Below are 40,676 nucleotides of genomic sequence, written 5' to 3'. Positions count from 1 at the left end.
AGCCTTTTTTTTTTTCAAGCACAACACGGCATACGCGATACTGATCGGTCTCGTGGGCTCGGATGTGTATAAGAGACAGGACAAGTTGTCGGCAATGTCCTTTTCAATCAGTCAACTTATCAGTTAGCTGATTATTTGCTAGACTCATAATATGTCTGAAAGTGCCGCCGAGATCGCCGCGACCCTGCGCCCCGTGCTTGCGGCGCTCAATCGTCGACTTCGCGCGCAGGGCCCGATCGGGGATCTCACGCGGTCGCAGACCAACGTGCTCGGCAGGCTCGAACGTGGGGGACCGTCGACGGCGAACGACCTCGCCCGGGCCGAAGGTGTTCGCCCGCAGTCGATGTCGACGACGGTTGCGGCACTGCTCGAGCAGGGACTCATCGTCGGGACGCCTCATCCGAACGATCGTCGAAAGACGCTCCTTGATCTCTCGGATAAGGCCCGCGAGACCTACGCGCGTGGACGATTGGCTCGCGAGGACTGGCTCGCTGATCGGCTCGGGCAGGTTCTCACCGACGAGGAACGGGCGCAGATCGCCACCGCAACAGAGCTTCTCCGCCGTGTGGCGGAGTCCTGATAGTCGCTTCGATCAAGGAGGAATCCATGGCAATGACAGCTCTCGACCCGCGGGTCGCACTGATCGTCATCGACATGCAACGTGGAATCGCGTTGCGCGACAATCTCGCACCGTACCCGGCGTCGGAAATCGTCGACCGCGCAGGACAATTGGTCGACAGATTCCGCAAGTACGGCCACCTCGTGGTGATGGTCAACGTCGACGCCGTGCCGCCCGGCCGGACGGACCGCAACTCTGGATCGGCGAGGCCGCAATTGCCGACGGAGTGGACCGAGCTCATCGACGAATTCGCCCCCCAGCCTGACGATCTGGTGGTGACCAAACATTCGCGCAGTGCATACCGGCCTCCTGGAGGAGTTGCGTTCCAGGGGCGTCACCCAGGTCGCCGTCGTCGGGATCGCCAGTGGCGCAGGTGTCGAATCGACGGCCCGTGACGCACACGAAGCGGGGTTCAACGTGACGTTGCCGACCGACTCGATGACCGATTCCGACGGGGAGCGTCACGCGCACAGCGTGCGCGAGGTGTTTCCCCAGATCGCCGAGACAGGTTCGACCGCAGAGCTTCTCGAACTCCTCGACGCCACAGCTCAGTGAGCGCCGTGGCCACCGGCGACGCCGGTGTGGCACAGCGCAATCCGTTCGGCTGGCGGTTCACCGGGCCACTGTTGATGGGGTCGACACTCAACCCGATCAACAGTTCCATGATCGCCACCGCGGACGTCGGGATCGGCGTCGACTTTCATCGGGGTCCGGCCCAGACGACGATTCTGATCTCGGTGCTCTACCTGTGCAGCGCAGTGGCGCAACCGACAATGGGCAAGCTCGCGACGGTATTCGGTCCTCGTCGCGTCTTCGTCTCAGGGCTGGTCATTCTGCTGATCGCCGGTGTCATCGGTGCCGCCGCGCCGGCGTTCTGGTGCCTGATGCTCTCGCGTGCCCTGATCGGCATCGGCACCTCTGCGGCGTATCCGACGGCGATGGCGCTCGTGCGGTCTCGTGCCGACTCATTCGGAACGGGAGTGCCGAGTCGCGTGCTCGGCGGGTTCTCGATCGCCGCCCAGGTGATCGCGGTGATCGGACTGCCGCTCGGTGGTGTGCTGACCGGTGTGTTCGGCTGGCGGGCAGTGTTTTTCGTCAATATTCCGATCGCGCTGATCACCCTCGCGTGGGCGCTGCGCAGCATCCCTCGTGACGGTCCGGTGCAGGTGGGCGGCTTCGGTGGCCTCGTCCGCGTGGTCGACGTCGTCGGGGTGGCGCTCTTCGCGGTGACCGTGATCGCGACGCTCGAGTTCCTCGCCGCGCTCGGTTCACCGAAGTGGTGGCTGCTGGCGGTGATCGTCGTAGCGGGGTTGCTCCTGGTGCTCTGGGAACTGCGCGCGACACAACCCCTCATTGATGTGCGGATGCTCGCGGCCAACTCCCCGTTGGTGCGCACCTACCTGCGCCAGATGCTGGCAGGGCTCGGCTCGTACACGGCGATGTACGGCATCAGCCAGTGGATGGAGCAGTCCGCGGGATACACCGCGGCGCAGGTCGGGCTCATCCTCATCCCTTACTCGGCGCTGAGCGTGGTGTGCGCGCGGGTGAATTCGACGCACGGCTGGGTACGAATCCCGTTGATCCTCACGGGTTTCTGCTTCGTCGGTGCGGGCGTGACCGCAGTCGCGATCCATCACTCGTCCGGGTTGTGGATCCTGCTCGCGATGACGTTCCTGTTCGGCGTCGCCAACGGACTGAGCGGTTATGCAAATCAGGCGACGCTCTACACGCAGAGTCCGCCGGAGTCGATCGGTGTGGCATCCGGGCTGTACCGGACGTTCATGTACTTCGGGGCGATCTTCTCGTCGAGCCTCATCGGTATCGCCTTCGGCGCCCGCGCCACCGATGGCGGACTCCACGTCGCGGGGTGGGCCATCGTGGTGATCGGGGCGGCGCTGATCGCCATGACCGTGGCGGATCGTCGAATCCCGCGGGCGGTGTCGGCCGACTGATGGCGCGGTGTCGCCGGTACGGGCGCGGGTGCCGAGCGCCGTCGAGCTGAGGCGAGGATGTGGGTCCAATCGAAGGATGTGGGTGCTGCAGCACCCACATCCTTCAGTTCGACACACATTCACAGTCGGGTGGCGGGGATTGTCGTCGGCGAGGCGAGCGGGGCAGCCCGCCACCCATCGTCTGTCGAACAGGTGTTCTATACTGGCTGAGTGGGCTGGAACCAGGGCCCGCCGACGTGGCGGGAGATGGAGCGGGTGCTGTCGGGGCGCTCGCCCGATGGCGGTCGTCCCGGGGAGTTCTTCGGTCCCGAGCAGACGGGCGACGGCAACGACAGCCCCGCGTGGTCGCGCAAACGTGGCGCCTACACGGCGCCGGAGGTGTCTCGTGAGCGATCGTCTGTGCGCTATGCGGAACTGCATGCGCACAGTTCCTACAGTTTCCTCGACGGGGCGTCGATGCCCGAGGAGATGGTGGAGGAGGCGGCCCGACTCGACCTGACCGGTCTGTCGATCACCGACCATGACGGTTTCTACGGCGTGGTCCGATTCGCCGAGGCCGCAAAGGAATTCGCGATGCCGACGGTGTTCGGTGCCGAACTCTCCCTCGAGCCGGACGTGACCCGCACCGGGGTGACCGATCCGGCCGGTGAGCATCTGCTGGTCCTCGCGCGTGACAGTGAGGGCTATCGGAGGTTGTCACGAATCATCGCCGACGCCCACATGTCCGGTGGTGAGAAGGGGCTGCTGCGCTACGACGTCGACCGGCTGACCCGCGACGCAGGCCACTGGGTGATCCTGACGGGCTGTCGCAAGGGCGCGGTTCGGCGCGCGTTGGATCGTGCGGGTATCGGTGCTGCCGAGGCCGCTCTCGGTGGAATGGTCGAGCGGTTCGGACGCGACGACGTCGTCGTCGAACTCACCGCTCAGGGTCTGCCCGACGACGACGAGCGCAACGCGGTGCTCGCCGACCTCGCGCGGCGATTCGGCCTGCCGACCGTCGCGACGTCGGGGGCGCACTTCGCGGGGCCGCGTCGTCGACGCCTCGCACTGGCGATGGCGGCGGTCCGTGCCCGCACCGACATCGAGACCATCGCGGGCTGGATGCCGGGGGTCGGCGGTGCGCATCTGCGCAGCGGCGACGAGATGATGCGCCTGCTGCCCGCGCACCCCGACGCCATCGCCACCGCGGCAGACCTCGCCGACGACTGCGCCTTCTCGCTCGGATTGATCGCGCCGCAGTTGCCGCCGTTCGACGTGCCTGCCGGGCACACGGAGTCCAGTTGGCTACGGCATCTCACCATGACCCGCGCACGACGCCGCTATGGGACACCAGCCGAGCATCCGGCGGCCTACCGGCAGATCGAGCACGAGCTGGCGATCGTCGAGACGCTCACCTTCCCCGGCTATTTTCTCGTCGTCGCCGACATCGTCGACTTCTGTAAACGCAACGACATCCTGTGCCAAGGTCGGGGGAGTGCTGCCAACTCCGCGGTGTGTTACGCGTTGGGTATCACCAACGTCGACCCGGTGGCCAACGAGTTGCTGTTCGAGAGGTTCCTCTCGCCCGAGCGTGACGGGCCACCGGACATCGACGTCGACATCGAATCGGACCGTCGTGAGGAGGCGATCCAGTACGTGTACCGACGGTATGGCCGCGAGTACAGCGCACAGGTCGCCAACGTGATCACCTATCGGGGTCGATCGTCGGTGCGCGACATGGCGCGGGCACTCGGCTACGCCAGCGGTCAGCAAGACGCCTGGAGCAAGATGCCCGACACCGCGCCCGACGACGTACTTGACCTCGCTGGCGAAATCGCCAACATGCCAAGGCATCTCGGCATCCACTCCGGCGGAATGGTGATCTGTGATCGTCCCATCGCCGATGTCTGTCCGACTGAGTGGGCGCGGATGGAGAACCGTAGTGTGTTGCAGTGGGACAAAGATGATTGTGCCGCAATCGGTTTGGTCAAGTTCGACCTACTCGGCCTCGGGATGCTCTCGGCGCTGCACTACGCGATCGATCTGGTCGCCGAACACAAGAACATCCATGTCGACCTCGCCAAACTCGACCTCACCGAGCACGCGGTGTACGAGATGCTGTGTCGCGCAGACTCTGTCGGGGTTTTCCAGGTGGAATCGCGAGCGCAGATGGCGACCCTCCCGCGACTGAAGCCGCGCTGCTTCTACGATCTGGTCGTCGAGGTCGCACTGATCCGTCCGGGACCGATCCAGGGCGGATCGGTGCACCCGTTCATCCGGCGACGCAACGGCCAGGAGGAGCCGACCGTCGAACATCCGTCGATGTGGCCAGCGCTCAAGCGAACGCTCGGTGTACCGCTGTTCCAGGAGCAGCTCATGCAGTTGGCCGTCGACGTTGCCGGATTCGACGCCGCCGAGGCGGATCAGCTCCGTCGGGCCATGGGGTCGAAGCGATCACCGGAGCGTATGCACCAGCTCCGTCGACGCTTCTACGAGGGCATGCAGCGCTCGCATGGCATCACCGGCGACATCGCCGACCGGATCTACGAGAAGATGGCAGCCTTCGCCAATTTCGGCTTCCCCGAAAGTCATTCGCAGAGTTTCGCATCGTTGGTCTTCTACTCGTCGTGGTTCAAGCTGCACCATCCGGCCGCCTTCTGCGCCGCATTGCTGCGTGCACAGCCCATGGGCTTCTACTCGCCGCAGTCGTTGGTAGCCGACGCCCGCCGACACGGCGTCGACGTGCACCGACCGCACATCAACGCGTCGCTGGCCGAGGCGACGTTGGAGAACGACGGACTCGACGTGCGGCTCGGATTGGCGTCGATACGCGGGGTCGGAGACGACGTCGCGGCGCGCATCGTCGAATCCAGGGGAGTCGACGGTCCGTATACGAGCATCACCGACCTGTCGCGGCGAGCCGATCTCAACCTCGCGCACCTCGAGGGGCTGGCGGGTGCTGGTGCGTTCGAGTGTTTCGGCATGAGTCGACGACAAGCGTTGTGGGAGGCGGGCGCCGCGGCCACCGCGAGCGTCGAGCATCTCGAGTTGGAGTCATCTGCGCAGGTACCGACGCTGCCGGGATTGTCGGATGTCGAGCTGGCCGCCACAGATGCCTGGGCGACGGGGATCACGCCGTCGAACTATCCGACGCAGTTCCTGCGTCCGCGGTTGACTGCGATAGGTGTCCTGCCCGCAGAGGCGCTATTGTCTGTGCCGGATGGGTCACGTGTCATCGTCGGAGGGGCTGTCACCCACCGGCAGCGTCCGGCGACAGCATCCGGCGTGACGTTCATCAACCTCGAAGACGAGACCGGAATGGTCAACGTGGTGTGTTCGGTCGGGCTGTGGTCGCGGTATCGCGAGCTGGCACACTCGGCATCGGCGCTGCTGGTACGCGGCAGAGTGCAGAATGCAGAGGGCGCGGTGACGGTGGTTGCAGATCGGTTGCAGCGGATGGATCTTCGAGTGGGTACCCGCTCACGGGATTGGCACTGACGTGACATGTGCACTGATCTGAAGTGTGCACTGATGTGAGATTTGCACTGACAACTGCGCGGAAGCATTCGCGCACAACGACAGCGGGGAGAGGAACAGATGGCGAAACAGGTGATCGTCACGGCAAAACCGAGCAGTCGCAAGGGGCCGCTCGTCGAGACCGGGCCGGACGGTTCCATCACCATCTACGTGCGCGAGCCCGCCACCGAGGGTAAGGCGAACAAGGCGGTCGCCGAACTGCTCGCAAAGCATCTTGGCGTGCCGAAGTCGAAGGTGGCGCTCATCGGGGGAGCGACAGCGCGCACCAAGCGCTTCCGCGTGGGCTAGGCGGGTGGTCCGTCCGTCTGCCGAGCGGACGCGATTCCATCGAGTGGGTCCCGCATAGCGTCCACTGTGCGCTTCGTGGCGCCGACTGTGCGCCAGTCCCGTTAGTGCGCAGGAAATTTCGTCACACCGCGCCGTCGAATCCGTTCTGTCGCCACGCCTCGTACACGACGATGCTCGCGGCATTCGCCAGGTTGTGTGAGCGGCGCCCGGCGAGCATCGGGATACGAAGCCGGTCGGTGATCTCGGGTTCGGCGAGCACGTCATCGGGGAGTCCGGTGGGTTCCGGGCCGAACAGCAGTACGTCGCCGGGGCGATAGTCGACGTCGGTGTGATAGCGCGATGCATGCGCGGTAAATGCGAAGACGCGTTGCGGTTTCAGCTCGGTGAACGCTGTGACGAGGTTCGGGTGGACGGTCACGTTCGCCATCTCGTGGTAGTCGAGGCCAGCTCGTTTCACCTGAGCGTCGGACATCGAGAAACCGAGCGGCTCGATCAGATGGAGTTCGCTGCCGGTGTTGGCAGCCAGCCGGATCGCGTTACCCGTGTTGGGCGGGATGCACGGCTGATAGAACATGATGCGGAACATGGGGTCCATTGTGCAGAGCGTGATCCGACGCCCCGCCGGGGGCGGTCGACGCACAGTCGACGCGAGGGAGCACCCAGTCGACATGAGGGGACGCCCACTCGACGCGAGGGAGCGCACAGTCGGCTCAGAGGTCGTCGAGTCGGGTGTTGGCTCCGCACAGCAGCACGCAGAGCGTCGAGTCGGGGGCCGGCGTCACCAGCCCCGCGGCGACTGCCGCGACTGCGGTGGCGGTGCCGTGCTCGACGACGATCCGGAACTGCTCCCACAACATGCGACGCGCGGCGATGATCTCGTCGTCGGAGACGACGACGCTCTCGACTGCCTTGTCGGCAATGGTCGACCAGCAGATGTCGCCGATCCTTGTGGCGCCCAACGAGTCCGCGGCGATGCTGTCGAGTTCGACGGATACCGGCCCGCCCGCCGCTATCGCCTGATGCAGACTCGACGCTCCGGTGGGCTCCGCGCCGACGAGACGATCGCCGGGACGCTGGGCCGCTGCGAGACCCCCGAGCAGTCCGCCGCCTCCCACGCACGCGACGACGGTCTGTGGCCCTGGAACGTCGGCGGCCAACTCGAGGGCGATGGTTCCGGCGCCCGCGACGACGTCGGGGAGGTCGTATGCGTGCAGCAGCAGCGCACCGGTCTCCGTGGCGAGAGCATCCGCGAACTCGGCGGCGTCGTGATATTTCGAGCCGTGCAGCCGAACCTCGGCTCCCAGATCCCGTAGCGCCGCCACTTTCACCGGTGGGGCGTTCTCGGGTACGACGACGGTGCACCGTGTGCCGACGATGCGTGCCGCGTGCGCTGCGCCGATCGCGGCGTTTCCGCCGGACGCCACGACGACGCCGCTCTCCGAGAGGTTCCCCGCCTCGCGTGCGGCCATTACGGCATTCACGCTCCCGCGGGCTTTGAACGAACCGCCGAGTTGCAGGTACTCGAGCTTGAAGACCACCGGCACGCGCCCGTTGACAGTGTCGATCTCGGCGCGCAGCACCGGAGTGCGTCGAACGTGCGTGGCGATGCGGCCCCGCGCCCTTCTGACGTCGGCGACGGTGACCGGGCAGGCAGCATTCGTGGACATGGCAGCACGGTACTCGGGCGTCGCGGCGCATCCTCGACCCCGACTTCCCAAACTATTGACACCCGACACCTGACACCGCACGTCGCGCAGGATGGAACAATGGACGGGTGAGCGCGATACGACTCGACGGCAAGCTGACCCGCGACGAGATCTTCGCCGATCTCCGTGAACGCGTCGACAAGCTGCGGATGGCCGGCGTGATGCCGGGTCTCGGCACGATCCTCGTCGGCGACGACCCGGGTTCGCAGTCCTACGTCAAGGGCAAGCATTCCGACTGCGCCAAGATCGGTATCGCGTCGATCCGCAAGGATCTCCCCGCGGACGCCACCACAGAAGACCTCAACGCGGCCATCGACGAGCTCAACGCCGACCCCGGCTGTACCGGCTACATCGTGCAACTCCCGCTGCCGCGACACCTCGACGAGAACGCCGCGCTCGAGCGGATCGATCCCGCCAAGGACGCCGACGGTCTGCACCCGATCAACCTCGGACGACTCGTCCTCGGCAAGGAGTCGACGCTCCCGTGCACGCCGCGCGGAGTGATCCACCTGCTGCGTCGGTACGACATCCCGATCAACGGTGCGCGCGTCACCGTCGTCGGCCGTGGTGTGACGATCGGTCGCCCGATCGGGCTGCTGCTCACGCGGCGCAGCGAGAACGCGACGGTGACGCTGTGTCACACCGGAACCCGCGACCTCGCCGCAGAGATCAAGCGTGCCAACATTGTCATCGCAGCGGCAGGTGTGCCGCATCTGGTCACCGGAGACATGGTCAAGCCGGGCGCCGCTGTCATCGATGTCGGCGTCAGCCGCACCGAGGACGGGCTGGTCGGCGACGTCGCCCCTGACGTCTGGGACGTCGCGGGATATGTGTCGCCGAATCCGGGTGGCGTCGGACCACTGACGCGCGCGTTCCTGCTCGTCAACGTGGTTGAGCGCGCAGAGGCAGATCTCGCAGCCGGAGTGAGTGTCGCCGGGGGTTCCGGCCGGTGAACTCCGCGACGGATGCGCGGGTGCGGCAGCTTCGCCACGCCCGTCGGGTCCGCGCCTACATCGCGCAGATTCCCTATCTCCTGGTGATGCTGGGCGTGATCGCCGGAGCGGCGCTGGTGTTGTTCGACCGGTGGCGACGCGGTTCGTTCGTCTTCGGAACGGCTTTGCTCCTAGGCGCGCTCATGCGTGCGGTGTTGCCAACGTCACGAGTCGGATTGCTGCAGGTCAGAGGAAGATTCTTCGACGTTATATCCCTTGCCAGTGTCGGAAGCCTCATGTTATGGCTAGCTGCGTCAATAGATCCTTTGGGCACGGATTGATTACAATATGGCGCATGCTTCGGTAAAGTGTCCCGTGACGTGAGCTGATCCGACACCTGTCTGATCAGTCTCTGCGACCCTTCGGATCCTCAGGTTCCGGGCGCGCGCACTGACCGAGTAGTGGTGCGCTGCGAAGGTGCGTGAGCACGTCGCAACGACCGACGAACGGCGACAAACGGGCAGGCAACCAATCTCTTCGACGCTGGATAGACCACAGGATCGCTCCACCCACGACGAGACGACGTCGATGGGTGTTTCGTTGGGTCAGGGCATGATCCACTTTGTCCTGCTCACCCGTGACGGATCGGGACGCGAACTCGTGGAGTCGCGAGTGATCGACGTCGATCCCAGCGATGGCCACGACACCGCGGGCAGGGTCAACGCAGGCATCGACCTCATGCTCGACGCCGCGCGAGGTGCCGACCGACGTGTCGGACCGATCGGCGTCGCGGCAGGCGGCGACCTGGGGCGTGAACTCGTCGGTTCGACAGGATCGGGTCCGCGCCGACAGATCCACCTCGTCTCCGTCGAGGAGGCCGTGGCGGCCTGCCTGACCGAAACGGGTCAGATCGGGCGGTATCGATCGGTGGTCGTCGTCGACTGCGGCGACACCGGCATGACCCTCTACACCGTCGATCCCTCGACCGGAGCGATCGGCGACATCACACACTCGCGCGCGCTGTCGGGTCGCGCCCTCGACGACGCGATCGTCCGCGAAGTGATCGACGCGGGCGCCGTGAGTGGTTCGTTCTCGAGCAAGCTCAGTCGCAACGCGTTGCGTAGCGCCGTCCGAACTGCCAAGGAGGAGTCGGGCGAGCACGGCACAGCCGACGCCGCCGGCCGGTTCCGGATCGGCGATGCAACGCTCGCCGCAGCGGTTCGTCCGTTCCTGCTCGACGCTCGGGAAGAGCTGAGCCGTTACCTCGCAACGCATTCGGCGTGCGCCATTGTCCTTGTCGGTGGCCTGGCGAACCTGCCGACCATCGCCGACATGGTGCCCGAAGAGGATGCCGATGGCGGCCTCATCGAGGTCATCGTCCCGACGAACCCGGAACAGACCGCCGCTGTGGGTGCCGCGATGCTCTCGTCCGAGCAGGCGGCGGCACCGAGTCGCCTGACCTTTATGGGAGGCGGGAGGCGCAGGGGAGTGCTTTCGCCGCTGCCGATTGCTGTCGCCGCCGTGGTCATCGCGGCAGCGATGTTCACGGTGTACGCGGTGGGGTCGACCCTCACCGGGAATACCACCGACATCCCATCGCCTTCGAGTGCTCGAGTCGCGTCGATGTCGACCGCATCCGACGAAGCCGATGTCGTCCCCTCGGAGACGAGACAGGAACCGACGCAACTCACGTCGACGCCGGCCGAAGCTCCGCGCACAGCCCGGGAGGACGACGGACCCGGTTGGGCGACAACGCAACTGCCGCCGACCACGCCGTCGCCGTCGACGCTCACACTCTCCGCGCGTCCGAGTACGCCGTCGACGACTACGCGGCCACCCAGCGCCGAGACCAGTCGTCCCACCTTGCCGCTGCCGCCGGGGATCACGATTCCGCCGAATCTGCTACCGCCGGAGTTTGCTCCGCCGTCGAGGGAGCCCGCTCCCGGCGAGCAGACACCCACTCCGGACAATCAGCAACCCTCCGGGGAAGCTGGTTCGAATGGCAATGCGTCCCAGTCGAATAACCAGCGTGGTACCGGCACGGGCAGGCAGGCGCCTGCCACCACGACCACAACGACACCGGTTCCCGGCGGACTGCTGCCCCCGCCCTGAGGTACCTGAACGCCCTGAGGTACCCGAACGTTCAGCGACGCGCGAGATCGACTGTGCGCTTGAGTAGATCGCCGATGGCGTCGAATTCGGTGAGGAATCCGTCGTGTCCGTTGTCGGACTGCACCACCTGTAGGCCTCCGACGCAATTGCCGAGTTCCTCGGCGAGCTCGACCTGTAACCGCAAGGGGTACAGGCGATCCGAGTCGATACCGCCAACGATCACCGGAACGTCGCAGGCGTTGAGTGCTGCCGTCACGCCACCGCGATCGCGCCCGACGTCGTGGTGGTTGAGTACTTCGCTGAGAATGACGTAGCTGCCCGGATCGAAGCGCTCGACGAGTTTGCCCGCCTGGTGCTCGAGGTAGCTCTGCACGGCGTAACGTCCGCCGGTGAGCGGATTCTCTTGGCCCTGAGCGTCATTCGCGAAGCGTTCGTCGAGCTCCGGTTCGCTGCGGTAGGTCAGGTGTGCGATCCGGCGAGCGATTCCCATTCCGGTCGTCGGCGACTCGCCGGTGCCGTGATAGTCGCCGCCGTGCCACGCCGGATCGGACGTGATGGCCGCGATTTGCGTTGTCTGCGTGCCGATCTGGTCGGCTGTCGCACGAGCGCCGACGGCGAGCACGAGTGCGCTTCGAACCCGCTCGGGATACTCGATGATCCACTCGAGTGCCCGTGCGCCGCCCATCGAGCCGCCCACGACCGCACCGATACTCTCGATGCCCAGATGATCCATCAGCGCGACTTCGGCGCGGACCTGATCGAGCACGGTGAGTTGCGGGAAGCTCGAACCCCACGGTCGGCCTGTGGAGTCCAGCGATGCGGGCCCGGTCGACCCGCGGCATCCGCCGAGCACGTTCGCCGAGATGACGCACCATTCGTCGGTGTCGACTGCCGCGCCGGGACCGATCAGACCGTCCCACCAGCCGGGGGAGGGGTGAGCGGCATCGGCGGGTCCGGTGACGTGTGAGTCGCCGGTCAGGGCGTGCAGCGTGAGGATGACGTTGTCGCGGGTAGGTGACAATTTTCCCCACCGCTGAAAAGCGAGGGTCACGTCGTCGATCTGCTCACCGTTGTCGAGTGAGATCGACCCGAGACGGGCGCTGAGCATCTGGCCGTCCGGGGCGTTCTCCCGGTCCGGCCGTTGCTCTGTATCCGTCTGCGGGTCGATGCTCACCGACACAGGTGTCCTCGCTCCTTGCTCTGAAATGTTTACTTGGCTGCTTCGAAACCCCGGTCGAGGTCGGCGAGAATGTCGTCGATTCCCTCGATGCCCACCGCGAGGCGGACGAGGCCGGGGGTGACACCCGCGGCGAGTTGCTCCTCGGGGGTCAGCTGGCTGTGGGTGGTCGATGCGGGGTGGATCACCAGCGAGCGCACATCACCGATGTTGGCGACGTGGCTGTGCAGCGTGAGCGCCTCGACGAACCGCTTGCCCGCGTCGACGCCGCCTGCGATCTCGAAGCCGATGACCGCACCTTGGCCCTTCGGCGCGAGCTCCTGGCCACGCTTGTACCAGGGCGACGACGAAAGGCCGGCGTAGTAGACCTCTTCGACCTGCGGGTTGTCGTTGAGGTACTCGGCGACGCGCTGCGCGTTGGCGACGTGACGCTCGACCCTCAGGCTCAAGGTCTCGAGACCCTGGGCGAGCAGGAATGCGTTGAACGGCGAGATGGCTGCACCGGTGTCTCGGAGCAACTGCACGCGTGCCTTGAGCGCGTACGCGGGAGCGCCGAGATCGGCGAAGACGGCACCGTGGTAGCTCGGATCGGGCGTGGTGAAACCGGGGAACAGGTCTTTCCCGTCGCGCTGGACACGCCAGTCGAAGGTGCCGCCGTCGATGATCACGCCGCCGATCGCGGTTCCGTGCCCACCGATGTACTTGGTGGCCGAGTGCACGACGATGTCGGCGCCATGCGCGAGCGGGTTGAGCAGGTACGGGGTGGCGACGGTGTTGTCGACGATGAGCGGCACGCCGTTGCGGTGTGCAACCTCCGAGATGCCCTCGATGTCGAGGATCTCGTTGTTCGGGTTGGAGATCGACTCGCCGTAGAACGCGCGGGTGTTGTCGCGTACGGCGGCCTGCCAGGAGTCGAGATCCTCCGGATCCTCGACGAAGGTGACCTCGATGCCGAACTTGGGCAGCGTGTAGTGGAACAGGTTGTACGTTCCGCCGTAGAGCCGAGGACTCGACACGACGTGCCCGCCGTTTTCGACGATGTTGAGGATCGAGTACGTCTCCGCAGCCTGGCCCGAAGCGACGAGCAGCGCCGCGACGCCGCCCTCGAGGGCGGCAAGACGCTGTTCGACGACATCCTGCGTCGGATTCATCAGCCGCGTGTAGATGTTGCCCGGCTCGGCAAGACCGAACAGGTTCGCGGCATGGGTGGTGTCGTTGAAGGTGTACGACGTGGTCTGGTAAATCGGTAGCGCGCGGGCGTTGGTTGCCGCGTCGGCTGACTGGCCCGCGTGGATCTGCTTGGTCTCGAAACTCCAGTTGTCGGCTGGGTTCTGGTCGACGTCGACGTCAGACATTGAATATGCGTCACTTTCTACGGTCGGCAGGGCACGACGACCCTGTTGGGGTCCGACCTTCGGACCCGCGCTTGCCGGGGACCCGAAACCATCTTCGATGGAGATCATCGAGGAGCGGGGTCCCACAACCCGGTCATCACCCGGAGCACCCCACCGCGGTTGGAGGGTTGCCGATCAGCGAGCCGGGGCTTTGCGCTGATACTCATGACCTGGCGTCAAGGATATAACACGGTCGAAATGAAGTGAGAACCCTCCGACGCAGGCTGGTTCTTGGGCTGGACAAGGCGTCGTTGCGGCCGCGGTGCTCGTCGGCGGCGAATGGCCCCGAAGAATGCCTTCTCGTGTAGTCCGAACAGTCGAATTTGACGTTCTTTATCGACGGTTCGCCGCGCGATCGTCGGTTTCTGCCGTGGCGTGGGTCACAAACTTCTACGATCCGATCATTCGCGAGGGGTCGGCAAACTCGGATTCCGACCACGTCGCGATGACACGGCAGAACCGGCCGGATTGGTGGAGAACGCATGGGTGGTCACTTCGGTTTCAGGCGATCGATCAGGGCGGCGAGCACACTCGGACTCGCCGCAGTCGCAGCGGTTCTCCTCGCGATAGGCCAGACTTCCGGCGCGGGTGTCGCGCGAGCCGAGGCCAGCGCCGATTGCGGCAACGGCGCACTCGTCTTCGTCGGCGGTACGTGGGATCCCCAGGCACATCTGCTCGACGGCGTCACGCGTCAGCCGCAGTACGCCGGCTACACCGTCGAGCGCGTCGAGTATCCGGCGTCGATTTGGCCGTTGGGTGCCTTCGGCTTCGACGACAGTCAGTCGCAGGGCGTCGCGGCAACGATGTCGACAGTGGCGAGCTATCAGGCGCAGTGTCAGGGCTATCCGGTCGTGATCGTCGGGTACTCGCAGGGCGCGGGAATCGCCGGCGACGTACTCACCGGCATCGGCACCGGCAATACTTCTGGCCACGAGATCTCACCGACCAAAGTCTCCGGACTGCTCTACTCCGATCCGCGGCAGGCAGGAACTCTCTACGGACAGGGCATCGAACGCGTTCTGATCGGCGTTATCCCCGGACTGACCATGGCGGGCGGACGCGGCGTCGACGACTTCGGCGGAATTCCGGTGACCTCCGTGTGCTTCACGGGCGATCCGATCTGCGACCTGCCCGATCCGCTCCACGATCCGCTCGGTGCCCTCGATGGCTTCGCGGGTTACTGGGTCAAGCATGGTCTGTACCCGCTCTACATGTATTTGGCAGCGACCAACGGGGCCCTGTGGGACGCATGGGGAGTCAAGCCGTTGCACTGCGACAACACCACTGGCCAGGTCAGTACGTGTCAGCTCGTCGTGCCGTCGTCGGCGTGGGTCCTCACCCAGCAGTTCGTCGACAAACTCGGTCTCGGCTGGACCGTGCCCGACCTCGTGAGCAAGCGGTGGAAGTTCCCGGACATCCTCGGCATCACACTGGCCGACTTCCAGCCGCCGATCCGGTGGGCCATGGGTTGGTTCCCGCAGTTGCCCCAACTCGGCTACGGCGGTGTACTCACCGACGTCTACACGTTCCAGGACATGGCACGAGGATTGTTCACATGGAATCCGGTGCTCTGGGGGCAGGGCGTCGACGCGTTGAGGACCAGCGTCAGGAGCATCGCGGCGATGCCGCTGAACTTCGGAAAGTTCTGGGCCTACACACTGACCGGCCGCGATGTCACAGGCATTCCCGGACCCGCGTACCGACCGTCGCTTGTCGCGTTCGAAGAGTGGCTCGCGTCGCTGCGCTCTCCGTCGACGACGACCAGCCACACCGAGTCGCTGATGGCGCTGTCGGCATCGGAGAAGATCGCCGAAGCCTCGGGGACCGTGGTCACGGAGAAGAACGTCGGTGACCACGAAGGGCTCGGCACCACCGGAGCTGGGGTCAGCACCGGGGATGAGGGCGCCACCGGCACTGAGGGTCCCTCTGGCGGAAAAGTCGTCGACGATTCGGCCGGCGTTGGTGGCGACGGCGCAGCTGACGGGACGGGCACCGGAGCCGGGTCGACGCCTCCGACTGTCAGCGACTCGCCGCAACCCCAACCGCACCCGGGCGGGGAGTCGTCACAGCCGAGCGAGAATCCCAGTGACGCGCAGGCGCCTGCACCAGAGTCGTCGGCGCCCCAGCCAACACCCGACACGTCAACACCCGACAAGCCAACAGCCGACACGTCGACATCTGACGAGTCGACACCCGGTGCGTCGACGCCGCGTGCATCGTCGCCGGAGAGCGTGACACCGAAACCAGCGGCGGAGGGCGCACCAGCTGCCTGACTCCGGCCCCGCGCCGGGCGGGTGTGAACGAATTCACCGTCGACGGCGGAATCACGCCGACCGGGGTGCTCGTTGCAGCGGGAATGTCCTCAACCACCACGACGGAGACGACTGGGCCCGGGACGAATGGACCCGGGACGAACAGGAATGTCGTCCACTCCGACGCCACTCGTCGGTTCGCCATGCTGGCGATGGCGCTGGGCGGTTTCGGGATCGGCACCACGGAGTTCGTCGCGATGGGCTTGTTGCCAAACATCGCGTCCTCGGTGCATGTCTCCGAGCCGACGGCGGGCTATGTTGTCTCGGCCTACGCACTCGGGGTGGTTGTCGGCGCGCCGCTCATCGCAGCGCTGACCGCGCGGATGTCTCGCCGCACGCTGTTGATCGCACTGATGGTCGCATTCACGGTCGGCAATGCCGCGACCGTGCTGGCGCCGAACTTCGGAACGCTCATGGTCGCGAGATTCGTGGCGGGACTCCCGCATGGCGCGTATTTCGGTGTCGCGGCCCTCGTCGCTGCGCACCTGGCCGGACCTCGCAACCGTGCCAAGGCGGTCGGTCTCGTTCTCCTCGGGTTGTCTGTCGCCAATGTCCTCGGTGTGCCGTTGGCGACCTGGCTCGGCGAAAGCCTCGGCTGGAGAGCAGCTTTCGTGGTCGTGGTGATCATCGGCATCGTGACGATCGGTGCGCTGTTCGTCACGTTGCCCGCACTCGACGACATGGCCGTCACCAATCCGATGACCGAACTCGGCGCCCTCACCAGGCCTCAGGTGTGGTTGACGCTGGCGATCGGCGTCGTCGGGTTCGGCGGCATGTTCGCGTTCTACACGTATCTCAACACGGCGCTGACAAGCCTCACGGGTATCTCGGTCGGATGGGTTCCGGTGGTGTTGATGGTCTTCGGCGTCGGCATGGTGGTCGGCAACCTGGTCGGCGGTGCCGCCGCTGATTCGAGCGTGCCGCGCGCAATTTTCGTGGGACTCGTCGCGACAGCGGTGGTGCTCGGATTGTTTGCCGCATTCGTCGCGTCGCCGTGGGCGGCCGTTCCGCTGACCTTCCTCGTCGGGGTCAGTGCGACGGCGATGGTGCCCGCACTGCAAACGCGTCTCATGGACGTGGCCGAAGACGCTCAGACGCTGGCCGCGGCGCTCAACCATTCAGCACTCAACATTGCGAACGCACTCGGTGCGTGGCTCGGTGGCGTGGTGATCGCCGCGGGATTCGGGTACCGAGCGCCGTCGGTCCTCGGGGCAGGACTCGCGGTTGCCGGCATCGTCGTACTGGGTGTGGCGTTGGCTGTTGCCCGACGCTCGGCTGCCCGGCACACAGCCACATCGACAACAGCCACATCGACAACAACCACATCAACAACAGCGACCCCGACACCTGCTGGTGCCGGGGCCGAGTCGGAGTGAGTGGCTGGTTCAGCCCACGTCGGGGGGCGTAGCGATCGTCTTCGACAGGTAGAGCGGCTCACCGAGCTTCTCGATCAGCTCGAGCTGCGTCTCCAGATAGTCGATGTGGTGCTCCTCGTCCTTGAGGATCTCCTCGAAGATCTTGGCTGTCGTGATGTCCTGCTTCTCGCGGCACAGCACGATGCCCGGCTTCAGGCGGTTGACCACCTCGATCTCGATCGCGAGGTCGGACTCGAACTGCTCACGGAGAGTCTGGCCGATGCGGAGCGGCAGCAGCTTCTGATAGTTGGGCAGACCTTCCAGGAAGAGGATGCGATCGGTGAGGATCTCCGCGTGGGTCATCTCTTCGATCGATTCGGCCCTCGTCTTCGAGGCGAGTTCGGTCAAGCCCCAGTTGTCCTGCATTTTCGAGTGCAGGAAGTACTGGTTGATGGCGGTGAGTTCACTGGTCAACTGCTCGTTGAGTAGAGCGATGACCTCATCGTCTCCACGCATGGCATACCTCCGGTTCGGACTGATTGTGACAGTGAACCTAGCACGCCAAAAGGCCCCGTGGGGAATATCCGCACGGGGTGTTTCTGCAGGTCAGGCTAGGCTGCGCTAGTTGTGGCGACCCTTCCTGCGGTGCGCGAGGCGACGATCTGGGTGAGTCGTTCGATGCAGGTTCCGCAGCCTTCGCCTGCGCCGCAGCGCTCACTGACGGCGTCGGGAGTTCTGGCTCCGGCGTCGCAGTGCTCGTGGACCTCGTCCACCGTGACGGCCCGGCAAATACACACGAACATCTCGCACCTCGCATTCTGTTAGGCAAGGTTTACATAAAACCTTGACGATCGCAAGGTTTGCCTTACCTTTTGGACTCGGTCCGGATTGGCAGGCAACGGGGTCCGCGGCGTCGTTGTCGGTGGCTCGCCGTAATGTGGCGAACCGTGCCAACTGCGATCACCACCGTGAATGTGAACGGCGTCCGAGCGGCCACCAAGGTGCGCTCGGAGAACAATCCCGGATTCGTTCCGTGGCTGCGCTCAGCCGGAACCGACGTCGTCCTCCTGCAGGAGATCCGCGCCAACGAAGAGCAAGCCAGGGAAGTCCTCGAACCCCTGCTCGACGACGGATGGCACCTGTCGATGACGGAGTCGGTCGTCAAGGGACACGCGGGCGTCGGGGTGCTCAGCAAAGTCGAGCCGACGGCAGTGCGCGTCGGATTCTCCAGCGACGAATTCGATTCCACGGGAAGGTATCTCGAAGCAGACCTCGATACCGAGGGTGGAGCCGTCACCGTCGCAAGCCTCTATCTGCCCAAGGGTGCCGCAGCCCCGACGGCCGGCTCGTCGGAGAAGGACGCGGAGAAGTTCGCCGAGAAGAAGCGATTCCTCGACGGCTTCAGTGCGCACCTCGCCTCGTTGGCACGGAAACGACGTCCGGTGGTGATCGGCGGTGATTGGAACATCGCGCACTCCGAGCACGACATCAAGAACTGGAAAGGCAACCTGCGCAGCCCGGGGTTCCTCCCGCACGAGCGGGAGTGGGTCGGTGGATTGCTGGAGTCAGGATGGTCTGACGTGATGCGTGAGCTCCACCCCGACACCGACGGGCCGTACTCGTGGTGGTCGTGGCGCGGAAAGGCGTTCGACAACGACTCCGGCTGGCGGATCGACTATCACCTCGCCAACAAGGCAATGGCGGTGCGCACCGTCAAAGCGTTCGTCGACCGCGCCGACACCTACGACCGCCGGTGGTCTGATCACGCGCCGGTCACCGTCGTGTTCGAGTGACCGCCAAGTAGCGCCCTGCAGATAGCACCTCCAAATAATGAAGTGCTGCCGTCTGAGAGACTGGAAACCATGAGCGACGTCGAGAAATCACCTGCGTCGGGTACGCGGCGGCGGGTGTTGTCGGGTATCCAACCGACCAGCGATTCCTTCCACCTCGGGAACTATCTGGGTGCGGTGCGTCAGTGGGTCGAGCTGCAGGACGAGTTCGACGCCTTCTACTTCATCCCGGACATGCACGCGCTGACCGTGCAGTTCGACCCGTCGGTGCTCGCCGACCGCACACGCATGTCGGTGGCACAGTTGCTCGCCGTCGGCGTCGATCCCGCTCGCTCGACCGTGTATGTCCAGTCGCATGTTCCCGAGATCGCGCAGCTCACCTGGGTTCTCAACTGCATCACCGGATTCGGCGAGGCGAGCCGGATGACGCAGTTCAAGGACAAGGCCGCCAAGCAGGGTGTCGAGTCGTCGAGCGTGGGGTTGTTCACCTATCCGATCCTGATGGCCGCCGACATCCTCGCGTTCCAGGTCGACCAGGTACCCGTCGGCGAAGACCAACGTCAGCACCTCGAGCTGACCCGGGATCTGGCGCAGCGATTCAACAAGCGTTTCGGCAAGGCGTTCACTGTGCCGCAGGCGTACATCGTCAAGGAGTTCGCGAAGATCTACGACCTGCAGAACCCGACGGCCAAGATGAGCAAGTCGGCCGAGACCGACAAGGGATTGATCAATCTTCTCGACGACCCGAAACGGTCCGCCAAGAAGATCCGGTCGGCGGTCACCGACACGGGCAGCGAGGTGGCGTTCGATCCCGAGAACAAGCCGGGAGTCTCGAATCTGCTCACCATCCAGTCGGCGTTGTCCGGGGTGGAAGTCGCCGATCTCGTCGCCAAGTACGAGGGCAAGGGATATGGCGACCTGAAGGTCGAGACAGCCCACGTCCTCAGCGACTTCGTGACCCCGCTGCGCGGACGCGTCGACGAGTATCTCGCCGATCCTGCCTACCTCGACGGCATCCTCGCCGACGGTGCAGCGCGAGCACGCTCGGTGGCGTCTGCGACGCTGCGCGATGTCTACGACAAGGTGGGGTTCCTGGCGCCGAGCGTGTCAGCTACCAAATCCTGACCCGCAGCACTCGCTTCCGGTAGACACGGTGAGTAGGGACTGCACCGACCGAAGGGGAAACGAGGGTCTATGGCTTCGGTGATCGATTCGGGCAAAGCGCTTGTCGTGCGCGGCAAGGACGAGTTCGAATCGGCCCGGGAGCGGTGGGGCTGGCTCGACCACATCTTGCGCACGGTGCAGCGATACAACGATCGTCGCGGCAACCTCTACGCCGCGAGTATCACCTTCACCGGAATCCTCTCGATCGTGCCGATCATCATGGTCGCCTTCTCGATCGGCGGTTTTGTCCTCGCGGCCCACCCGGAGTGGCTCGACAGCATCAAGGACCAGATCGTCAAGGCCATGCCCGGCGAACTCGGCACGACGCTCGAGAGCGCGATCGACTCGGCCATCGAATCACGCGCGACCGTCGGCATCATCGGTCTGATCGGTGCGGGCCTGACCGGTATCGGGTGGATCTCCGGCGTGCGCGTGGGAATGACCGAGATGTTCGGCGGCAGGGTCAACCGCAATGCGGTCAAGTCGAAGATCAGCGACCTCGTGATCTTCGTGTTGCTGGGTCTCGCCTTCCTGTTCACGCTCGGCCTCACCGCCCTGGGCAACAGCGGGTTGATCAACAAGATCCTCGAGTGGGCGCACGTCGACGGCTTCAGCGGCTCGACTGTCGTGGTGCGGGCTGTGGCCATCGTGGTATCCCTTGTCGCGACCTGGCTGCTCTTCGTGTTCATCTTTGCCCGACTTCCCTTGCATCCGTTGCCGTTTCGCAACGTGCTCAAGGCGGCGCTGCTCACCGCGATCATCTTCGAGATCCTCAAGTCTGTCGCGGGCATCTACCTGAAATCGGTGCTCGGCAGCCCGGCGGGCGCGGCGTTCGGACCACTGCTGGGCATCATGGTCTTCGGCTACCTGGCCTCGCGAATCGTTCTGTACGCCACGGCGTGGTGTGCCACGGACAGTGCCAATGAGCCCTACCAGGTAGTCGATCCCACCGAACAGCCCGAGCCGCCGACCGTCGTCGTGCGTCCGGTCTACGAGGTGGATCCTGTGCCGAAGGCCGGACCGTTGGCCGTGGCGGCGGCGATCGGCGCCGCGGTGGCTCTCGTGACGCGGTCCTGGCGACGCTGACCCGACGAGTGCCCTGTTGCGTAGCTACACGCTCACCCGTTTCCTTCCGGCTTATGGAATTCAATAAGCCGGAAGGAAATGGGTGAGCGGGACTCCGTCGATCTCGACGGCCTGAGGTGCGCCCGCGGGACCCGCGAGCCGGTCAGCGGCGTCGGATCAAGCGAAGCGCAAGCAGTAGCAGGAGCAGCGCCGCCAGCAGCCCCACGAGTCCGACGAGGATCCGCACCGACCATCCAGACGTCGACTCCTGATGAGCCGCGCCCTGGGGAGTCGACGCTGCGGCTTCGGTCGTCGCAACCGCGACGTGGGCGTCGTCAGAGGTGGTCGCGTGGTCGTCTGAGGTCGATACGAGTTCGCCCACCTTCGCCTCGCGTGGAGCGTGCGCACCGTAGGCGACGAGCGAGCGTGCCTGATCCCAGTAGTTGTCGTCGGCGGTCGACAAGCCGTACATCTGAACCACCAGAACGGTACGACCGTCCTTCTTGACCGCTCCGACGAACGTCTTCTGCGCGTCGTCGGTATAGCCGGTCTTGCCGCCGAGGACACCCGGATCGCCGTCGAGCAGAAGATGATTCGACGTCTGCATCAGGTAGCCGGGGTGGTCGACGTCGCCGGGAACGTCGGGTCGTTTCGGGTACCCGGGGAACGGGTGGTTCGGCATGGCGATGATCTCGCGGAACGTCGAGTTCTGCATGGCGGCACGGAAGATCACCGCGAGGTCGTATGGAGATGTCGACATTCCGGCGGAGTCGAGACCAGACGGGGTCGACGCCCTGGTGTCATACGCCTGCAGCGAGTGGGCCAGCTGGTTCATCTTGGTCAGCGTTGCGTCGACGCCGCCGAGGTCTCGCGCGATGACGTGGGCGCAGTCGTTTCCGGACACCATGAGGAGCCCGATCATCATGTCGCGCATGGTGTATTTGCCGCCCGGCCCCATCCCGCAGGAGTCGCCCTCGGCGCTCCAGTCGTCTGCCGTCGCGGTGACCGGTTTGTCGAGCGAGATCCCCGAGCGCAGTGCGGTGAGCGCGAGCAGGATCTTGATGGTCGACGCCGGGCGGTACCGACCGTGCGGGTCTTTGGCCGCGATCACAGCGCCGCTGTCGAGATCGGCGACCAGCCAGGCCGCCGACGTCAGCCGCTCCGGCACACGACCCGCCGACGAGTCTGCGACGACGCCGCACCCACCCAACGCTTCGCCGCCGACGGGTGGGTTGTGCACCGGCAGTGGGGCTGGTGTCGTCGAGCCTGGAGCCACGACTTCCGACTCGTCGACAGCGGCAGGCGGCGAGATCCGATGCGGGCAGTGGTCGGTGTCAGGCGAGGTGTCCTGAGACTGTGCCTGCGTCGGCGCCGCCCACGCGGGGGATGCGACGAGGCCCGGACCGATCCCGGCCACAGCGACGATCGCGACCACAGTGGAAATCCTCGCCACAGCGACGATCAGCGCGACCACGCGGCGGACGACGAAGTCTGTGGCGAAGGGCGCGATGGCGCGAGTAGGACGCATATCGCACAGGAGGCTACAGCGACTCACGCCATAGCGGTAGCGCGCCGGCGGAACTGCTTGTCCGCCGACGCGCCCGTCGTTGCTCAGTCCTGGAGAACCTCAGAGGAGTGCGTACGCCTCGGTGAGAACGCCACGCAGGATCTGCTCGATCTCGTCGAACTCCGCCTGGCCGCAGATGAGCGGCGGCGCGAGCTGGATGACCGGATCGCCGCGATCGTCGGCGCGACAATAGAGACCGGCGTCGAACAGTGCGGTCGACAGGAATCCACGCAGGATGCGCTCGGACTCGGCCTCGGTGAACGTCTCCTTGGTGGCCTTGTCCTTGACCAGCTCGATGCCGTAGAAGAACCCCTCGCCGCGCACGTCGCCGACAATCGGGAGGTCGTGGAGCTTCTCGAGTGTCGATCGGAACGCGGGCGCGGTCGTCTTCACATGGTCGTTGAGTCCCTCGCGCTCAAAGATGTCGAGGTTGGCCAACGCGACCGCCGCCGACACGGGGTGACCGCCGAAGGTGTAGCCGTGCGCGAAGGTCGTCGTGTTGTCGTTGAACGGCTCGAAGAGTCGCTCACTGGCGATCATCGCGCCGATCGGGGAGTAGCCCGAGGTCATGCCCTTGGCACAGGTGATGATGTCGGGCTGATAGCCGAAGTCCTCGCAGGCGAACATCGAACCGATGCGGCCGAAAGCGCAGATCACCTCATCGGACACCAGCAGGACGTCGTACTCGTCGCAGATCTCGCGGACACGTTCGAAGTATCCGGGCGGCGGCGGGAAGCAGCCGCCCGCGTTCTGGACCGGTTCGAGGAACACTGCTGCGACGGTGTCGGGACCCTCGAACTCGATGGCCTCGGCAATGCGGTCGGCTGCCCAGCGGCCGAACTTCTTGGGGTCGGCCGCCAGCTCCTCGTCGGGAGCGCGGTAGATGTTGGTGTTCGGCGCGCGGAACCCTCCGGGGGTCAACGGTTCGAACATCTTCTTGAGGTCGGGGATGCCGGTGATGGCCAGGGCGCCCTGCGGAGTGCCGTGGTAGGCGATCGAACGCGAGATCACCTTGTGCTTCATCGGTTTTCCGGTCAGCTTGAAGTACTGCTTGGCCAGTTTCCACGCGCTTTCGACGGCCTCGCCGCCGCCGCTGGTGAAGAAGACGCGGTTGAGGTCGCCGGGCGCGTTGGCCGCAAGTCGTTCGGCGAGCTCGATGGCAGGGGGAGTGGCGTAGGACCACAGCGGAAAGAACGCCAGTTCCTTGGCCTGCTTCGCCGCTGCCTCGGCGAGCTCGTCACGTCCGTGCCCGACCTGGACGACGAAGAGTCCCGCGAGTCCGTCGAGGTAGCTGCGTCCGCGATCGTCGAAGATGCGTGCCCCCTCGCCTCGTGTGATCACCGGTGGCGTGATCTCGTCGCCGTGACGGGAGAAGTGTCCCCATAGGTGCGCAGCGCTTCGCTGCCCGAGGGATTCGGTTACGGATGCGGTCATCGTGTACCCCAATTATATTGCTGTTTCACTAGTTTCAGATAAACGAGGGTCTCGGTCGAGTTCACCTCGGGGTGTGTTCGAACCCTGCGATTGATGATGTCGAGGAGGTGATCGTCGTCCTCGCAGACGACCTCGATCATGATGTCGTAGGTACCTGCTGTCAGTACCACGTAGTCGATTTCGGGATGCTCGGCCAGTTGCCGGGCCAATCGCTCCGTGTCGCCGGTGCAGCGGATGCCGACCATCGCCTGGCGAGAGAAGCCGAGCTTGAGTGGATCGGTCACCGCGACGATCTGCAGCAGGCCGCTCTCGCTGAGCTTCTGGACGCGGTTGCGCACAGCAGCTTCGGACAGGCCAACGGATTTGCCGATCGCCGCGTATGAACTCCGGCCGTCGGCCTGGAGTTCTTCGATGATCTTCTTCGCGATGGCGTCGAGGTGTGTCGACATTGGTTCGCCCACACGTCGATGGTGGCGGATTCAGCAGATATTGGCAACCGAAACCACGGTTTCGGTTGGAAATTGTTGCTCCAAGTCGTGAATCCGTTGTTTTGCCGGTATCGTGATCTGTCGTGTCAACCATCACGACAGTTCCCAGTGGTTGGGTCGACGGTGCTCCCTGCAGCGGATCGGGCCTCGACCACACTGTGATCGATCCCGCCACCGATGCCCCGGTAGCGAACCTCGTACTCGCCTCCGGCTCCGACGTTACCTCCGCGGTCGCACATGCCGCGCGCGCACAACACGATTGGGGTGGAGCCACCCCCGCTGAGCGGTCGGCGGTACTGCATGCCTTCGCGCGTCTGCTCGACGCGAACGCCGATCTGTTGGCGAGCGAGGAGGTCTCCCACACCGGCAAGGCGATCCGTCTCGCAACGGAATTCGACGTGCCGGGCAGCATCGACAACGTCGACTTCTTCGCCGGCGTCGCACGCAATCTCGACGGCAAGGCGAGCGCGGAGTACTCGGGCGAGCACACGTCGTCGATCCGACGTGAACCCGTCGGGGTCGTCGGGTCGATCACTCCGTGGAACTACCCCCTGCAAATGGCCGTGTGGAAAGTGTTGCCCGCGTTGGCCGCCGGGTGCTCAGTGGTACTCAAACCCGCTGAGATCACTCCGTTGACGACGCTGACACTCGCTCGCCTGGCAACCGAGGCGGGTGTGCCAGACGGCGTCTTCAACGTCCTCGTCGGCACCGGCGCAGATGTCGGTGCCGCAATCGCCGGACATCCCGACATCGACATCGTGACGTTCACCGGTTCGACGGCGGTCGGGCGCATGGTGATGTCGCAGGCCGCGGCACATGGCACGCGCGTACAACTCGAACTCGGAGGCAAGGCACCGTTCGTCGTGTTCGACGACGCCGACCTCGACGCCGCGATCCAGGGTGCCGTCGCCGGAGCGCTCATCAACGCCGGACAGGACTGCACGGCCGCGACACGAGCGATTGTCGCGCCGTCGCTCTACGACGACTTCGTGACCGGCGTCGCCGACGTCATGTCATCGGTGCGGGTCGGCGATCCACGCGACCCCGACACCGACATGGGCTCACTCATCTCCCACGCACACCGCGACAAGGTCGCGGCAATGGTCGAACGTGCCCGTGCCGCCGGCGCGCGTGTGGTGACCGGCGGGGTGCTGCCCGACGGTCCCGGCAGCTTCTACCCGCCCACGTTGATCGCCGACGTTGCGGAGGATTCCGAAATCTACCGCGACGAGGTATTCGGCCCCGTGCTGACGGTCTCGACCTTCACCGACGACGATGACGCGCTGCGCCGCGCGAACGACACCGTTTACGGACTCGCCGCATCGGTGTGGACGCGCGACGTCTACCGCGCGCAGCGGGCGAGCCGCGAGATCAAGGCCGGCTGCGTGTGGATCAACGACCACATCCCGATCATCAGCGAGATGCCGCACGGCGGTGTCGGCGCGTCGGGCTTCGGCAAGGACATGTCGACCTACTCGCTCGACGAGTACCTGACCGTCAAACACGTGATGAGTGATATCACCGGTGTTGCCCGAAAGCCTTGGCATCGAACGGTGTTCACGAATCCGGGAGAGGTTCGCTGATGAGCGAGTCATGGGCCACAGAGCCCACTGCGCGCGGGGCAGCACTGGTCTCCACCGCGCACGCGTCGTCGTATTGGCTCGATCGCGCGGATCGGCCTGCGCCGCGTCCGCGCGTGCTCGGTGAGGTGACCGCCGATCTCGTCATCGTCGGTGGGGGTTTCACCGGACTGTGGACCGCTGTGCAAGCGGCAGAACGCGATCCGGGGCGTCGGATCGTCCTCGTCGAGCGCGATCGGATCGCCGAGCACGCCAGCGGACGCAACGGCGGCTTCTGCTCGGCGAGCCTCACCCACGGCCTCGGTAACGGCATGGAACGCTTTGCCGACGAGCTGCCGACACTTCTGCGCCTCGGTCACGAGACCATCGACGCCATCGACGAGGCCATCCGCCGCCACGGCATCGCCGCCGACGCCGAGCGCACCGGCGAACTCGACTTTGCCAATTTCGATTGGCAGGCAGACGAATTGGCCGAGTACGCGGAGTCGGCGAAGGAACTCGGCGAAGACCTTCCGCTGCTGTCGGAGGAGCAGGCGCGCGAACGAGTCGACTCGCCGATGGTGGCGGGAGCGGTGTTCGATCCCGACGTCATCATGCTCGACCCCGCGCGATTGGCGTGGGGTCTTGCCGACGCCGCGGAACGTCTCGGCGTGCGGATCTTCGAGCAGTCGGAGGTGACGGGTATCAGCAGCGAGGGTGACGGGCTGCGGCTCAGTACCGGCTTCGGCGAGATCGTCGCCGACCGCGCAGTGCTCGCGACGTCGGCGAGCCCGTCGCTGGTGCGTCGACTGCGGCTCTACACGGTGCCGGTGTGGGATTACGCGATCATGACCGAACCGCTGTCGGAGGCGCAGCTCGCGTCGATCGGCTGGAAGGGCAGGGAGGGACTTGCCGACGCGGGGCCCCGGTTCCACTACTTTCGTCTGACGGCCGACAACCGGATTCTGTTCGGCGGCTGGGATGCGTTGTACCACTACCGATCCGACGATTCGCCGCGCCACCAGCAGGAGCCGCGTGAGTTCGCGCTACTGGGCGAGCACCTGCTCCAGATGTTTCCGCAACTCGAGGGCATCCGCGCCAGTCATGCGTGGGGTGGGGCCATCGACACGTGTTCGCGGTTCTGTGCGTTCTGGGACCGCTCGTATGGTGGACGCGTCGTCACCGCGGTGGGGTTCACCGGTCTCGGCGTCGGTGCGTCGCATTTTGCTGCCGCGACCGCACTCGACCTCGTCGACGGTGCCGACACCGAGCGCACGCGTCTGAACATGGTGCGCTCCAAGCCGATTCCGTTTCCGCCGGAACCCTTGCGTGCGTTCGGCATCAACATGACCCGACGCGAGCTGGCTCGCAGCGAGCGCCGCCAGGGCAAGCGCGGCCTGTGGTTGACCGTGATGGACAAGGTGGGGCTGGGCTTCGACAGCTGATGTGGCCGCGCGCGTCGACTAGTGGGTGACGAGCTGGGCGACGCCGGCGTCGTAGGTGGTGACGGCGAAGTCGGGGAAGGCTCGGGTGAACTTGTCGGCGACGAAGACCGTGTCGACGCCGTAGCGGGGCAACAACTCCCACAGCTCGCGGACGTTCTTGCTGAACAGACGTCCGAGGGCGAAGACGGGTGTGCCGAGCACCGTGTACTTGTTCTGGTGGCCGCTCGCCTGTGAGGTCAGCTCCAACAGTTGTGCGTAGGTGCGTCGGTTGCTGTCGATCGGCAGGTGCCAGGTCTGGCCGTAGGCCGACTCGGTGTTGCCGATCAGCGCCATCGCGCGGCTGGCGTCGGGAGTCCAGATCAGTGAGCGCAGGGTGTCGTCCCGGATCGGGACGAACGCTCGCTTGTGTTGCGCGATTCGATCGAAAATCAATGCGTTGGTGAAGCTTTGGGTCTGGTCCGGGCCGTAGAACTCGGGGGCCCGACAGATCACGGCGTCGACGGCTCCCGCGGTCATCGCGTCGAGCAACATGGTTGCGGTCTGTGCGCGCGTGCGGCCCTTGCTGCCTACGGGGCGGAACGGGGTGTCCTCGGTTTGTGGCTCACTCGTCATCGGATACATGTAGGTGTTGTCGAAGAACACGAGCTTCGTGCCGTGGTGAGCGCATGCGTCGATCGCGTTGCGCATCATCACCGGAAAACGCTGCGCCCACATCTGAGAATCGGCGGGCAGTCCGACGGTCAGGTATGCGATGTCGCTTCCCGCTACAGCGGCGTCGGTTTGTGCGGCATCCATGAGGTCGGCGGCCACGAGTTCGTCGGTCTCGTTCACCCGCCGGGGTTGTCTGCCGACGAGCCGGATGTCGCGGGTGTGGTTGCGGTGGAGATCACGAGCGAGCTCTGTGCCTATCTGCCCGTTCGCGCCCAGGATCGTCTGCATGGTTCGACGCTAGGCGCCAATGTAAGCAGTGTCAACAAGGGTGGCGCCCGGTGGGAGCGCGGCCGTCGGTCAGCCGATTTGATAGGCGCCCGTCGCGCGGGCGACAAGTTGGCCGGCGCTTGCGGAGATCAGGTCAACAGTGCAGTGGCACAGTCGGTTTCCGTTGTGGAGACGATCAGCGACGATGCGTAGATCGTCGGCGATCAGTGGGTTGATGAAGCTCACCGACATCGAGGTGGTGACCCCGCGGAGCCGATCGGGGATAGGTCGGCCTGCCCACGCTGCCGCCATGATTCCGATGTCTGCACATGCGCTGATCGCGCCGCCGTGGACCATTTCGCCGACGGTCGTCAGCTCCGGCCGGTAGGGCATGACCAGTTCGGCGTGGCCGTCGGAGATATCGGTGAGTCGAAGCCCGAGTTCTGCCACGAAGGGCGAGCGGGGGATGAGCAGTGAGATCGCCTCGGAGCCGTCGGCGGGTGTTGGCAGGTCGGAGGTGGTCACAGTGGGGGCCATGTCGATCCTTCTGTAGTTGGACTATGAAAACGTAGTCAGACTACAATTAGCACATGTCCTCACTGCTTGACGAGCCTCGCGATCGACGACGACGGCGGACGCGGGCCGCTGTGCTCGACGCCGCTGCCGAGTTGTTCTCACGCAACGGATTTCGCGCCACGTCTGTCGATGCGATCGCCGCGCACGCCGACGTCGCGCTGACATCGCTGTATGGGAATTTCCCCGACGGCAAGGCGGAGGTCTACGCGGTGGTCGCGTGTCGACTGGCGCGCGAGCACGCCGAGCGGATGCGACGCAGCGTCGAGCGAACCGGTGGCGGTGCACCGACGGCTCGAGCGGCGTTCGAGGAGTATGTGCGCTTTCATCGGGACGAACCGCTCGCGTTCCGGATGCTGGGTCTCGCCGACGTGTCCGAGGTGCATGGGGACGTCGTCGACCAGGCGCGGTCGGAGATCGGGCGGGTACTCGCGGGCGTAGCCGACGACGTGATCGATGCGATCGACTCTGCTGACCCCGCTGCACGATCGTCGGTACTGCTCGCCTGGGCGGCCATCAACGGCGTTCTCGCGCTAGAACAACGTGGGCACATCGACGCCGCCACCAGCGACAGCCTGCTCGGCGACGCCGTGGAACTACACGTAGCCCGCGTGGCGCAGGTGTGCGAAGTGTGAACGGGTTAGCGTGCTTGGCGCGCGACGACGACGTCGAGCCACCGCGACATCGCTGCCGCAGCCATCGCGCGGGTCGTCGACTCGACGTCGGCGAGGTCGGCGCTGACCTGGTCGGGACCGCCCGGACCCAGCGCGTCGACGAGTTCGGTGCGGTAGGCGGGGTCGTCGAGCCAGGTGGCGAACAGCGGGGAGTCGACTTCGAGATGAAACTGCAGGCCGTAACTCGCGCCGAGGCGGAACGCCTGGTTGGCGTACGACTCCGACGATGCCAGCAGCGTCGCACCGGCGGGTAGATCGAACGTGTCGTAATGCCACTGCATGCTGTCGAATGTCTTGTCCGACAGATCTTTCCACACAGGGTCGACGACGCCGTCCGGGGTCCAGGTGACCTTCGAGATCCCGATCTCGGGGGCAGGCCCCGTGCTGACCTTCGCATCGGCCGCGCTCGCCAGCAACTGCGATCCGAGGCAGACTCCCCAGATCGGTACGTCCTTGGACAGCGCTCGTCGCAGGAAGTCGATCTCGTCGTCGATCCACGGATAGGTCGGTCCGTCGTTGGCTCCCATTCCGCCGCCCATCACCGCGATGGCGTCGAACGACGCAGGGTCGTCGGGAAACGTGTCGCGCTCGGCTCGCAACGTGGTGACCTCGGCGTCGTGTGGAAGACCGCCCGCGTACGTGCCGAGTGATTCGCACTCGGCGTGCCTGATCTCGAGCAGTCGCAGCGTCGTCACTCGCCCTGTGCCTTCGTTGCTGTCGGTTTCGTTGCTGTCGATTCCCTGTCAGGTGTTGATTCCTTGGGTACGACGATCACCGGGGCGGTGGTCCAGCGCAGAATGCGCGCGGCGGTCGAGCCGAGGAAGACGCGGTTGTCGGCGCCGAGATGCCCCGAGCCGACAGCGACGATGTCATTCGCGTCCCACGGCAGATTGTCGAGCGCTTCGTCGAGGGTGTCGCCGTCGGCGACGAGAACGTCGACCTCGAGGTCGACGTCGAGCTGGTCACGGGTGTGCTCGAGAAGCTCTCGCGCCACGTCGACCTGTTGTTTGCGTACCGCGAGGCTGGTGTCGTCGGCCGCTGGATTCTCCAGCGACACCAGCGAGAGCAGACGCACGTCGATCGACGCGGCTTCGGCGAAGCGGATGCCGAACGAGAGGGGATCGCTGGCCGACTTCTTGACCGGCACGGCGATGGTGATCATGTCGATCACGACGTCGGAGCGACGCGCATATCCACGCGGCGCCAGCGCAACGGGCAGCGGTGAGGAATGCAGCAACTCGGTACTCACCGTCCCGAGGGCGTGGCGCGAGATGATGCCGTCACCGGTGCCGCCGACGACGATCATCGCCGCTCCGGACTGCTCGGCGACGTCGATCAGGCCCTCGGTGAACGACTCGTGCACGGTGACCACGGTTCGTACCTCGATGCCCTCCGGGATGCGTGATGCGCCGTCGGCAAGCCATTCCGCCGCCTGGTTCTCGAGGCGTTCCATGTACTGGTCGATGCCCGGTTGACCGTCGTAGGGCACAGGATGGACCACGCAGATCAGGTCGATCGCAGCGCCCGTCTTGGTGGCGATGGCCGCGCCGAGGGCCACGCCGTCGTCACCCGACTGGGTGGCGAGATAGCCGACTGCGACACGTTTCGGGTTCGCAGCGGAGGTGTTGTCAGTAGACATCGGGGACCTTCACTTCAGTGTTCGCGTTGAGGGTCTTGCCCTTGAAGAAGTCGCTGTCGGCGGCGCAGCACGCGAGCATCAACGGGACGCCGAGGACCAGCATGCCGACGCCGAGGATGAATACGCCACCGATTCCGCCGACCGACGTCGAACCGTAGTCGGGGTTGATCATGTCGATGGCGCTCTTGATGAATGCCCAGGCCATCGCGATGCCGCCGAGAAGCGGGAAGAGTCCGCGCATGAAGAAGTTGCGAGCGGAGTCGAACAGCGTCCGACGGAAGTACCAGACACACGAGAACGCGGTGATGCCGTAGTAGAACGCGACGGCGAGACCGAGTGACGCGATCGAGTCGGCAAGCGTGTTCTGACTCGCGAACGACAGAACGAGGTAGAAGACCAACGCCGACGCGCCCATCACGGCCGTGCCGAACGCGGGAGTCATGTAGCGCGGGTGGATGTAGGCGAACCGTTGGGGGAGCGCCCTGTACACGGCCATCGACAGTGTGCCGCGTGCGGTCGGCAGGATGGTCGACTGCGTCGACGACAGGGCCGAGATGCTGACGACGAGCAGCAACGCCGACGCCATCACCGCGCCCGCGACCGGTTCGCCGAGGATGGTGAGCACGTCGTCGGTGTTGTCGGGGTTGTTCAAGCCGATGCCGGTGGTGCCGAAACCTGCGAACGACTCGACGGCGTAGGCGACCAGGACGTAGGTGGCAACGAGGATCAGGCAGCAGATCACCGCCGCCCGGCCGGGTGTCTTCTCGGGGTCCTTGGTCTCCTCGCCCACGGCCAGGCACGCGTCCCATCCCCAGTAGATGAAGATGCACAGGATCACCGCCGCGGCGATCGACGACTGGTCGAGGCCCGTCGGCGACAACCAACTCCACTGGGGTGTGACGGCCTGGGGGCCGGCGTGGTCGGTCGCGACCTTCACGAGCGCGATGACGCTCGCCAGGATCAGGATGCCGAACTGGATGAACATGAGCACCGACTGGATGCGCTCACTGATGACGATGCCGCGGATGCTGATCCAAGTCATCACGATGATGAAGAAGCACCCGAGAGCGACCTTGGCCCACAGGTTGTCGGCGAGTGAATCGAGGTGCAGAAAGCGAAGCAGGTACACGGCCGCGATCTCGGCGACGTTGGCGAGCACGATGATCGCCGACACCGCGAGGCCCCATCCACCGATCCACCCGATCCACGGCCCGAACGCCTTGGTGCCCCAGGTGAAGGTGGTGCCGCAGTCGGGGGTATCGCGCGAGAGCTCTCGGTAGGCGAACGCCACCAGCAGCATCGGAATGAACGCGATCACGAACATCGCCGGCGCTTTGCTGTGCACCGCAGCGACGACGTAGCCGAGCGTCGCGGCGAGACTGTAGGCGGGTGCCACGGCCGACAGACCGATGATCACGTTGCCCAGCAGTCCGATCGACCCGGCCCGCAGCCCTTTGTCGCCCGATTGGATCTCGGCGTGAAGCTTCTCCGCCATGCCGCGATCACCCCCTATGACGTCGCTCAGTAGTTCGTCAAGACTATGGTTCCCGCAGAGTGTGCGCGCGGTGACTGAGCAAATCGACGGCGAATCGGCGGAATTGGTTCGGAATGCGTGATTTGTGTCCGATTTGACGAGGCTAAAGAGTTTAGGCGCGCTCAGGGGTTGGGGCGTGCGCTGGGCGCCTCGGGCGCGCGCGTCCGGACCGGTTTCGGCCCGCGCAGAAAGTGGGGGGAGGGTGCGGCGTCGTGGTCGGGCGGTGGCCGCTCGGCGTTCGGCCCGCGCAGAAAGTGGGGGAAGGGTTCTTTCCTCGGGATGTGTGCTGTTCCTTGGGTAGCTTCGCGGGGAAACGTCGAGGAGTGGGGGAAGGGTTCTTTCCGCGACATTTTTCCGTGTGTTTTGGGAGCTGTCCGCGGCGCGCGCGTGAACCGGCGTCGCGCGGCGCCGGGAACTAGGGGAAACGATCCTTCCTCGGGTTGTGTGCTCTTGCTTGGGTAGCTTCGCGGGGAAACGTCGACACCCCGGGGAAAGAACCCTTCCCCTACTTTCTGCCCCGGGCCCGAGCCAGAGCCCGCCCCCGACCCGACCCCGCCCCGGCCGACAACCGGCGGCGCCTCAGCCCCTTCGACGCGGCGTCGGGCGGTCGCAGGTCGCGAGGGCGTGGGCGCCGCGGGCGGTGTGGTCGCGCACCTTGACCTTGCCGACCCAGATCTCGCAGCGCGCGAAGCGGCCCGTCGATCCGAACGAGACGTCGACGTTCTGATTGCGGGACCGGCTGACAATCGTGAGCGATCCCGACCAGAGGCCGGTGGCGTCGTCGTGTGTCGGAAGCCGCACGTCGGATTGGTGGCGGAGTGTGTTGTGGGCGTCGAACCACACGATCTGCTCGTTCCACTCGCGGTCGGAGCTGACCGAGATGGTCACCACGTCGCCGGTGCTCGGGAATCGGGTCGACGCCGCGGCGGGCGTTGTGGTGCTCAGTAGTGCACCGCACACGAGGATCAGCAGGCTGGCGAGGATGGATCGGGTGTTCACGGGGTAGCTCCGTTCGTCGTATCGAGTCCACGGCTGTGGCCTTGAAGGACTTGGACGCACGCGAACCCCGATCGGTTTCATCGGGCGCGAAAAAAACAACGAACCCGGAAAAACAGCGAACCCACCATCCGCGGAGGATGGTGGGTTCGCCGGGGCTGCAGAGAGGGTCTGCGTCGGTGATTCCGAGATCAGCGCGAGAACATGAGCGCGCGCTTGACCTCCTGGATCGCCTGGGTCACCTGGATGCCACGCGGGCATGCGTCGGTGCAGTTGAACGTGGTGCGGCAGCGCCACACACCGTCGGAATCGTTGAGGATGTCCATGCGCTCGACGGCGCCCTCGTCGCGGCTGTCGAAGATGAAGCGGTGCGCGTTGACGATCGCGGCGGGGCCGAAGTAGCTGCCCTCGTTCCAGAACACCGGGCAGCTCGTGGTGCAGCACGCACAGAGGATGCACTTGGTGGTGTCGTCGAAACGTGCGCGATCCTTCTGGCTCTGGATGCGCTCACGTGTCGGCTCGTTGCCGGTGGTGATGAGGAACGGCTTGATCGCGCGGTACGCGTCGAAGAAGGGCTCCATGTTGACCACGAGGTCCTTCTCCACCGGAAGACCCTTGATGGGCTCGATGGTGATGGTGATGTCCTTGGACTTGTCCTTGGGCAGGAAGTCCTTCATCAGCATCTTGCAGGCCAGGCGGTTGACGCCGTTGACGCGCATCGCGTCGGAGCCGCACACGCCGTGGGCGCAGCTGCGTCGGAAGGTCAGCGTGCCGTCGAGGTAGCCCTTCACATAGAGCAGAAGGTTGAGCAGACGGTCGGTCGGCAGCGCGGGCACACGGAAGCTCTCCCAGCCCTGGGCGTCTGGCTCCTCCGGATTGAAACGCATGATCTTCAGCGTGACCATGGTCGCTTCGTCCGGAACTTCTGGCAACGGCGGCTCGTCGGTGTGCGGCGCCTCAATGGTGGCGGTCATCAGTACTTACGCTCCATCGGCTCGTAACGGGTCTGGATGACAGGCTTCCAGTCGAGCTCGATGTCGGAAAGGAGCTTGTCACCCTTCTTGTAGGCGATCGTGTGGCGCATGAAGTTCACGTCATCGCGATTCGGGTAATCCTCGCGGGCGTGCCCGCCGCGCGATTCCTTGCGGTTGAGCGCGCCGACGACGGTAACCTCGGCGAGTTCGAGCAAGAAGCCCAGCTCGATTGCCTCGAGCAGATCGGAGTTGAAGCGCTTGCCCTTGTCGTGCACGCGGATGTGGTCGTAGCGCTCCTTGAGAGCGTGGACGTCGGTCAACGCCTGCTTGAGCGTCTCCTCGGTGCGGAACACCGACGCGTTGTCGTCCATCGTCTGCTGCAGCGCGGTGCGGATGTCGGCGACGCGCTCATGTCCGTGCTCGGACAGGATGGTCTCGAGCCAGCCGGTGACCATGTCGGTCGGCTTCTCCGGAAGGTCGGTGAACCCGTGGCTGTTGGCGTAGTCGGCGGCTGCGATGCCGGCGCGACGACCGAAGACGTTGATGTCGAGCAGCGAGTTGGTTCCGAGACGGTTTGCACCGTGCACCGATACGCACGCGCACTCGCCTGCGGCGTACAGGCCGTGGACGACGTCGTCGTTGTTGTTGCTGCGCAGCACCTGACCCTCGATGTTGGTCGGGATGCCGCCCATCAGGTAGTGGCAGGTCGGGTAGACCGGCACCCACTCCTTCACCGGGTCGACGCCGAGGTAGGTGCGCGCGAACTCGGTGATGTCGGGGAGCTTCTCGTTCAGGACGTCCTCGCCGAGGTGGGTCACGTCGATGTAGACGTAATCCTTGTTCGGGCCCGCGCCGCGTCCCTCGAGAACCTCGAGCACCATCGAGCGCGCGACGATGTCGCGGGGTGCGAGGTCTTTGATGGTGGGGGCGTAGCGCTCCATGAAGCGCTCGCCGTCGGCGTTGCGCAGGATGCCGCCCTCACCGCGAACGGCTTCGGAGATCAGGATGCCGAGACCCGCGAGGCCTGTCGGATGGAACTGGTGGAACTCCATGTCCTCGACGGGCAGGCCCTTCCGGAACACGATGCCGACGCCGTCGCCGGTCAGGGTGTGCGCATTCGACGTCGTCTTGTACATACGGCCCGAACCGCCGGTCGCGAAGATGATCGACTTCGCGTGGAAGACGTGCAGTTCGCCGGTCGCGAGCTCGTAGGCGACGATGCCGGTGGCGACCGGCTCGCCCTTCTCGTTCTCGCTCAGGCACAGGTCGAGTGCGTAGAACTCGTTGAAGAACTCGACGTCGTGCTTGACGCAATTCTGGTACAGGGTCTGCAGGATCATGTGGCCCGTGCGGTCGGCCGCGTAGCAGGCACGACGCACCGGCGACTTGCCGTGGTCACGCGTGTGCCCACCGAAACGACGCTGGTCGATCTTGCCCTCGGGCGTGCGGTTGAACGGCAGGCCCATCTTCTCGAGGTCTAGCACGGCGTCGATGGCCTCTTTGGCCATGATCTCCACCGCGTCCTGGTCGGCGAGGTAGTCGCCGCCCTTGACCGTGTCGAAGGTGTGCCACTCCCAGTTGTCCTCTTCGACGTTGGCCAGTGCGGCACACATGCCGCCCTGCGCCGCGCCGGTGTGGCTACGCGTGGGGTAGAGCTTGGTCAACACTGCGGTGCGGGCGCGGGGCGCTGCTTCGATCGCTGCGCGCATACCGGCGCCGCCTGCACCGACGATGATGACGTCGTAACGGTGTTCCTGCATCTTCAGTGGTCTCCTTAGTTTGCGCTGTTCACGTCGAAGGTGAGCAGCGCGTAGGTGCCCAACACCAGCACGAGGATCATCGAGACCCCGAGCAGCACGTTCAGCCAGAAGCGGGTCGAGTCCTTGCGCGAGTAGTCGGCGATCACCGTGCGCACACCGTTGCCGCCGTGCAACTGGGCCAGCCACAGCATGGTGAGGTCCCAGATCTGCCAGAAGGGCTCACGCCACCGAGCCGCGACGAACGATGCGTCGATGCGGTGCACGCCGTTGTCCCACGCCAGCATGATGAACATGTGGCCGATGGTCAGGATGATCAGGGCCAGACCGGAGAAGCGCATGAACAGCCATGCCCACTTCTCGAAGTTGCCGCCTCGGGGCTTGCGCGGCGAGCGCGGATTGTCGAGGCTGGCGGGCCGGTCGTACTGGGTGCCCAGCGACTTGGCGACGTTCTGTGAGGTAGGAGATGTGGTCATTGTCGTATCTCCTTAGAACGCGTGCTCGATGAGGATCTGCAGGAGTCGGATCGCCGCGGCACCGAAGACCACCACGAACAGTCCGAGAATCACCCACAGCATCTGACGCTGGTACTTGGGGCCCTTCGACCAGAAGTCGATCAGGATGATGCGCAGGCCGTTGAGTGCGTGATAGAGCACGCACGCCACGAGCGCGATCTCCATGAGACCGATGATCGGGGTCTTATAGGTGTTGATGATCTCCGAGTACTTGTTCGGGTCGATACGGATCACCGCCGTATCGAGCACATGCACGAACAGGAAGAAGAAGATCGTCACGCCTGTGATGCGGTGTAGCACCCAGGACCACATGCCTGGATCGCCGCGGTACAGCGAACGTTTGCGCACCGGCTCCGGTGCGACCTCTGTCTCGGAACTCATCGGGGAATTGGCCTCCAACATCGTCGATGGACGCGGTGGCACCGGCTGGGTGTCACCTTGGACCCATGCAAGAGACTTTAAACCTATGCTGAGTGAGTCGTTAAATTGCCCGAACCGATCTGCGGGACAAGGCATTACGAATTAGGTTTGCCTTACCAAGCTTGTTTGGGTATCTCCCATCGCATCGACTCCGATACCGACCGACCGGCAGGAGGCTGTCTTGACTCCCGATATTGATTGGAATCTATTGCGGGACAAAGCAACTCGCATGATCGAGTGTGCTTATGCCCCGTATTCCTCGTTTCCGGTCGGGGCGTCGGGACTCACAGACGACGGCCGAATCGTGGTTGGTTGCAATGTGGAGAATGTCTCATACGGGCTCGGTATCTGCGCCGAGGTCGGACTCGTCGCATCGTTGATCGCGTCGGGCGGCGGGCGACTCGTTTCGGTCAGTGTGTGCGACGCCACCGGGTCGATTCTGATGCCGTGTGGGCGTTGCCGACAGGTCCTCTACGAACACGGTGGCGGCGATCTGCTCGTCGATCATCGCGATGGACCGACGACGCTGGCGCGACTGTTGCCCGACGCATTCGGACCCGACGACCTCGACGCGGTGCGGTGAGATGAGCGACCACATTCACGCGACGTCGGTCATCGCAACCAAACGCGACGGCGCAGAGCTCACCACGCCGCAGATCGACTGGGTGGTCGACGCCTACACGCGCGGCGACGTCGCGCCCGAGCAGATGTCGTCGCTGCTCATGGCGATCGTGCTGCGGGGAATGACGCGTCGCGAGATCGACGACTGGACCCGCGCCATGATCGACAGCGGCACCCGAATGGACTTCTCCCGACTCCGTCGTGGCGGCGCGGTGCTGCCGACCGTGGACAAGCACTCGACCGGCGGTGTCGGCGACAAGATCACCCTGCCGTTGGCTCCGGTGGTCGCCTCCTTCGGCGTCGCGGTGCCCCAACTGTCGGGGCGCGGCCTCGGCCACACCGGAGGTACGCTCGACAAGCTCGAATCGATCCCGGGCTGGCGGGCAGACCTGACGACTGCCGAGATGCACGCGCAGCTCGAGAACGTCGGAGCGGTGATCTGCGCCGCGGGCGCCGACCTCGCGCCCGCCGACCGCAAGCTCTACGCGCTGCGCGACGTGACGGGGACCGTCGAGTCCGTCCCATTGATCGCCAGCTCGATCATGAGCAAGAAGATCGCCGAGGGCACCGGCGCACTCGTCCTCGACGTCAAGGTGGGGTCGGGGGCATTTCTGCCCGACGAGGCCCTCGCGCGGCAACTCGCCGAGACGATGGTGTCGCTCGGCGTCGACGCCGGCGTGCGGACCACGGCGTTACTCACCGACATGGACGCCCCACTCGGGTTGACCGCGGGCAATGCGGTCGAGGTCGCGGAGTCGCTGGAGGTGCTCGCCGGGGGAGGACCGTCGGACGTCGTCGAACTGACGATTGCGCTCGCGCGTGAAATGCTCGACGCCGCAGGCGTTTCCGACGCCGACCCGGCAACCGCACTGGCCGACGGCAGCGCGATGGACACCTGGCGCGCCATGATCGCCGCGCAGGGAGGCGATCCGGATGCCCCACTACCGCGTGCGCCGCACACCGACGACGTGCCCGCACCGGCGTCCGGTTACGTTCACCGGATCGACGCGCGGGCGGTCGGTGACGCCGCGTGGCTGCTCGGCGCCGGACGGTCGCGACCCGGCGAAGCCGTCCAGGCGAGCGCCGGAGTCGTGTTGCACGCGAAGCCAGGCGACCGCATCAGCGCGGGCTCACCGCTGTTCACGCTCCACACGCAGACGCCCGAACGATTCGACGCCGCGCGGGCGAGGCTCACCGACGCGACCGTGATCTCACCGGATCCACCGCCGCATCCCCGACCAATCGTGCTCGATCGCGTTAGGTTCGACTGATGACGCCAGCGACGGAGAGTGCAGTGACCGACAGTGCAGTGACCGACAGTGTGACGACAGCAGCGGACGGCGCGACATCGGAAACGGGTCTGACTGTCGCCGGAGGGCAGCCGCTCGACCTGAGCACCCTCGCGCTCGCGCCGAAAGTCCTGCTCCATGATCATCTCGACGGTGGGCTCCGACCGTCGACCGTGCTCGAACTCGCCACCGAGGTCGGCTACGACGACCTCCCCGCCACCGACGCCGACTCGCTTGCGCACTGGTTCCGGGAGGCCGCGGACAGCGGGTCACTGGAGCGATACCTGGAGACCTTCGCACACACCGTTGCCGTGATGCAGACGGCATCTGCGCTCGAGCGCGTGGCCCGAGAATGCGTCGAAGACCTTGCGGCCGACGGTGTCGTGTATGCCGAGATCCGTTATGCCCCCGAGCAGCACCTCGAGCGAGGGCTGACGCTCGACGAGGTCGTCGAGGCGGTGTTGCGCGGTTTCGCAGAGGGTGAGGCGGTCGCCGCTGCGGGCGGACGACCGATCACGGTTCGCTGCCTGGTGACCGCGATGCGTCACGCCGCGCGTGCACGCGAGATCGCCGAACTCGCGGTGCGCTATCGCGACGAGGGCGTCGTCGGATTCGACATCGCAGGTGCGGAGGCGGGCAACCCGCCGACTCGCCATCTCGACGCATTCGAGTACATGCGCGCCAACAGTGCACCCTTCACCATCCACGCCGGCGAGGCATTCGGGCTGCCGTCCATCCACGAGGCGATCGCGTTCTGCGGCACGGACAGACTGGGCCACGGGGTGCGGGTGATCGACGACATCACCCTGCCCGACGGCGTCGACCTCGCAGCGTCGTCGTTCGCCGGTGCAGAACTCGGAGAGATCGCTAATGTGGTGCGCGACAAGCGGA

At 65.3% G+C, this 40,676-nt stretch carries 37 protein-coding genes, 1 pseudogene and 1 riboswitch (1 of these 39 only partly in view); of the genes and pseudogenes, 19 read left to right on the top strand and 19 right to left on the bottom strand.

The window, feature by feature from the left end:
- Positions 1-151: 151 nt before the first annotated feature.
- The 5 genes and pseudogenes from A5788_RS13825 (at position 152) to A5788_RS13805 (ending at position 6,375) form a co-directional block, all read left to right on the top strand.
- Entirely contained in the window at positions 152-580 is a 429-nt protein-coding gene (locus tag A5788_RS13825) for a MarR family winged helix-turn-helix transcriptional regulator (RefSeq protein WP_064870586.1), read from the top strand.
- A gap of 26 nt (positions 581-606) precedes the next feature.
- Positions 607-1,174: pseudogene (locus A5788_RS13820) on the top strand (cysteine hydrolase family protein).
- Between the two features lie 5 nt (positions 1,175-1,179).
- Positions 1,180-2,571, top strand: a complete 1,392-nt coding sequence (locus A5788_RS13815) for an MFS transporter (protein ID WP_231894319.1) — start codon at positions 1,180-1,182, stop codon at positions 2,569-2,571.
- A gap of 210 nt (positions 2,572-2,781) precedes the next feature.
- The gene (locus A5788_RS13810) at positions 2,782-6,048 is read left to right on the top strand and encodes an error-prone DNA polymerase (protein WP_064870585.1); all 3,267 of its coding nucleotides are present in this window, start codon (positions 2,782-2,784) and stop codon (positions 6,046-6,048) included.
- A gap of 99 nt (positions 6,049-6,147) precedes the next feature.
- Positions 6,148-6,375, top strand: a complete 228-nt coding sequence (locus A5788_RS13805) for a DUF167 domain-containing protein (protein ID WP_005207899.1) — start codon at positions 6,148-6,150, stop codon at positions 6,373-6,375.
- 121 nt (positions 6,376-6,496) lie between these two features.
- On the opposite strand, the gene A5788_RS13800 is transcribed toward A5788_RS13805, so the two are convergent.
- Both A5788_RS13800 and A5788_RS13795 read right to left on the bottom strand, forming a co-directional pair.
- Positions 6,497-6,961, bottom strand: coding sequence for a tRNA (cytidine(34)-2'-O)-methyltransferase (locus A5788_RS13800; RefSeq protein ID WP_039856609.1), 465 nt, complete (start codon positions 6,959-6,961; stop codon positions 6,497-6,499).
- Between the two features lie 124 nt (positions 6,962-7,085).
- A complete protein-coding gene (locus A5788_RS13795) occupies positions 7,086-8,042 on the bottom strand; it encodes a serine/threonine dehydratase (RefSeq protein WP_064870584.1) in 957 nt (318 codons plus the stop codon).
- Between the two features lie 107 nt (positions 8,043-8,149).
- Between A5788_RS13795 and A5788_RS13790 the strand changes: the two genes are divergently transcribed.
- From A5788_RS13790 to A5788_RS13780, 3 genes are all read left to right on the top strand, one after another.
- Positions 8,150-9,034 (top strand): bifunctional methylenetetrahydrofolate dehydrogenase/methenyltetrahydrofolate cyclohydrolase, encoded by an 885-nt coding sequence (locus tag A5788_RS13790; protein ID WP_064870583.1) that lies wholly within the window; start codon positions 8,150-8,152, stop codon positions 9,032-9,034.
- The gene (locus tag A5788_RS13785; RefSeq protein WP_049699590.1) at positions 9,031-9,354 is read left to right on the top strand and encodes a DUF3017 domain-containing protein; all 324 of its coding nucleotides are present in this window, start codon (positions 9,031-9,033) and stop codon (positions 9,352-9,354) included. The genes A5788_RS13790 and A5788_RS13785 overlap by 4 nt, the downstream gene beginning before the upstream one ends.
- A gap of 247 nt (positions 9,355-9,601) precedes the next feature.
- Positions 9,602-11,125: a hypothetical protein gene (locus A5788_RS13780; protein WP_064870582.1), complete on the top strand. Its 1,524-nt coding sequence runs from the start codon at positions 9,602-9,604 to the stop codon at positions 11,123-11,125.
- Between the two features lie 31 nt (positions 11,126-11,156).
- Here the strand turns inward: A5788_RS13780 and metX are convergent, their stop codons facing one another.
- Positions 11,157-12,305, bottom strand: coding sequence for a homoserine O-acetyltransferase MetX (metX, locus tag A5788_RS13775; protein ID WP_064870581.1), 1,149 nt, complete (start codon positions 12,303-12,305; stop codon positions 11,157-11,159).
- 29 nt (positions 12,306-12,334) lie between these two features.
- Complete coding sequence (locus A5788_RS13770) at positions 12,335-13,657, bottom strand: bifunctional o-acetylhomoserine/o-acetylserine sulfhydrylase (RefSeq protein WP_064870580.1); 1,323 nt, start codon at positions 13,655-13,657, stop codon at positions 12,335-12,337.
- Positions 13,658-13,719: 62 nt separating this feature from the next.
- Positions 13,720-13,867, bottom strand: a riboswitch (SAM riboswitch).
- 311 nt (positions 13,868-14,178) lie between these two features.
- Between A5788_RS13770 and A5788_RS13765 the strand changes: the two genes are divergently transcribed.
- Both A5788_RS13765 and A5788_RS13760 read left to right on the top strand, forming a co-directional pair.
- Positions 14,179-15,969: a cutinase family protein gene (locus tag A5788_RS13765; RefSeq protein WP_064870579.1), complete on the top strand. Its 1,791-nt coding sequence runs from the start codon at positions 14,179-14,181 to the stop codon at positions 15,967-15,969.
- Positions 15,970-16,052: 83 nt separating this feature from the next.
- On the top strand, positions 16,053-17,384 hold the full coding sequence (locus A5788_RS13760) for an MFS transporter (RefSeq protein WP_064870590.1): 1,332 nt from the start codon (positions 16,053-16,055) through the stop codon (positions 17,382-17,384).
- Positions 17,385-17,393: 9 nt separating this feature from the next.
- On the opposite strand, the gene bfr is transcribed toward A5788_RS13760, so the two are convergent.
- Together bfr and A5788_RS23560 are read right to left on the bottom strand one after the other, a co-directional pair.
- Positions 17,394-17,879: a bacterioferritin gene (gene bfr, locus A5788_RS13755; RefSeq protein ID WP_049699585.1), complete on the bottom strand. Its 486-nt coding sequence runs from the start codon at positions 17,877-17,879 to the stop codon at positions 17,394-17,396.
- A gap of 95 nt (positions 17,880-17,974) precedes the next feature.
- Positions 17,975-18,166, bottom strand: coding sequence for a (2Fe-2S)-binding protein (locus A5788_RS23560; protein WP_005207883.1), 192 nt, complete (start codon positions 18,164-18,166; stop codon positions 17,975-17,977).
- A gap of 132 nt (positions 18,167-18,298) precedes the next feature.
- Between A5788_RS23560 and A5788_RS13750 the strand changes: the two genes are divergently transcribed.
- From A5788_RS13750 to A5788_RS13740, 3 genes are all read left to right on the top strand, one after another.
- On the top strand, positions 18,299-19,156 hold the full coding sequence (locus A5788_RS13750; protein ID WP_442902906.1) for an exodeoxyribonuclease III: 858 nt from the start codon (positions 18,299-18,301) through the stop codon (positions 19,154-19,156).
- A gap of 69 nt (positions 19,157-19,225) precedes the next feature.
- Entirely contained in the window at positions 19,226-20,278 is a 1,053-nt protein-coding gene (gene trpS / locus A5788_RS13745) for a tryptophan--tRNA ligase (RefSeq protein ID WP_064870578.1), read from the top strand.
- Between the two features lie 69 nt (positions 20,279-20,347).
- The gene (locus tag A5788_RS13740) at positions 20,348-21,403 is read left to right on the top strand and encodes a YhjD/YihY/BrkB family envelope integrity protein (RefSeq protein WP_064870577.1); all 1,056 of its coding nucleotides are present in this window, start codon (positions 20,348-20,350) and stop codon (positions 21,401-21,403) included.
- Positions 21,404-21,545: 142 nt separating this feature from the next.
- Here A5788_RS13740 and A5788_RS13735 read toward each other — a convergent pair whose 3' ends face one another.
- The 3 genes from A5788_RS13735 to A5788_RS13725 all read right to left on the bottom strand — a co-directional run bounded on the left by A5788_RS13735 (position 21,546) and on the right by A5788_RS13725 (position 24,832).
- Positions 21,546-22,910, bottom strand: a complete 1,365-nt coding sequence (locus tag A5788_RS13735) for a D-alanyl-D-alanine carboxypeptidase family protein (RefSeq protein ID WP_156525525.1) — start codon at positions 22,908-22,910, stop codon at positions 21,546-21,548.
- Positions 22,911-23,009: 99 nt separating this feature from the next.
- Complete coding sequence (locus A5788_RS13730) at positions 23,010-24,383, bottom strand: aspartate aminotransferase family protein (RefSeq protein WP_064870576.1); 1,374 nt, start codon at positions 24,381-24,383, stop codon at positions 23,010-23,012.
- Positions 24,380-24,832: an Lrp/AsnC family transcriptional regulator gene (locus tag A5788_RS13725; protein ID WP_005174049.1), complete on the bottom strand. Its 453-nt coding sequence runs from the start codon at positions 24,830-24,832 to the stop codon at positions 24,380-24,382. Before A5788_RS13725 ends, A5788_RS13730 begins: the two co-directional genes overlap by 4 nt.
- A 122-nt stretch (positions 24,833-24,954) precedes the next feature.
- Between A5788_RS13725 and A5788_RS13720 the strand changes: the two genes are divergently transcribed.
- Together A5788_RS13720 and A5788_RS13715 are read left to right on the top strand one after the other, a co-directional pair.
- The gene (locus tag A5788_RS13720; protein ID WP_064870575.1) at positions 24,955-26,454 is read left to right on the top strand and encodes a gamma-aminobutyraldehyde dehydrogenase; all 1,500 of its coding nucleotides are present in this window, start codon (positions 24,955-24,957) and stop codon (positions 26,452-26,454) included.
- Positions 26,454-27,875, top strand: a complete 1,422-nt coding sequence (locus A5788_RS13715; RefSeq protein ID WP_064870574.1) for an NAD(P)/FAD-dependent oxidoreductase — start codon at positions 26,454-26,456, stop codon at positions 27,873-27,875. The genes A5788_RS13720 and A5788_RS13715 overlap by 1 nt, the downstream gene beginning before the upstream one ends.
- Positions 27,876-27,893: 18 nt before the next feature.
- On the opposite strand, the gene A5788_RS13710 is transcribed toward A5788_RS13715, so the two are convergent.
- Both A5788_RS13710 and A5788_RS13705 read right to left on the bottom strand, forming a co-directional pair.
- Entirely contained in the window at positions 27,894-28,814 is a 921-nt protein-coding gene (locus A5788_RS13710; protein ID WP_064870573.1) for an NAD-dependent epimerase/dehydratase family protein, read from the bottom strand.
- 69 nt (positions 28,815-28,883) lie between these two features.
- Complete coding sequence (locus A5788_RS13705; RefSeq protein WP_064870572.1) at positions 28,884-29,330, bottom strand: PaaI family thioesterase; 447 nt, start codon at positions 29,328-29,330, stop codon at positions 28,884-28,886.
- Between the two features lie 53 nt (positions 29,331-29,383).
- On the opposite strand from A5788_RS13705, the gene A5788_RS13700 reads away from it, so the two are divergent.
- The gene (locus tag A5788_RS13700) at positions 29,384-30,001 is read left to right on the top strand and encodes a TetR/AcrR family transcriptional regulator (protein ID WP_064870571.1); all 618 of its coding nucleotides are present in this window, start codon (positions 29,384-29,386) and stop codon (positions 29,999-30,001) included.
- A gap of 5 nt (positions 30,002-30,006) precedes the next feature.
- Here the strand turns inward: A5788_RS13700 and A5788_RS13695 are convergent, their stop codons facing one another.
- From A5788_RS13695 to sdhC, 8 genes are all read right to left on the bottom strand, one after another.
- Complete coding sequence (locus A5788_RS13695) at positions 30,007-30,735, bottom strand: type 1 glutamine amidotransferase (RefSeq protein ID WP_064870570.1); 729 nt, start codon at positions 30,733-30,735, stop codon at positions 30,007-30,009.
- Entirely contained in the window at positions 30,732-31,679 is a 948-nt protein-coding gene (locus A5788_RS13690) for a universal stress protein (protein ID WP_064870569.1), read from the bottom strand. Before A5788_RS13690 ends, A5788_RS13695 begins: the two co-directional genes overlap by 4 nt.
- Positions 31,669-33,174 (bottom strand): APC family permease, encoded by a 1,506-nt coding sequence (locus tag A5788_RS13685; RefSeq protein WP_197494608.1) that lies wholly within the window; start codon positions 33,172-33,174, stop codon positions 31,669-31,671. Before A5788_RS13685 ends, A5788_RS13690 begins: the two co-directional genes overlap by 11 nt.
- A gap of 618 nt (positions 33,175-33,792) precedes the next feature.
- A complete protein-coding gene (locus A5788_RS13680) occupies positions 33,793-34,212 on the bottom strand; it encodes a hypothetical protein (protein WP_064868691.1) in 420 nt (139 codons plus the stop codon).
- Positions 34,213-34,400: 188 nt separating this feature from the next.
- The gene (locus tag A5788_RS13675) at positions 34,401-35,183 is read right to left on the bottom strand and encodes a succinate dehydrogenase iron-sulfur subunit (RefSeq protein ID WP_049699572.1); all 783 of its coding nucleotides are present in this window, start codon (positions 35,181-35,183) and stop codon (positions 34,401-34,403) included.
- Positions 35,183-36,943, bottom strand: coding sequence for a succinate dehydrogenase flavoprotein subunit (sdhA, locus tag A5788_RS13670; RefSeq protein WP_049699571.1), 1,761 nt, complete (start codon positions 36,941-36,943; stop codon positions 35,183-35,185). Before sdhA ends, A5788_RS13675 begins: the two co-directional genes overlap by 1 nt.
- A 14-nt stretch (positions 36,944-36,957) precedes the next feature.
- Positions 36,958-37,416, bottom strand: a complete 459-nt coding sequence (locus A5788_RS13665; protein WP_049699570.1) for a succinate dehydrogenase hydrophobic membrane anchor subunit — start codon at positions 37,414-37,416, stop codon at positions 36,958-36,960.
- 12 nt (positions 37,417-37,428) lie between these two features.
- Complete coding sequence (gene sdhC, locus A5788_RS13660; protein ID WP_082937859.1) at positions 37,429-37,836, bottom strand: succinate dehydrogenase, cytochrome b556 subunit; 408 nt, start codon at positions 37,834-37,836, stop codon at positions 37,429-37,431.
- A 220-nt stretch (positions 37,837-38,056) separates the two neighbouring features.
- Between sdhC and A5788_RS13655 the strand changes: the two genes are divergently transcribed.
- The 3 genes in view from A5788_RS13655 to A5788_RS13645 are tightly spaced (at most 1 nt apart) and all read left to right on the top strand, a layout consistent with a single transcriptional unit that may run on beyond the window.
- Positions 38,057-38,458 (top strand): cytidine deaminase, encoded by a 402-nt coding sequence (locus tag A5788_RS13655; RefSeq protein WP_082937860.1) that lies wholly within the window; start codon positions 38,057-38,059, stop codon positions 38,456-38,458.
- A 1-nt stretch (position 38,459) separates the two neighbouring features.
- On the top strand, positions 38,460-39,767 hold the full coding sequence (locus A5788_RS13650) for a thymidine phosphorylase (RefSeq protein ID WP_064868697.1): 1,308 nt from the start codon (positions 38,460-38,462) through the stop codon (positions 39,765-39,767).
- On the top strand, positions 39,767-40,676 hold the 5' portion of the coding sequence (locus A5788_RS13645) for an adenosine deaminase (protein ID WP_231894100.1). It continues 305 nt past the right edge of the window; the window shows 910 of its 1,215 coding nt (coding positions 1-910); it begins with the start codon at positions 39,767-39,769; its stop codon lies off the right edge, out of view. The genes A5788_RS13650 and A5788_RS13645 overlap by 1 nt, the downstream gene beginning before the upstream one ends.

This window comes from Gordonia sp. 852002-50816_SCH5313054-c (genome assembly GCF_001665925.1).
In the GTDB taxonomy this organism is placed as follows: Bacteria; Actinomycetota; Actinomycetes; order Mycobacteriales; family Mycobacteriaceae; genus Gordonia; species Gordonia jacobaea.
This window is presented reverse-complemented; position numbering and strand designations above follow the sequence as displayed.

Bases quoted from the DNA above. Each gene is read 5' to 3' on its own strand.
- A5788_RS13740 (WP_064870577.1), top strand. From the start codon at position 20,348: ATGGCTTCGGTGATCGATTCGGGCAAAGCGCTTGTCGTGCGCGGCAAG.
- A5788_RS23560 (WP_005207883.1), bottom strand. From the start codon at position 18,166: ATGTTCGTGTGTATTTGCCGGGCCGTCACGGTGGACGAGGTCCACGAG.
- A5788_RS13690 (WP_064870569.1), bottom strand. From the start codon at position 31,679: ATGTCTACTGACAACACCTCCGCTGCGAACCCGAAACGTGTCGCAGTC.
- A5788_RS13765 (WP_064870579.1), top strand. From the start codon at position 14,179: ATGGGTGGTCACTTCGGTTTCAGGCGATCGATCAGGGCGGCGAGCACA.
- A5788_RS13800 (WP_039856609.1), bottom strand. From the start codon at position 6,961: ATGTTCCGCATCATGTTCTATCAGCCGTGCATCCCGCCCAACACGGGT.
- A5788_RS13805 (WP_005207899.1), top strand. From the start codon at position 6,148: ATGGCGAAACAGGTGATCGTCACGGCAAAACCGAGCAGTCGCAAGGGG.
- A5788_RS13700 (WP_064870571.1), top strand. From the start codon at position 29,384: ATGTCCTCACTGCTTGACGAGCCTCGCGATCGACGACGACGGCGGACG.
- A5788_RS13665 (WP_049699570.1), bottom strand. From the start codon at position 37,416: ATGACCACATCTCCTACCTCACAGAACGTCGCCAAGTCGCTGGGCACC.
- A5788_RS13770 (WP_064870580.1), bottom strand. From the start codon at position 13,657: ATGTCTGACGTCGACGTCGACCAGAACCCAGCCGACAACTGGAGTTTC.
- A5788_RS13760 (WP_064870590.1), top strand. From the start codon at position 16,053: ATGTCCTCAACCACCACGACGGAGACGACTGGGCCCGGGACGAATGGA.
- A5788_RS13730 (WP_064870576.1), bottom strand. From the start codon at position 24,383: ATGACCGCATCCGTAACCGAATCCCTCGGGCAGCGAAGCGCTGCGCAC.
- A5788_RS13710 (WP_064870573.1), bottom strand. From the start codon at position 28,814: ATGCAGACGATCCTGGGCGCGAACGGGCAGATAGGCACAGAGCTCGCT.
- A5788_RS13715 (WP_064870574.1), top strand. From the start codon at position 26,454: ATGAGCGAGTCATGGGCCACAGAGCCCACTGCGCGCGGGGCAGCACTG.
- A5788_RS13675 (WP_049699572.1), bottom strand. From the start codon at position 35,183: ATGACCGCCACCATTGAGGCGCCGCACACCGACGAGCCGCCGTTGCCA.
- bfr (WP_049699585.1), bottom strand. From the start codon at position 17,879: ATGCGTGGAGACGATGAGGTCATCGCTCTACTCAACGAGCAGTTGACC.
- sdhC (WP_082937859.1), bottom strand. From the start codon at position 37,836: ATGAGTTCCGAGACAGAGGTCGCACCGGAGCCGGTGCGCAAACGTTCG.
- A5788_RS13685 (WP_197494608.1), bottom strand. From the start codon at position 33,174: ATGGCGGAGAAGCTTCACGCCGAGATCCAATCGGGCGACAAAGGGCTG.
- A5788_RS13725 (WP_005174049.1), bottom strand. From the start codon at position 24,832: ATGTCGACACACCTCGACGCCATCGCGAAGAAGATCATCGAAGAACTC.
- A5788_RS13780 (WP_064870582.1), top strand. From the start codon at position 9,602: ATGGGTGTTTCGTTGGGTCAGGGCATGATCCACTTTGTCCTGCTCACC.
- A5788_RS13705 (WP_064870572.1), bottom strand. From the start codon at position 29,330: ATGGCCCCCACTGTGACCACCTCCGACCTGCCAACACCCGCCGACGGC.
- sdhA (WP_049699571.1), bottom strand. From the start codon at position 36,943: ATGCAGGAACACCGTTACGACGTCATCATCGTCGGTGCAGGCGGCGCC.
- A5788_RS13750 (WP_442902906.1), top strand. From the start codon at position 18,299: ATGTGGCGAACCGTGCCAACTGCGATCACCACCGTGAATGTGAACGGC.
- trpS (WP_064870578.1), top strand. From the start codon at position 19,226: ATGAGCGACGTCGAGAAATCACCTGCGTCGGGTACGCGGCGGCGGGTG.
- A5788_RS13825 (WP_064870586.1), top strand. From the start codon at position 152: ATGTCTGAAAGTGCCGCCGAGATCGCCGCGACCCTGCGCCCCGTGCTT.
- A5788_RS13650 (WP_064868697.1), top strand. From the start codon at position 38,460: ATGAGCGACCACATTCACGCGACGTCGGTCATCGCAACCAAACGCGAC.
- A5788_RS13795 (WP_064870584.1), bottom strand. From the start codon at position 8,042: ATGTCCACGAATGCTGCCTGCCCGGTCACCGTCGCCGACGTCAGAAGG.
- A5788_RS13735 (WP_156525525.1), bottom strand. From the start codon at position 22,910: ATGCGTCCTACTCGCGCCATCGCGCCCTTCGCCACAGACTTCGTCGTC.